This is a genomic window from Spongiactinospora rosea (assembly GCF_003315795.1).
Taxonomy (GTDB): domain Bacteria; phylum Actinomycetota; class Actinomycetes; order Streptosporangiales; family Streptosporangiaceae; genus Spongiactinospora; species Spongiactinospora rosea.
In genome coordinates this window covers 1-57671 of the sequence record NZ_QMEY01000025.1, presented here as the reverse complement: position 1 = coordinate 57671, position 57671 = coordinate 1, and the positions used below count along the sequence as shown (strand labels likewise).

Genomic DNA, 57671 nt, shown 5'->3' with positions numbered 1-57671 from the left:
TGACGAAGGCACGGCCGACGACGTGGTCGGCGGGGATCGTGCCGCCGCCCGGGTCGCCCATGTGCGAACGCGAGTCGAGGGACACCGAACGGTGGTCGCCCATCACCCACAGCCTGCCGGGCTCGACGGTGACCTCGAAGTACTTCTGCGAGGGCACGTCGCCCGGATAGAGGTAGCCGTCCTCTTCGATGGGCGTGCCGTTGACCGTGATCCGGCCCTTGGAGTCGCAGCACTTCACCTTGTCACCGGGGACGCCGATGACGCGCTTGATGTAGTCCTTCTCGCCGGGGACCATGCCGAAGGCGGTACCGATCCAGCGGAAGAAGGCCGCGATGGGGTTGGACGGCTCCTCGAACTGCACCTCGCCGTCCCAGGAGTCGACCCCGGAGAACACCACGACGTCGCCGCGCTCGATGTCGCGGGTGTGGTAGACGAGCTTGTTGACCAGGACCCGGTCATTGGTGAGCAGGGTGTTCTCCATCGACTCCGACGGGATGTAGAACGCCTGAATCACGAACGTCTTGATGATGAATGCCAAGACGAGCGCCACGACTACCAGGACGGGCAGCTCGCGCCAGAACGAACCCTTTTTCTCTTTGCCGCGTTTTGCGGCCTTCTCGGTGTCTTCCGCGACCACGTGCACCTCGTCCTCGGCGGGGGTGTGCGCGGCCGCGCCAGACCCCGGGTCCTCGTTAGCCATTGGTGACGAGCCTAGATGATGCGCGGTGCCAGAGGGCGGGCAGACCGCCTCGGAAAACCCGCGCGTCGCCTTCCGCACGGGAGTCACAGCCGTTCACGGACACGTTTACCCCTTTACGTCCCGGGACCTGGGAATGTCTCCGGCTTTGCGAAACCGAATGGCCCGCGCCCACCGGGGCACGGGCCATATCGGACGACCGGCGGCGCGGGGTCGATGCGCGCCGGTCACTTGCCGGAGGGGGCCGCCTCACGCTTCTCGCGGATGCGGGCCGCCTTGCCGCGCAGGTCGCGCATGTAGTAGAGCTTGGCGCGGCGGACGTCGCCGCGGGTCACGAGCTGGATCTTCTCGATGACCGGGCTGTGCACCGGGAAGGTGCGCTCCACGCCGACGCTGTAGCTGACCTTGCGGACGGTGAAGGTCTCCCGCGCGCCACCGCCCTGGCGGCGCAGCACGAAGCCCTTGAAGACCTGGATGCGGGACCGGTTGCCCTCGACGACGCGGACGTGCACCTCCAGCGTGTCGCCCGGACGGAAGTCCGGGACGTCGGTGCGCATCGAGGCTTTCTCAAGCTCCTGGATCTGCGTGTGCATGGCTACGGTCCCTACATAGACGCGAGCGCGCGGAGGTCCGTCCGGCCGCGCGGTGAGGCGCGGCGTCGCGGCGGACACGCGTGCTGACTGGTTTGACGTGCGGTGTCGATGAGGCCGGCTTGGCGAGCCCGGCCACGGCTCACCGACCGATGGACAGTCGGCGACAGCGATTCAGTCTGCCACATCTTCGCGCCACATCGAAATCGGCCGGCGCCGGGAAGGCGTCCGTCAGGGCCGCGGTTCGGCGCCGGACTCCGACAGGACCTCGCGGTCGCGCTTGTCCAGCGTGTCAGGGTCCAGTCGCGCCACCAGGTCCGGCCGGTTGCGGACGGTACGTCGGAGCGCCTCGTCCCGCCGCCACCTGGCGACCTTCCCGTGGTGGCCGGAGAGCAGGATCTCCGGCACCTCCCGCCCGCGCCACTGCGGGGGCTTGGTGTAGACCGGCCCCTCCAGCAGGTTCTGCATCGCGCCCGGCGCGAAGGAGTCGTCGGTGGCCGACAGCTCGTTGCCGAGCACGCCGGGCAGCAGCCGCCCGATCGCCTCCACCATGACCAGCACGGCCACCTCTCCCCCGGCCAGGACGTAGTCGCCGATGCCGACCTCGTCCACCTGGGTCCTGGTGGCGTACTCGTCGATCACGCGGGCGTCGATGCCCTCGTAGCGGCCGCAGGCGAACACCAGCCACGGCTCGGCGGCGAGCTCCAGCGCGAGCTCCTGGGTGAACGGCCGACCGCTCGGCGTGGGGACAACCAGGCGCGGCCGGGCCTCGGGGGAACGCGCCGCGACGGCGTCCAGGGCCTCACCCCAGGGCTCGGGCTTCATCACCATTCCGGGACCGCCGCCATAAGGGCTGTCGTCCACGGTGCGGTGCACGTCGTGGGTCCAGTCACGGAGCTGGTGGAGGGTGATGTCCAGGATGCCGCGTTCGCGGGCCTTGCCGATCAGCGAGACGTCGAGCGGCGTGAAGTACTCGGGGAAGATCGAGATGATGTCGATGCGCATGGGGTCTCAGACGGACTCGTCCGGGTCGAGCAGGCCGGGGGGCGCGTCCACGATCAGCAGCCCCGCCTCCAGGTCGATCTCCGGCACCAGGGCGCGTACGAAGGGCACGTAGACCTCGCGCCCGTCGGTGCGGCGCACCACCAGCAGGTCCTGGCCGTGGTGCAGCACGTCGGCGACCTGGCCCACGGGCTCGGCGCCGGGCGCGGCCACCGACAGGCCGATGAGCTGGTGATCGTAGAACTCGTCGGGGTCGTCGAGCGGCGGGGAGTCGTCGGAATCCACAAGCAGCAGGACGCCCCGCAGCTCCCCCGCGGCGTCGCGGTCGTGCACGCCGGCGAAGCGCACCAGCAGGAACCCCGAGTGCGGGCGGACCTGCTCGATGACCAGCGGCCCGGCGGACGCCGGATCGGTGGCGAGCGACGCGCCAGGGACGAACCGCAGCGCCGGGTCGTCGGTCCGCACGTCGACGCTGACCTCGCCCCGCACGCCGTGCGGGCGGCCGATGCGTCCCACGACGAGCTGCACGAAACTGACCTCCATGGGCGCATGTCCGCGCGCCCGGCGAAGAACGGAAGCGGTACCCCACCTGCACGGTGCCCCGGTACCCGGGAAATGTGAAAAGCGCCCCGCCGGAGCGGAGCACGGCCGGCCCACGACACGGTGGAACGTGGGCCGGCCGGACGGCGTCCGGGCGCGAGGTCAGCGGGCTTCGTTCAGGTCGAGCAGGTCGACACGGACGAACTTGCCGTCGGCCAGCGCGTTCACGACGGTGCGCAGCGCCTTCGCGGTGCGCCCGCCACGGCCGATGACCTTGCCGAGGTCGTCGGGGTGGACCCGGACCTCCAGCACGCGCCCGGTGCGAATGCGCCGACCGCGGACACGGACCTCGTCAGGATGCTCGACGATGCCCTTGACCAGGTGTTCAAGGGCCTCTTCAAGCACCTCAGGCCCCGCCTTCCGAGGACTCCTCGGCCGCAGCGGCGGGGGCGGCTTCGGCAGCGGGCTCCTCGGCCTTCTGCGACTTCCTGGACTTGCGCTGCGTGGTGGCGGCACCGCCGGTGTCACCGGACAGCGCCTCCTTGGCCGCGGCCTCGTAGATGCCGTGGCGGTCCGGCTTGGGCTCGGCCACCTTCAGCGGCGGCGGGGCGGGCTCGCCCTTGAACTTCTGCCAGTCGCCGGTGAGCTTGAGCAGCTTGAGCACGGGCTCGGTCGGCTGCGCGCCGACCCCCAGCCAGTACTGGGCGCGCTCGGACTTGACCTCGATACGCGAAGGGTTCTCCTTCGGGTGATACAGACCGATCTCCTCGATCGCCCGGCCGTCCCGCTTGGTGCGGCTGTCGGCGACGACGATGCGGTACTGCGCGTTGCGGATCATACCGAGCCGCTTGAGCTTGATCTTGACTGCCACGGGTGTGGTCTCTCCTGGACATTCGAGCGTGGGTGAACGGCGTCTCATCGAGTGGGGCACGACGGGAAGGCCGTCCGAGGGACAGACGGCCGGCGAGGATGAGAGGGCACCCGCGTGGCCGTGTTGTTCCAACATGCCATTGTGCCAGATCGAACGGCATGCGGCGCAATCACACGACGATCGTGACCTGATTGGCCCGATTCGGTCGTCGCCGGTACCGAGAAGGCACCGAAAAGGCACCGACACAGCACCGTTGCTTGGTTCAGTTCTGGCCGGGCAGCTTGAGCTTGGAGGGGTCGAAACCGGGCGGCAGCTCCAGGCCGGGGGGCAGCTTGCCGCCCAGGCCCGGCGGCAGCTTCTGCGCCGGGATGTCACCCTCGCCGCCGCTCGGCTTGCGGCCCAGCGCCGCCTTGCGCGGGTCACCGCTGACCCTGCGCCCCTTCTTGCCCTTCTTGGCGGACTTGGCAGCCTTCCGCCCGCCGCCGCTGCCGGGCATGCCGGGAATGCCCAGGCCGCCCGCCATCCGCTTCATCATCTTCTGGGCGTCGAAGAAGCGGGTCACCAGGCTGCTCACCTCGGTGACGCTCACACCGGACCCTCGGGCGATGCGCGCCCGGCGGGAGCCGTTGATGATCTTGGGTTCGGCGCGCTCGCCGGGCGTCATGGAGCGGATGATGGCGGCGATCCGGTCCAGGTCGCGGTCGTCGATCTGGTTGAGCTGGTCGCGCATCTGCCCCATGCCGGGCATCATGCCGAGCAGATTCTTGATCGGTCCCATCTTCTGGACCATCGCCATCTGCTCAAGGAAGTCGTCGAGGGTGAAGCCGTCGCCCGACGTGAGCTTGCCGGCCATCTTCTTGGCCTGCTCTTCGTCGAACGTCTTCTGGGCCTGCTCGATCAGGGTGAGCACGTCGCCCATGTCGAGGATCCGCGAGGCCATCCGGTCGGGGTGGAAGGCGTCGAAGTCGCCCAGCTTCTCCCCGGTGGAGGCGAACATGATCGGCTTGCCGGTGATGTGCCGCACCGAGAGGGCCGCGCCGCCCCTGGCGTCGCCGTCCAGCTTGGTCAGTACGACGCCGTCGAAGCCGACGCCTTCCATGAACGCCTGCGCCGTCGTGACGGCGTCCTGGCCGATCATGGCGTCCACCACGAAAAGGATCTCGTCGGGCCGGACGGCGTCGCGGATGTCGGCCGCCTGCCGCATCAGCTCCTGGTCGATGCCCAGGCGGCCCGCGGTGTCGATGATGACGACGTCGTGCTGCTGCCGCTTGGCGTGGTCGATGGACCGGCGGGCCACGTCGATCGGATCGCCCACGCCGTTGCCCGGCTCGGGGGCGAAGACCGCCACCTCGGCGCGCTCGCCCACGACGGCGAGCTGCTGGACGGCGTTGGGCCGCTGCAGGTCGGCGGCCACCAGCATGGGCGCGTGGCCCTGCTCGCGCAGCCAGCGGGCCAGCTTGCCCGCGAGCGTGGTCTTGCCCGCGCCCTGCAGGCCCGCCAGCATGATGATCGTCGGCGGGGTCTTGGCCAGCCGCAGCCGCCGCGTCTCGCCGCCCAGGATCTCGATCAGCTCGTCATTGACGATCTTCACGACCTGCTGGGCCGGATTGAGCGCCTGGGAGACCTCGCTGCCCCGCGCGCGTTCCTTGACGTGGGCGACGAAGGCCCGTACCACGGGCAAGGCGACGTCGGCCTCGAGCAACGCGATGCGGATCTCGCGGCAGGTCGCGTCGATGTCGGCGTCGGAGAGCCGTCCCTTGGCACGAAGGGAGGAAAAGACCGATGTCAGGCGGTCGGAAAGCGTCTCGAACACGTGATGGCCAGCCTCTGCGCGTCAGGTCCTGCGTCAGGTCGTGCGGTCGTGCAACGGAGTGGTGCGCCGCCTGGGAGCGTCTCGCAAGGCGTACTGCACACGGTCCCGGGCGACTCAGCCTCCCAGCCTAACCTCTGACGGGCGTTCAGCGTCCCCCACCCGGTACGGCCATGCGAATCGTCAGCGCGTGCTCCACCAAAGTGATCAGTGTGGATTTGACCGACTCGCGGGCCCGTGCGTCGGTCTGGACAATGGGAATCTGCGGGGCCAGGGTCAGCGCCTCGCGCAGTTCCTCCTCGGTGTGGGAGTAGTGGCCGTCGAAGCCGTTGACCGCCACGATGAACGGCAGCTTGGCCTCCTCGAAATAGTCCACGGCGGGAAAACTGTCGGCAAGCCTGCGGGTGTCGATCAGCACCACCGCGCCGATCGCGCCGCGCACCAGGTCGTCCCACATGAACCAGAAACGGTGCTGACCGGGAGTGCCGAACAGGTAGAGGATCAAATCCCGGTCCAGCGACACCCGGCCGAAGTCCATCGCCACGGTGGTCGTCGTCTTCATCGGCGTCAGGGCCGTGTCGTCGATGGCCGCGCTCGCGTTCGTCATCATCGCTTCCGTGGTCAGCGGCAAGATCTCTGAAACCGCCCCGACGAAAGTCGTCTTCCCAACGCCGAAACCGCCCGCCACGACGATCTTCGTCGAGGTCAGGCCGCCACTCCGATTAGAGTCTGCGAAGTCCACTGAGCACCCTTTCCAACAGATTGCGATCCGGCTTGCCCGCCTCCAAGGTCGTCTGGTGCACCTGGACCAGCCCCTCGGCCGCCATGTCGGCGACGAGGATCCTGGTGACGCCGAGCGGGATACGCAGCAGCGCGGAGATCTCGGCGACCGACCGCACCTGCCGGCACAGCGCACTGATCGCCTGGTACTCGGGGGTCCGGTGGGTCAGATCCTGCTGCAGGGAGGTCAGTGAGGAGACCAGCGCCTCCACTGCGAGCTGCGTACGGGGGGCGGTGCGCCCGCCCGTCACGGCGTACGGCCGGACCAGGGAGCTCTGCTCCCCGGCCGGAGGCGGCGTGAGGTAATGCGCCCCACCGGTGTTCCGGTGGGGCTCGTCCATGGGTTCGTACGGGGGGTTGTACGGCATTCCTAGCGGACGGCCATCATGAAAGCCGTGTCCTGTCACGGCGACCTCCTAGGGTCCCGCCCATCACCGTGGATGGGCGGCCTGGAGCTCCGCGCGTACGGCGGGCGTGAGCACCTGCCCGGCCCGCTCCACGAGAAGCGTCATCTGATAGGCCACCAGACCCATGTCGCAGTCGGGCGCGGCCAGCACCGCCAGACATGACCCGTCGCTGATCGACATGATCAGGAGCAGCCCGCGCTGCATCTCCACCACCGTCTGGGTGACCGCTCCCCCCTCGAACACCCGGGAGGCGCCCTGGGTCAGGCTGATCAGCCCGGCCGCGACCGCGGCGAGCTGGTCGGCCCGGTCTCTCGGGAAGCCCTCCGAGAAGGCCAGCGGCAGGCCGTCGGACGACACCACGACGGTGTGCGCCACTCCCGGCACGTTGTGCACGAAGTCGGTGATCAGCCAGTTGATACCGCGTGCCGCCTGGCTCAGTTCTCGCACTGCCCCTCCTTGATGGCGCGCGCCGGGGCGCTCGCGCCATGCACATGAACCCGCTTGATCACGAGTCCTCCTTGCTGTTCTCTGCGTTCCAGGTGAAGTCCGTGGGGGCCGGTTCCCCGGCCGGTTCGCCGCGCGAGGCGGCGCGGGCCTGCCGCACGCCCTGCTGGAAGCCCGCCAGGCGGTCGCGTACGGCCTCCGGCGAGACGGGGGGCCTGCGGGGCACGGGCGCGGGCAGCGCGGCGGGCACCGGCACGCTCTGCGGCCCGGCGGTGACCGCGCCGGGCACCAGGTTGGCCTTGGGCACGCGCTTGGGAAGGCCGGCGTGGGTGATGCCGCCGAGCGCGGGCCCGCCGGCGACCTGTTCGGCGGCCTTGTACCCGGCGTCGGCGGGTGAGGTCCAGTGGCGCGGGTCCGGCGGCGGAGCGTCCCCGCCCGGCCGGTCGGTCTCCTGCCGCGGGTTCGCCGCGCGGAACCAGTCGGACTCGACCGCGGCGAAGATCGGCAGGTAGTCGTCGGGGTCGCGGGGGACGTCCGAGCCGTTGAAACGCCCGGCGGTCCCGGCGGGCGCCCCACCGGTCATCCGGTCGATGGGCCCGGTCGCCTCCGCGGCCGAATCGCGGAAAGAGAAAATCCCCGGCGGTATCTCCCACGCGCCGGAGTCCCCGCCGCGCGGTCTGTCGCTCCACAGGTCCTCGCGGAGCGCGGACCCCGGGGAGGTGATCGTGGGCGTGAACATCGGCGAAGGGCCGGGAGCGCCGGACGCGAGCGCGGCCTGCCGTTCGTGCGCCGCCCGCGAGACCCCGTTCCACGGCTCGGGTTCGGCCAGCAGCGTGTCCGGTACCAGGACCATGGCGGTGAGCCCGCCGGTCTCCTGCTGGCGGAGCTGGACCCTGATGCCGTGCCGCAACGCCAGCCGCCCGACCACGAACAGGCCCATCCGCCGCGACACCGACACGTCCACCACCGGCGGATTGGCCAGCCGCCAGTTCGTCTGGGACAGCTCGGCCGCGGTCATCCCGATCCCGACGTCGCTGACCGCGATCATCATGCCGCCGCCGTCGATCCGGTTGGTGGAGACGGTCACCGCGGTCTCGCTCGGCGAGAAGGAGATCGCGTTCTCCACCAGTTCGGCGATCAGGTGGACGAGGTCGTTGACACCGGAGCCGACCACGGCGGGGCCGGTCGGGATGCGCAGGACGACCCTCTCGTAGTTCTCGACCTCCGACAGCGCGGCACGGGCCACGTCGATCAGGGGTACCGGCCCGCCCCACCGGCGGGCGGGCTCCTGCCCGGCGAGCACCAGCAGGTTCTCGCTGTTGCGCCGCATGCGGGTGGCCAGGTGGTCGAGCCGGAACAGGTGGCCCAGCCGGCTTTCGTCCTGCTCGCCCTGTTCCAGGGACTCGATGAGGGTGAGCTGCCGTTCCACCAGGGTCTGGGAACGCCTGGACAGGTTGACGAACATCGCGTTGACGTTGTTGCGCAGGGTGGCCTCCTGGCCCGCCAGCCGTACGGCCTCCCGGTGCACCTCGTCGAACGCCCGCGCGACCTCGCCGATCTCGTCGCGGGTGGTCACGCCGATCGGCTGGAGGTCCCCGGGCGCGGCGCCCTCGCCGCCCTCCCGCAGGGCGTCGACCGTCTCGGGCAGGCGGCGTCCGGCGACCTCCAGCGCCGCGTCGCGCAGCCGGCGCAGCGGACCGGCCAGCGAGCGCGCCATGACGGCGGTGATGCCGAGGACCATGAGCAGCAGCAGGCCCACCGCGACGGTGACGGACAGCGCGCCGCGGCGTTCGCGGTCGCGGAGTTCGAGGCTGGTCGCCACGATCCAGGCGCCCACGCGGCGCTCCACGACGCGCATCCGCTCGATGGTGTCGCTCGTGGCGTCGAACCAGCGGCCGAGTTCCTGGGGCGCGAGCGGCGCGGCGGGGCGGGCGGAGGGTCCTCCGGTGGCCGCGATGATGGCGCGCAGCCGCATGTACTCGGCCCGGTCCACCTTCTGGCCGGTGACGGTGTCGTCGTAGAACTGGCGCTGGGCCGGCGTCGCCTCGGACTTGAACGTGGCGAGCGCGCTGTCGCGTCCGGCGCGTACGGCGGCCAGCTCGTCCACCAGGGTCGCGGTGAAGCCGCCCGAGGCGATGGCCACCGACAGCAGGGCCCGCTCGCTGGAGGCGTGCTCCTTGGCCTCGGTCAGCGCCTGGAACGCGCTGACGCCGTTCGCCAGCGTCTCGCCGCCGGACAGTCCCTGGCCGATCTCGTCGTGCACGGCCAGCAGGTCGTCCACGATCCCGTTGTAGCGGTAGAGCACCGGCTCTGCGCCCAGTTCGGTACGTATGACGGCCGCCCGCACGCCGTCGAGCTGCTTCAGCCGGGTGCGGATCTGGGCGATCTCGCCGACCACCCGCGGGGAGCCGCTGCCGGCGAGCGCGGCGTCGAGCGCGCGGTTCACCTCCCGCCGCAGGTCATCGACGGACTGCTGTTCCTGTACCCGCAGGGTCTCCAGGTCCTCGGCCCGCCGCCCGGCCGCGACGAAGCGCGCCGCGAGGTCGCGTTCCAGCTCCAGCTCGTGGGCGAGGTCGCCGAGTGCGATGGCGAACGACGCGAGCGCGCGCGCCCGCTCGTACTCGTCCGCCTCGGCCACGGAGTCGGCGATGCGGAACCCGCCGAGCACGACTCCGGCCATCGTCGGGATGAGGACCAGCACGATCAGCCGGGACCGCACCCGCCAGTTGCGCACGGACGGCCACCCGCCGCCGGGCGTGGCGCGCGAGGCTGCGGGCGGGGCGGCCTTCGCCGTCCTGCCCGTCTCATCGCGACGGCCTCGTCTCCCGCCCCGCTCCCCCTGCGTGGCGGTGGCCGCCAGAGGGGCCTCCCAGTTGCCGCGGTCGCCGCCTGCTCTGTCCGGATACGTCCCCTGCGCGCCCGGTGGCGGAGCTACAGGCGCGGGTAAGGCACCCGGGCCGCGGTCGCGGCCCGTGGGGGATGTTGCAGTCATCAGCGTGCGAAACCTCTCCTCGGACGCGGGGTGGCGAGTACCCGAGGGCGCCGAGCTCGTGGGGGATCACTGTGTACGTGGTGGGGCGAGGGTTCATTTGAGCACAAGTCGTCACACCGGGCCAATGCCTCAAAGGCACCAATTTTCATTTCAATCGCAATTGTGAGCAATCGAATCATGCCTACTTAAACTACGTTTACAACCTGTCCGAAACTAGGGGACGCTCCATGAAAGACGCTCGTTGAGCGTCCGGACGTCCATATCCGTGATCCGCTTCTGGACGGCCGCCATATCCGCCAGCTCGGCGGGGGTGAGCACGTCCGCGATATCGGTGAATCCGTGCGGCGCACGGTCGTGCACCTTGCCGATCGTCTCCTCCATCGGCAGCTCCCGGTGGGCGAGGACCAGCCCCGCGGTGGCCTCCCGCCGCTCGTCCTCGTAGTCGGCGAGCGCCGCGGGCACGTCCGGCGCGCGCAGCGCCAGCGCCCGGGCGAGCACCCGCGCGTCCAGTACGGCCTGCGATCCGCCGTTCGACCCGATGGGATACATCGGGTGAGCCGCGTCGCCCAGGAGCGTCACGCGACCCTCGCTCCAGAAGGGCAGCGGGTCCCGGTCCGCCATGGGGTACTCCAGTATTCGGTCACTGGCCCGGATCAATTCCGGTACGTCCAAATAGGGCAACCGCCACTCCTCGTAGTGGGCCAGGACATCCTCCAGCCGTCCGGTCCTTGACCAGTCGACGGCCGGAACCGGGCCCGGTTCGCCGACCTTGACCTCGGCCACCCAGTTGACCAGCGCCCTGCCGCGCGCCCGCTCCCGCGCCGAGATCGGATAGGCGACGAACTTCGCCGCCCGGTTGGACCCGGCGACCAGCACCGTCGCGCCGTCCAGGAACTCCTCCCGGCCGGACGCCGCCCCGCGCCACATCCGGATCCCGTTCCACAGCAGCGGACCCTCCGAAGGGTGCAGCCGGGCCCTCACCACGGAGTTGACGCCGTCCGCGCCGACCAGCACGTCGGCGCGCTCCTCCACCGGACGGCCCGAGCGGACCTCGCATAATCGCGCGACGACGCCGCGGGCGTCCTGCGTGAAGTCCTCGAAGGCCAGCCCGGTCCGCACGCCGCCTGGGCCCAGCCGCTCGCGGACCGCCTCCAGCATCAGCATCTGGAGTTCGCCCCGGTGGATCGAGTACTGCGGCCAGTGGTAACCGGCCCCCCGCCCGCGCGGCAGGGAAAGGATCTCCCCGCCGTACCTGTCGGTGTAGGACAGGAAGCCGGCCTGCACCCCGATCTCGGCCAGCGCCTCGCCCAGCCCCAGTTCGGTCAGTTCGCGCACGGCGTGCGGCTGCAGGTTGATGCCGACGCCGAGCGGGCGCAGTTCCGCCACCGACTCGGCGATCACGCAGTCCACGCGGGCGGCGTGCAGGCTGAGCGCGGCGGCCAGCCCGCCGATCCCCGCGCCGATGATCAATACGCGCATGGGTCCTCCCTCCTCAGGTGGCCGCGCGGGCGCGGTACCGGCCCGGCCCGCGGCGTTCGGCGAGTGTGAAGGCGGCGTTGAGCAGGTAGCCGAGCAGGCCGACGAACACGATGCCCGCCCACATCGCGGCCGGTTCGAAGTCGCGCTGGCTGTCCACCAGGTGCGCGCCGATCCCGTGCTTGCTGCCGAACATCTCCGACAGCACCATGAGGATCAGCGCGAGGCCGATGCTGATCCGCAGCCCAGCGATGATTTTGGGGGCGGCGGCGGGCAGCACGATCCTGCGCAACCGGCGCAATCCGCGCACCCCGAAGACCTCGGCGCTGTCCAGGTACAGCCGGTCCACCGTGCGCACGCCGTCCATGGTGTTCAGCACCACCGGCCAGATGACGCCGAACACGATGGTCGCCACCTGCATCGACGTGCCGAGCGCGAACACGCTGAGGAACACCGAGATCAGCGTGGGCGGCGGGATGGCCCGGCCGAAATGGACGATGGGCTCGACGTAACCGGCGAACGCGCGCGACAGCCCGAGCGCCACCCCCAGGGCGATGCCGGCCAGGCCGGTCAGCAGCCACCCGGCGAACAGGTTGAGCAGGCTCGGCCCGAAGTCCTCGACGGCGTCCTCGGTCAGGAAGAACCGCTCCGGGGGGCCGGAGAACCAGAGTTCGCGCCCGGCGGCGACGATCTGCGACGGCGGCGGGAAGTACGCCTCCCCGACCCGGGTGGTGACCAGTTCCCAGAGCCACACCAGCAGGACCGCGAGCCACAGCCGGGACGCCGCCCAGGTCACCGCGCGGCGCAGGCGGCCCTTCACCGCAGGTCTCCCGTCCGTACGGCGTGCCACCGGAACGCCGTACGCGAGAGGCGTTGCAGCAGGGCGTTCACCGCCAGGCCGAAGACGCCCGCCCACAGCGCCACGGCGAGCATCACGTCATCGGCGCCGCCGCCGCTGCGCGCCTGGATCAGCACGACGCCGATGCCCCGCTCGCCGCCGCCGTACAGCTCCGCGCCGATGACCACGACCAGTCCGATCGCCGCCGAGACCCGCACCCCGGTGGCCACGAACGGCGCGGCGCTGGGCAGGGAGACCCGCCACAGTACGGCGAGCCGCCCGAACCCGAAGCTGCGCAGCGCCTCCTTGGCCAGCGGGTCCACGTCCCGCAGCGCGTAGATCGTGTTGAGCAGGATCGGCCAGGCCGCCGCGTAGCAGATCAGCGCGATCTTCATCTGGGTCTCCGCGCCGAACACCAGGATGGCCAGCGGGATCAGCGCCACCGAGGGGATCGGCCGCAGGAACTCCACCACCACGCCCGCGGCGGTGTTCAGGAACGGCACCGAGCCGAGCAGCACGCCGGTCAGCACCGCGGCCACCGTCGCGAGGGCCAGGCCCGCCGCCCAGGCGGTCACGGTGTCGGCCGCGTTCAGCAGGAACCCGCCGTCGGCGGCCAGGGCGAAGAACCGCACGGCGACCTCGCTGAAGGGGGCCAGCCCCAGGACGCCGGACCGGGTCAGCGCCTCGGCCGCCGCGGCCGGCACCAGAGCGCCGATCGCGCCGCGGACGATCGCCCCGGTGTTCACCGGGACGGCGAGAAGAGCAGGTCCGAGACGTTCAGATCCTCGGCGAGCAGGCCGTACTCACGCATGCTGTCGGCCACCCGCTGGAGCCGGGTCGCGTTCAGCGAGGTGGGGAACCCGCCGATGGCCAGGCTGCCCGCCACCCCGGACTCGATCTTGGTGTACGTCGGGATGATCTCCACCACCTCGGCGCGGTCGGCCGCGACGGCCTGGGCCTTGACCATGGCCCGCTGGAAGGCGGCGAGGGTCTTCGGGTTCTCCTTGGCGAAACCGCCGGTGGTGGCGTAACCGGCGATCGGGAAGTCGGCGGTGGGCCCCTGGGCGGTGTCCCAGATCATCTTGGCCCCGATGGACTGGCTGAGCAGCGTGCCGAACGGCTCGACCACGAGTGCGGCGTCCACCTTCTTCTGCCTGAGCACCGCTTCCATCTCCGGGAAGGGGAACTCCACGAAGTTGTCGTCCTCGTCGAGTTTCACGCCGTGCGCGTCGGCGGCGACCCTGACCAGCATGGTGCCGACGTTCCTGCGCGTGTTGACCGCGATGGTCTTGCCCGCGAGGTCGGCGGGCGAGGCAATCGGGCTGTCCTTCGGCACCATGATGACGTGGGTCTTGGGCGCGCTCTGGAACCCGTCGGCGACGACCTTCAGATCGAGCACGTTCTTGGCCGAGGCGCTGAAGAAGGAGACGTAGTTGCCGAAACTGACGTCCAGCGCCCCGCTCTTCAGCTTCGGAATGGCCTCCGCGCCTCCCGCGAGGGTCTGGAGCTTGACCTGCAGACCCTCCTTGGCGAACAGCCCGTCGCGCACCGCGAGTTGCAGCGGCGCGACGTCCACGACCGGCATCGTGCCGATCGTCATCTCGGTCTTCTCCAGGCCGGGGCCGGACGCCGATCGCGTGGATGTCTCACCGCCCCCGCCACTGCACGCCGCGGTGAGCACGAACGCGATGAGAACGGTAAGGGATGTGCGGAGTTTCATCGATCCTCCGGACTGCGCTGGCGCGCCGAAAAAGCAAACTCTGGGGGGAACGGAGTGGATCGTAGCGCACTATTTTCACTATCAGTGTCTTTTATCACTCCGATATCAAATTTCTCTCCTCTACCCCACCAATAGCCACATTCACTGACATACAGCAGCGAATCGGACAGGGTATGGCCACCGGCCGACCGCTCCGCTAGAGTGCGCTGGTCCCTGCCAAGGGACAGATCATGCCCGGTTACGAAACGGCGTGAGGATTCGGATTTGTTGGAGATCGCCGGACTGACCCACACCTATCGCGGTGCCCGTGGCGCGCACACGGCCGTGCAATCGATCGATCTCACTGTCGCGGCCGGCGAACTCGTTTGCATCGTGGGGCCATCCGGATGCGGAAAGTCGACATTGTTGCGTTCCATCGCCGGACTCATCCGGCCCACCGCCGGGCGCGTGCTGATCCAAGGGGTTCAGGTCGACCGCACACCTGACAATTTGGCCGTGGTGTTCCAGGATTACAGCCGTTCTCTTTTCCCGTGGATGACCGTGGCCGAAAACGTTTCACTGCCGCTTCGCCGCAGAAGCGTGAAACGCGCCGCGCGGCGGAGGGTGGCGCTCGCCGCCCTGGAGCAGGTGGGCCTGGCCGGAGTCGGCGGTAAATACCCGTGGGAGCTCTCCGGCGGGATGCAGCAGCGCGCCGCCATCGCCAGGGCCATCGCCTACCGGCCGGCGCTGATGTTGATGGACGAGCCGTTCGGCTCGGTGGACGCGCAGACCCGTGAAGACCTGGAGGACCTGGTCCTGGACGTCCGCCGGGCCCATGGCGTGACGATCCTGCTCATCACCCACGACATCGACGAGAGCGTCTACGTGGGCGACCGGGTCGTGGTGCTGTCGAAGTCGCCCGGCACGGTGGTCGCCGACCTGCGGGTGGAGCTGCCGGAGCCACGGGAGCAGATCGCCACCCGCGAGCACCCGGAGTTCGTCCGGCTGCGCGCGGAGGCGGGGCGGCTGGTACGCGGCCGGTCTGCCCCGCCCGAACCCGCGGGGCAGGGCCGGCGGGCCTCGGCCGGCCCTCAGACGCCGTAGGCGGCGCGCATCGTGAGCGCGTGCTCCACCAGCGTGATCAGGGTGTTCTTCACCGACTGCCGGTCGCGCGCGTCGGTGCGGACGATGGGGATGTGCGGGGCCAGCGTCAGCGCCTCCCGCACCTCCTCCTCGCCGTGCGGGTAGGCCCCGTTGAAGCCGTTCAGGCCCACCACGAACGGCAGCCGGGCCTCTTCGAAGTAGTCGACCGCCGGGAAGCTGTCGGCGAGCCTGCGGGTGTCGATCAGTACCACCGCGCCGATCGCGCCGCGCACCAGGTCGTCCCACATGAACCAGAAGCGGTGCTGGCCGGGTGTCCCGAACAGGTAGAGGATCAGGTCCCGGTCCAGCGTCAGCCGGCCGAAGTCCATCGCCACGGTGGTCGTCGTCTTCTCGGGGGTCAGCCCGAGGTCGTCGATGCCCGTGCTGGCGTCCGTCATCACCGCTTCGGTGGTCAGCGGCAGGATCTCCGAGACCGCGCCCACGAAGGTGGTCTTGCCCACGCCGAACCCGCCCGCGACGACGATCTTCGTCGAGGTCAGGCCACCACTCCGGCTAGAGCCTGCGATGTCCACTTAGCACCCTTTCCAGCAAGCCGTCCCCCGGCTTGCCGGCCTCATCTTCCCGCCACCGAACGGAGTCCGCGGCACAGCTCATTGATGGCACGTTACTCCCTGGTGAGCGACATTATGAGGTGGTTGGACATCTCCGGGGGTGATCGGCCCTCACACCTGTGCGCCGTACGACGCCCGGACCTGGACGACGTACTCCACCAAGGTGATCAGAGTCGACTTGACCGATTCCCTCGACCTCGCGTCGCAGCGGACGATCGGAATGTGCGGGGCCAGCGCGAGCGCCTCCCGTACGTCGTCCTCGACGTGCTGGAACTGCCCGTCCCAGCCGTTCACTCCGACGATGAAGGGAAGCCCCGCCTCCTCGAAGTAGTCGATCGCCGGGAAGCCGTCGGCGAGCCTGCGGGTGTCGATCAGTACGACGGCGCCGATGGCGCCGCGCACCAGGTCGTCCCACATGAACCAGAAACGGTGCTGGCCAGGGGTACCGAACAGATAAAGGATCAGATCCCGGTCCAGCGACACCCTGCCGAAGTCCATCGCCACGGTGGTCGTCGACTTGGTGGGCGTGAGCGCCAGGTCGTCGATGCCCGCGCTGGCGTCCGTCATCACGGCCTCGGTCGTGAGCGGCAGGATCTCCGAAACCGCGCCCACGAAGGTGGTCTTGCCGACGCCGAACCCACCCGCGACAACGATCTTCGTGGAGGTTAGACCGCCGCCGCTAGAGCCTGCGTAGTCCACTGAGCACCCTTTCCAGCATGTGCAGATCTGGCTGACCCTCGTTGAGACGCGGCTGGTGGAGACGTACCAGGTTCTCATCGGCCATGTCGGCCACCAGCACCCGCGCCACGCCCAGCGGGACTCGCAGGAGCGCGGAAATCTCGGCCACGGACCGGACCGAGCGACACAGTACGACGATGCTCTCCTGTTCGGGAGTGAGCAGCGCGAGGTCGCTGTCCGGCATGGCGTAGGAGGAGACCAGCGTTTCCATCGCCAGGTGGTAGCGCGGCTCGACACGACCACCGGTCATCGCGTAGGGACGGAACAGGGGCTCGTCGTCCCCGGTTCCGTCAGCGCCGCGCACAGCCCTCTCCATTCATCATGATCATCGCGTCCTGGAAGTCTGGAGTTCGGCGCGCAGCGCCGGGGTCAGGACCTGCCCCGCCCGATCCACCAGCAGGGTCATCTGGTAGGCCACAAGGCCCATGTCGCAGTCGGGGGCGGCGAGCACCGCGAGCACGGAACCGTCGCTGATCGCCATGACCAGCAGCAGGCCGCGCTCCATCTCGACCACCGTCTGCGTCACCGCGCCGCCCTCGAACACCCGCGAGGCGCCCACGGTCAGGCTGAGCAGCCCGGCCGCCACGGCGGCGAGCTGGTCGGCCCGGTCCGGGGGGAAACCCTCGGAGTTCGCCAGGCACAGCCCGTCGGCCGACACGACCACCGCGTGCGCGACACCGGGTGTGCCGCGGACGAACTCGGTGATCAGCCAGTCGAACCTACGAGCGTCGTGGCTCAGCGTGGTCACGCCTCCTCCTTCGCCGGCCGTGTGACCGAGACGCCCTCATGGTCGTATCGCTCACTCACTGGCCCTCCTTCTTGTCCGATCGGTTGGGACCGGACTCGTCACGAACTTCCGCGCGCCCTCGGCGCACGCCCTGTTGCAGGCTCGCCATCCGGGTGCGGACCCGCTCAGCCGAGACGGGGGGCATGGGCGTGGGCGCGGCGACGGGTGTCTGCGCGGCGGCGGACACCCTGCCCGGCACGAGGTTCGCCTTGGGCGTGCGCTTGGGCAGCCCGGCGGCGGTGATGCCGCCCAGTGAGGGCTCGGCCGCCGCGGCGGCGGCCCGCCAGCCCTCGTCGGCGGCGGTCTGCCAGACGTCTTGGCCCTGCTTCTGGGCGGGCTTGGCGGCCGGACGCTGCGCCGGCTCCGGCGGCGTGTCCACGGCCGCCCTGGCCGACTCCCACTCGGCGAGACGGTCCTGCTCCTCGCGCCTGGCCCGTTCGGCCTGTTCCTCCGGCGACTCGGCGGGGCTCTCCTCCGGCCCGCCGTCCGGCTTGCGGAACCAGGCCGACTCCACCGAGGCGAAGATCGGCAGGTACTCCTCGCCCGAATCCAGGGCGGACACATCGACGGCGGGCATGGCCGCGGTCGACGGGTCATCGTCCTGGGGGGTCCAGGAGAACGACGAGGTGGAGGAGGTGGACGGCGTGCCGGTGCGGGCCTCGTTCGGCGGTACGGCGGGCGCGAACGGGTCGGACCTGGGCGCGCCGGCCAGCGGCTCCTGGGGCTCGGGCCGCGAGAAGGCCCCGCTGTCCCCCGGCGAGCGGGTGAACGCCCCGCTGTCGCCGGGCGAGGCGCGGAACGCGCCGGAGTCGCCCGGGGAGCGGCCGAAGGGGTCTGCGTCGATGGACGGCCTGCCGAAGGCGCCGGTGTCGGCGGGTGAGCCGGTACGGCCGAACGGGCCGGGCTCGGACCGCGAGTCGCCGCTGGTGAACTCGGGGGTCGGGAAGCCGCCCGACGCGCCTCCCCTGCCGAACGGGTCGCTCGGCCCGCCGAAGGGATCGGCGTCCGGCCGGCTCTGGCCACCGGCCGGGGGGTCGGCCGTGGTCTGGCCGAAGTTCCACTCGCCGCCCGCGGGCGGCCGGGACGGCACCTCGAAGGTACGGTCGCCCGGCTGCCTGCCGAAGCCGTCGTCGCCGCCCGGCGCGTTGCCGAACTCGTTCTTGGCCACTCCCGCCGAGTCGCGGCGGGCCAGGGTGTCCGCGCCGAACAGGGTGCCCGCGCCGGTCCCCGCGCCGCCCGGCTGGAAGGGCCCGAAGCTCTGCGGGCCGGTGCCCATCCCGTTCGCGGACGACGGCCAGCCGGCCGGGGTGGCCTGCGCCGCGCCGGAGTCGGCGATCAGCGCGGGCGGGATCAGCACCATCGCGATCAGGCCGTTGCCCTCGGCCAGGCGGAGCTGGGCGCGGATGCCGTGGCGCAGGGCCAGGCGGCCGACCACGAAGAGGCCCATTCGCCGGGACACCGACACGTCCACGACCGGCGGCTCGGCGAGCCGGCGGTTGGCCTCGGCGATCTCCTCCTCGGTCATGCCGATGCCGGAGTCGATCACCGACAGCAGCGCCCCGCCGCCCTCGATGAGACTGCTGGACACGGTGACCTGGGTGTTGCGCGGGGAGAACTGGATGGCGTTCTCGACCAGCTCGGCGACCAGGTGGACGAGGTCGTTCGCGGCGCTGCCGACCACGGAGATGGCCCGGTGCACCTTGACCTGGACGCGCTCGTAGTCCTCGACCTCCGACAGCGAGGCGCGGACGACGTCCACCAGTTTGGCGGGCTGGCTGCGCCTGCGGGTCGGTTCGTGACCGGCGAGGACCAGGAGGTTCTCACTGTTGCGGCGCATGCGGGTGGCCAGGTGGTCCAGCGCGAACAGGTCGCCCAGCCGCTTGGAGTCCTCCTCGCCCTTCTCCAGACCGTCGATCAGCGAGATCTGCCGCTCGACCAGCGTCTGGGTGCGCCGGGAGAGGTTGACGAACATGGCGCTGATGTTGCCGCGCAGCTCGGCCTCTTCGGCGGCGAGGCGTACGGCCTGGCGGTGGACCTCGTCGAACGAGGTGGCCACTTCCCCGATCTCGTCTCGGGAGTCGACCGAGATGGGCTGGACGGGCGGCGGCGTGGCGTCGCCGCTGAGCCGCATCTCGCGGACGACGTTGGGGAGACGGAAACCGGCGATCTCCAGGGCCTCGGTGCGCAGCCGGCGCAGCGGCGAGGTCATCGAGCGGGCGATGAACACGGTCAGCACCAGGACCAGGAGCAGCAGGGCGAGGATCGAGGCGCCGGCGATGGCCGCGTTGCGCTGCTCGATGTCGGCGAGCTCGCGGTTACGGGTGATCACGCCGTCGGCGACCTGCTTCTCGACCTTGCCGATCAGCTCGATGGTGGCCGCGCTCTGCTCGAACCACTCGCCTCGCTTGGAGGGGTGGAGCAGCGCGCCCTGGGCCAGGGTCTGGCCGGTGCTCTGGATCTTGATGGCCTGCGACTTGGTGGTCTCGGCGCTGGTGCGCCGGTCGTCGGCGATGGTCCGGTACAGGAGCTGCGCGAAGCCGGCGCCGGTCTCGGTGGCGAACTGCGCGAGGTACTTGCCCTGCTGGTCCCGGGAGGCGATGAAGTCCTCCATCTCCTGGGAACTGACCAGCTTGGGGTCGAAGGAGCCGATCAGCAGCCGGTCGCGCTGCTTGGACGCCTCCTCCTTCGCGTGCGCGAGGGCGCTCAGGCCACGGAAGTTACTGACCGTCTCGGGGTCGCGGCTGACGGTGGCGAGCTCGTCGTGGACGCGCAGCAGAGCGGTGATGAGCGCGGTGTAAGGGGCGGACGGGATGGCCCGCTTGCCCTCCTTCTTGCGGTAGGCGGGCAGCGCGGCGATCTGCTGCTGGGCCTGGCGTATCGCTTCGGGGACGAGGGCGCCGTAGGAGGCGTCGATGATCGCCTCGTCCTTGCTGACGCTCGCGAGCAGGACGTTCACCTTGTCCTGGCGCTTCTTGTACAGCTCGTGCAGGTCGTTCACGGTCACGCGGCCGCCGTCGTAGGCGATGCGCGGCTGACGCCTTGGGGCCTCGACGGTGAAGGACCACCAGGTGGCGAAGTCGCGTTCCTCTCCGAGGGCTTCGGCAAGGGCCCGGATCCGGCTGGCGCCCTCGGCCGCCGTGGCGGCGCGATCGTGGACGGCGATGCTCTCGATCGAGGCGACCACACGAGCACCGGATAGGAAGACCGCGACGGTGGTCGGAACCAGGATCAGCGCGGCCATGCGGGTACGCACCCGCCAGTTGCGCAGGGCGAAGACGCGCTTCGCGAATGAGGGCCGCCCACGATCGTCCTTGGCGGTACGGTCGGCCTCGTTAGTACCCGTCGCCACGCTCTCGCTACCCCCAACCGTCGCAACCAAACCAGCCATATCAGACCACAAGGTCGCGAGACATATTGGAAAGACCGGCAAACCCGGTTTAATCGTTACAAAGGTGACAGAATGCTGAGCACTGCCGCATTACCGTAGCGCAGCCAGCACATGGTAGCGAACCTGGCTGCGCTGATCTTCATCAGCGAGCAGGCGTCCGGCACGGTCGACGACATAGAAGACGTCCACTGCCTCTGCGCCGAGAGTCTCCACGCGCGCGGCCCTGACGTCAAGACCGCATTCCCCGAATGCCTGCCCAATTCGCCACAATAGCCCCGGACGATCATGAACCCGGACTTCTACCACCGTAGCGGTCGCCGAGGCGTCGTCCAGAAGTGTCACCCTCGGCGGGGCCACGGGCACCCGCGCGGGCCGCGCCGCACAGGCCCGGCGTGCGAGGCGCCGCTCGATGTCGAGCCGCCCGGCGAGCACGAGCCGCAGATCGGCCTCGATCGTGGCCGGGTCGGGCGGGGAGCCGTACTCCGGGACCACGGAGAACTCGATCACCGCCGTCGTGCCCGCCGACGCCGCCGTGGCCGAGCGCACCACCAGCCGGTGCGCGGCCAGCACGCCCGCGGCACGCCAGAGCAGCCCGGGACGGTCCGGCGCGGCCACCGTCACCGCGCCGCCGTGCACACGTACCGCGCCACCGCCGTGGCGGGCCAGTGCCGCCTGTTCCGGGCGCAGCGCCGGGGCGGGCGGCGGGGGCGCGCCCGCGAGTACCGACCGCACCCGGCGTACCAGGTCCGACACCAGCGCGGCCTTCCAGCCGTTCCAGGCCGCGGGGCCGGTCGCCCGGCCGTCCGCGACCGCCAGCGCGGCCAGCAGGTCCAGCACCTCGCGGGTGCCCACCGCCTCGGCCACCCGGCCGATCGTCACCGGGTCGGCGAGGTCCCTGCGGGTCGCGGTCTCGGGCAGCAGCAGATGGTGGCGGACCACGGCCGCCAGGACGTCCACGTCGGCGGGCGGCAGGCCGATGTGCGCGCCGATGTCCCTGGCCACGACCTCGCCGGTGACCGAGTGGTCGCCGGGCCAGCCCTTGCCGACGTCGTGCAGCAGCGCGGCGATCAGCAGCAGGTCGGGGCGGGACACCTCGCGGGTGAGCGCGGCGGCCCCGGCCGCGGTCTCGATCAGGTGGCGGTCCACGGTGAAGCGGTGCACCGGGTTGCGCTGCGGGCGGTGGCGGACCCGTTCCCAGTCGGGCAGCAGTCGTACCACCAGCCCGGCCTGGTCCAGGTCCTCCCAGACGGGCACCGCGGCGCGGCCCGCGCCGAGCAGCGCGACCAGGGCATCGCGCGCCGCGTCGGGCCAGGGCACGGGCATCGGCGCGGAACGACCGGCCAAGGCTGCGACCGTGGCCGGCGCGAGCGGCAGCCCGGCCTCCGCGGCGGCGGCAGCGGCACGCAGTACCAGCGCCGGGTCCCTCGCCGGATCCGCGCCGCGGGCCAGCGCGACCTCGCCGCCGTGCTCCACCACGCCGTCGGCCAGCGGCCTGCGCTGCCGCTGGGCGGGCCGGGAACGCGGCCGGTCCACCGCGCGCCAGGTGCCGTCCAGCGCGTGTGTCACGGTACGGCCTGCCTCGGCGACCCGGCGCATCAGCGTCTCGGCGTCCAGCAGGCCGAGCGCTTCGGCCACCGCGTCCTGCTCCTGGAACACCAGCCGGTCCGCGCCCCGGCCGGTCACCAGGTGCAGCGCGTGCCGGACGTCCAGCAGCAGTTCGTACGCCTCCCGCACGCGCGGCCCTGGTCCCCCCGCCACCCAGGCCGCGGCCACCGCCCGCATCGCCTGGACGTCACGCAGCCCGCCGCGCGCGTCGCGCAGGTCGGGTTCGAGCAGGAAGGCCAGCTCACCTGAGGTCCGCGCACGCAGGTCCGCGGCCTCACGCAGCTCGGCCAGCCGCCGCGCGGAACCCGCCCGCCACTCGGCGAGCACGGCCTCCCGCACCGACCTGGTCAGATCGACGTCCCCGGCCACATGCCTGGCCTGGATGAGCCCGAGCACCGCCCTGAGGTCGTCCCCGGCGACCTCGACGGCCTCCTCCTGCGTGCGCACGGAGTGATCCAGTGCGACGCCGCTGTCCCAGATGGGGTACCACAGGCGGTCGGCGATCCCGGCGATGTCCTGCCTGCCGTCATGAACGAGCACGAGGTCCAGGTCGCTCCCCGGCGCGAGCTCCCCCCTGCCCAGACTGCCCACCGCCACCAACGCCACCCCGCGCGGCCCCTCCCCCGGCCCCACCACCCCCGGCCCGGCACACGCCGCCCCCAGCAACCCGCCCAGCCACCGCTCCACCCCGACCACCCGCTGCCTGCGATCACCCGCAAACGACCGAGGTGCGCTGACGACATCCGCCGTGCTCGCACGGGGCTCGGGCGCCTTCAAGGTCGCGTCCTCCCCTCCACCTGCTCATTGCGACGCTGACGCGTCACGGCTCGGGCGCTCATAACCGGCGCGCTTCCCTCGTCACTCATCCGCTCGTCCCTGCTCATGGCGACGCTTCGCGTCGCGGCTCGGGCGCCGATAACCGGCGCGCTTCCCTCGTCACTCATCCGCTCGTCCCTACACACTGCGACGCTGACGCGCCGCGGCTCGGGCGCTGATAACCGGCGCGCTTCCCTCGTCACTCATCCGCTCGTCCCTACACATTGCGACGCTGCGCGTCGCGGCTCGGGCGCTGATAACCGGCGCGCTTCCCTCGTCGCTCATCCGCTCGTCCCTCGCTCCTTCGACTCCTCAGTCCAGAGCACCGGCACGCCCTCACGGGCTCCTTCGACTCCTCAGTCCAGAGCACCGGCACGCCCTCACGGGCTCCTTCGACTCCTCAGTCCAGAGCATCGGCACGCCCTCACGGGGGTCCTCCCTTCCTCGGTCCAGGGCACCGGCGCGTCCCTCGGCCGGGGGTCCTTCGTCTCCGGGTCCGGGCGGGATCGCCGTCCGGGCGTGGTGGCGGTTGTGGGTTAGAGGGCTTCGGGGCCGCGTTCGCCGGTGCGGACGCGGACTGCCGTGTCGACCGGGACGGACCAGACCTTGCCGTCGCCGATCTTGCCGGTTCGGGCGGCCTTGACGATGACCTCGATCACCTCGTCGGCGTCGTCCTCCTCGGCCAGGACCTCAAGGCGGATCTTGGGGACCAGGTCCACCTGGTACTCCGCGCCGCGGTAGACCTCGGTGTGGCCGCGCTGTCTGCCGTACCCGCTGGCCTCGCCGACCGTCATGCCGGTGACGCCGTGCGCTTCGAGCGCGGCCTTCACATCATCGAGCTTGAACGGCTTGATGACGGCGGTGATCAGTCTCATGTGCCCACCTTCCTGGTGCTCTGCGCAGCCGGTACGGCCGGGCGGCCGACCGTGGACACCCCGGCGGCGTGTACGGTGCCGAGGTCGTAGCCCGTCTCGGCGTGTGTGGTGATGTCGATGCCGGTGACCTCGTCGTCGTGCGGTACCCGCAGGCCGATGAATCGGTCCACGGCCTTGGCCAGGCCCCAGGAGACGGCGAAGGAGTACAGGCCGACCGCGACAGGGCCGAGGATCTGGACGCCGAGCTGGGAGAGCGGCCCTCCGTAGAAGAGCCCCTGGCTCTGGGCGGTCCCCGCGACCGGGTAGGCGGCCACGAAACCCAGCGCGACCGCGCCGATCACGCCGCCGACCAGGTGGACGCCCACCACGTCGAGCGAGTCGTCGAAGCCGAGCCGGTACTTCCAGCTCACCGCGTACGAGCAGACCGCCCCCGCCAGCGCGCCGATCAGGAACGCCGCCCACGGATCGACGAACCCGCAGGCCGGGGTGATCGCGACAAGTCCGGACACCGCCCCGGAGGCGACGCCGAGCGTGGTGGAGTGTCCGTCGCGGAGCTTTTCGACCAGGAGCCAGGAACCGGCCGCCGCGGCGGCGGCGACCTGGGTGTTCATGAACGCCAGCCCTGCCGTACCGTCCACCGCCAGCTCCGAGCCCGCGTTGAACCCGAACCAGCCGAACCACAACAGCCCCGCGCCGAGCAGCACCAGCGTGAGATTGTGCGGGCGCATCGGGTCCTTCCGCCAGCCCGCCCGTTTGCCGAGGACCAGTACCACAGCCAGCGCCGCGGCCCCCGCGTTGATGTGGACGACCGTGCCGCCGGCGAAGTCCTCGACACCGAGGCCGCTCAGCCAGCCGCCGCCCCACACCCAGTGCGCGACCGGGAAGTAGACGACGCTCACCCACGCCAGCGCGAACACCACCCACGCCCCGAACCTGGCCCGGTCGGCGAGCGCCCCGCTGATCAGCGCGACGGTGATGACCGCGAACGTCATCTGGAAGGCGGAGAACACCAGGCTGGGCATCCCGGTGCCGTCGGTCTTGGTCGCCGTGTCGACGAGTCCGGACAGCCCCAGGTGGTCGAGGCCGCCGATGATCTTGTGGAGCGGGCCGGTGCCGTCGCCCACGGGGTCGAAGGCCAGCGAGTGCCCGTAGAGCACCCAGGCCATGGTCACCACGATGATGCTCACCCAGGACATCATCATCATGTTGAGAACGCTCTTCGCCCTGGTCATGCCCCCATAGAAGAACGCGAGGCCGGGCGTCATGAGCAGGACGAGGGCGGTGCTCGCGAGCATCCAGGCGGTCGAGCCGCTGTCGATCTCCATTTCGACGCGACCCTCCTTCCGATCGGCGGGTACCGGTGGTTCCCCCCGCGGTGGGCGCCTCCAGGGCTTCGTCGACCGGCCGCGTACCACGGGTTCAGTGAGCCATCAGCGTCGTCTTCCGCCGTTTCGAGTCCCGACAAGGTGTGTTTCACCTGGGTGAATCTCCGACATCTGGGGTTTCCACAATGTTTCGGAGGGACCAAAACCAAATGTTTTGGTAACTGCGGATTGGGGGCTTCTTCAGGGAACGGTCACCACCGCGCCGGTCAGCCGGGAACGTTCCGCCGCCCAGGCGACCTGGTGGCTGTGCAGGCTCTCGCGGGGATCGGACAGGATCAGGCCGGGATCGTCCTGGGCGATGGCGTCCAGGAACGCCCTGACCAGCGCGCCGTCACCGCCGCCATGACCGTCGGCGGCCGACGGGCCGCCCTCGGCCACGTCGATCTCCTCGGTGGCCCCGGTGAGGAAGTCGGTCACCGTCAGGACGTGGCCGTCGCCCTCGATGGAGCCGTGGGTGCCGAAGATCCGGGTCTTGCGGAACGCGAGCGGGGTGAACGCGGTCATGGTGAAGGACGCGCTGGCCCCGCCCTCGAATTCGAGGTTGACCACCTGGTGGTCGACCACATCGTTGTCGCAGTCGTACACGCACCTGCCGTAGGGGCCCTCGCGCAGCGCGCGGAGCACGCCCTGTTCGGTGGCGTCGGGCGTGAGCACGGAGAGCGGCCATGACTCGCGGCGGGGGTCGCCGACGAAGGAGAGGTAGGTCCGTTTGGCGGAGTAGGGGCAGGTGGTCTCGACCGCGCAGTCCAGGCAGCGGTCCGCCGCGCCCGCCGGGCGGTTCTCCGGCCGGAAGTGGTGCAGGCCGCCGAAGGAGGAGGCCCGCACCACCCGGCGGCCCACGATGTGGTGCAACCAGTCGAGGTCGTGGCAGGACTTGGCGAGCAGCATGAACGTCGACTCGTCCGAGCGCCGCCAGTTGCCGCGTACGAAGGAGTGCGCGTGGTGCCACCAGCCGACCGGCTCCAGATGCTGCACGCTGACGACCTCACCGATCCGGCCGGAGCCGACCAGGGCCTTGGTGGCGCGGGTGTAGGGGGTGTAGCGCAGTACGTGGCACACTGCGAAGATCACTCCGGCCCGCTCGGCGGCCGCCACGATCGCCGCGCAGTCCTCCTCGCGGACCGCCATCGGCTTCTCCAGCAGGATGTGGTAGCCGAGTCCGGCCAGGCGTACGGCGGGTTCGACGTGGCCTGCGTCCTGGGTGGCGATGATCACGGCATCGGCGAGCCGGGGGCGTTCGGCCAGGTGCCGCCAGTCGGTGAACGCCTCGGCCTCCGGGTGCTCGGCGGCGGCCTTCGCCCGCCGTACGTCGTCGGGCTCGGCCACGGCGACGACCCTGGCACCGTGCCGTACGGCGTGGCCGGCGTAGGTCGTTCCCCTGGAACCCGCGCCCACCACCGCGAGTGTGATCATGAGCATCCTCGATTATGTAAGGGGTTAACGTATCTTGCTCGGATGCTAGATTGCGGCTCGATGGCGGTCAATGCTCGTTGGCGAGGTCGGATATGCAGAAGGTTGACGTAACCCTGGTGCGACAGGTGAACACCCGGGCGACACTGCGCGCGCTGCGCGCGGGCGACGCGCCGACGCTGACGGAGCTGGCCAGGGCCACCGGGCTGTCCAGGCAGACGGTGGAAACGGTGCTCGGCGAGCTGGCCGGGCGCGGGCTGGCGCGGGAGATCCCGCCGAGCGAGGGCGGCCCCGGGCGTCCGGCCCGCCGTTTCCAGTTCCGCGCCGACGCGGGCTACGCGCTGGGGCTGGACGTGGGGGCGCACCGGGTGCTCGCGCTGCTCACGGACCTTGACGGCACGGTGGCCGCCACCGAACGCGCCCCCATCACGCCCGACGCCCCGGCGTCCGAACGGCTCGCCGCGCTCCGGGCGGTGGCCGAGGCGTGCCTGACCAGGGCGGGCATCGTCCGCACCCGGCTGGGCGCGGTGGCGGCGGGCACCCCGGGCGTCGTCGATCGCAGCGGCCGGGTCACCGTCGCCGGCGCCCTGCCCGGGTGGAGCGGCCTGGACCTGGCCGGTGTGACCGGCGGGTGGTTCGGCCTCCCGGGGTTCGCCGGCAACGACGCCAACCTGGCCGCCGTGGCCGAACACTGGCGGGGTGCGGCCCGGCACGCCGGTGACGTGGTGTACATCCTGGCGGGGCATCGCCTCGGTTCGGGCATCCTCATCGGGGGGCGTCCCCACCTCGGACGTACCGGCGCGGCGGCCGAGATCGGCACCCTGCGCCTGCTGGGCTGGGAAGACGCCCCGGCCGAGCTCACCGGCGAGGCCACAGCCCACGCGATCTTCACCGCCGCCGCCCAGGGCGACCCCACCGCCCTTGCGGCCATCGACCGCTACGCCCACCGCGTCGCCCAGGGCGCCTCCGCCCTGATCCTGACCATCGACCCCGAACTCGTCGTCCTAGGCGGCGGCCTCGCCCACGCCGCCGACCTCCTCCTCACCCCCCTCCGCACCCACCTCGCCCCCCTCTGCCTCACCCCCCCAGAAATCACCGCCTCCACCCTCGGCGACGAGGTGGTAGCCCTGGGCGCCGCCCGCCTCGCCCTCGACCACATCCACCAAGAACTCCACATCTAAGCTTTGGTTCCGGTTGGCAGCGAGGTGTCCCAGCCGTGCCGGCGGATGCCGGTAAAGAATGTGTTCAGCGCGCAGATGAAGCTGGCCTGATAGGGGCCGCTGGTGGTCATGAGGTGCGGGTGCGCGAGGTAGCGCTCCAGCACGGCCCGGTCGATGTCGGCGAGCCGGTCGACGTCCGGGGCGTGATCAGTGAGGAAGGCCGCGAAGTGGGTGAGGGCGCGGACGTGCAGGAGACAGGTGGTTTTGCTGGATCCGGTCGACAGTCGCCATCGCAGCCGGCGTTTGGCCACTTCACGTAACCAGGGCTGAGGTATGCGATCGAAGCGCAGGACGGCGTTGGCGACGCTCGGCCCGAGGTTGCGCAGCCGCCATACGTCGCGGGGGAATTCGTTGTCCCAGCCGGTGCCTTCCACCAGCGTGTCGAGTTTCCGTCGCCCGAAGAGGATCAGATGGACGGCGTCACGGCGCGATGGGTTGCCTTTGGGGGTCAGCGTCCGCCACTGTTCTTCCGTCCGTTCCAGCAGGGTGGCCACGCCGGTGAAGGTCAGGAGGCGGATCATCGCGCTGACGGTGACAGGAGTGGCCTTCCCGCAGGAGTCGTCGCGTCGGCACTGCGGTCGCACCTCCTGGCGCAGGTGTGGGGGCAAGGCGCTGAGGATGATGCGCTCAGAACAGGCTTTGGGACTGTGTCCACCGCGGGCAGCAGTGAACCAGGCACTCTGCCGGAGGCCGTTTGTCACGATCGGCCGCAGCAGCCCCAGCCCGGCAGGAAGGTCAGGACGGCCCAGCCGCTCCCAGGCGCTGCGGTGAGAATGGCAGATCCCCTCATGCCCGCTGGCGAAGTCGCACTCGGCGACGGCGCGTTTCGGGATCGGTCCGAGCGCTCTGACAAGACGCGCTGTGGCCGCGAACTGCTCCAGATCGGGACGGCCGAAGTACTGCCAACGCCTATAGTGAGCGTTGCGGAGCCCCCGGGAGACGGCGCCTCGCGGGCACCCGGCCAGCACGGCGTCGCGCCGAACACCGGGTCGCCGACCGCGAAGATCACCTCATCGACGCGGAATTCGGGCCGGATCACGGCCATGAGCTTCTCCCGGAGTCCCGACGGAACCGGAGCGGGCCGCTTGGTTCGTCTGAGGTCGGCCGCCGAGCCGGTGGTCACCAGGTCACCTCGTTTCCGGTGAACCACCCTGCGGCTTCCAGGCCTTTCGGGCGTCAGCGGCGGTGAGGTGGCCATAGACGGCCGGTGTCACGGCGATCGAGCCGTGTCCCAGCAGCACCGAGACAGTCTCCACCGGCACTCCGTCGCGCAGCATCCGTGTCGCCGCGGTGTGCCGGCACCAGTGCAGGTCGAAGTCCAGGCCCGTGTGCCGCCGGATGCGTTTGACCAGGTCGTAGACCGCCGAGTAGGTCAGGGCGTGGCGCGCCGCCATCGCGATCGCCGACGCCGAAGGACTCGGCGCGGGCCCGATGTCGCTGTATCGGCACGTGACGGGCAAGGACGAACTGGTGACGCAGATGGCCGACGAGGTCTTCGGCGAAGCGGAGCTGCCCGTCCCTGGGCCGGAGGGGTGGCGGGCCAAGCTCGAACCGGTCGCCCACCGGCAATGGAAGCTGTCCCGGCGGCACCTCTGGCTGCCCAGGGCCGTCTCGTTCACCCGCCCCTTGCTGGTGCCCAACATGATGGCCCACACCGAGTGGACCCTGCGCGCACTCGACGGGCTCGAGTTGCCCATGGAGACCAGGATCCGCGAGGCGCTCACACTGCCCGCGCTGGTCCACACCGTGGCGCTGTCCATGGCGGAGGAGGCCGAAGCCGAGCAGGAGACCGGAATGACGCTCGACGGGTGGCGGCAACTCCAGCGCAGGCGGGCCGGCGAACTCCTCAGCACCGGACAGTTCCCGCTGCTGGCCATGCTCCCCGAGGAGACGGTGTCGGACCTGGACGGGATGTTCGACTACACCCTGGAACGCCACCTCGACGGGTTCGCCGTCATGCTGGGCGGGGGGCTCGTGTCTCCTCCGGCACCGCGAAGGACCCGCCATCCTTCTGGACGAGTCAGTCCTGGGACACCTTCTTCAGCGGCCGTGTCGTGCACCGCGCGGGGCCGTAACGGCAGACGCCGACGTCAGCGAGAGAGGTGTGCGCCCGAGCAGGCTGCGAGCCGTTCTGGTCAGGTGGGACTGGTCGGCGAAGCCCGCCGCGGCTGCGGCGGTGGCCACGTTGCCGCCGGGCAGGCCGGCGATCGCGTTCCGCAGCCGTCCCCATCGGCGTAGCCGGGCGAGTGGGACCCCCGCCGATTCGCGGACCAGGGTACGGAGCCGTGACGCCGACAGGCCCACGTCCGCGGCGATGGCCTGGACCGTGGCGCCATGCTCAGCATGCACGGCTTGTCGCAGGGCGTGTGCGACTCGGGTGTCGAGCGCGGAGGCGGGGCCGGTGAAGGCGATGAGCTCGCGGAAGGCCGCGGTCAGGTCGTGACGGCCGGCACCGTCCGCGCCGAGTGCCGCGTGCAGGCGGCGGACCGTGTCGGCGGCAAGGCGGACCAGCCCGAGACCTGAAGGCAGCAGCCAGGGGTCGATGAACAGGGCCACGTACCCGGACTCGGTCGCGCAGGTGTGCGCGAGCTGGGGCGGCACGATCAGCCCCGCCGCCGCGACGTCGCCGATCCAGGCGGGGCCGGCCACCGGCAGCACCACCTTCCAGGCCGGGTGGTCGTGGCAGGTGACACGGGCCCCGCCGGACTCGCCGAACAGCGTCATACCGTCGCCGGTGGCGAAGACGAGCCGGCGATCGTTTTGTTCAAGCGCCCACGCGCGATAGGCAGACAGCATCGCTCCATGGATGTTACCGCCGCCGTCATCTTGGCCGTTTTCCTCATCGCGGTGGGGGCCACCCACTTCGTGCTTCCCGCATACTTTCGCTCCCTGGTGCCATCCTGGATCGGGCCCGCGCGCCTGCTCGTGGCCATCAGTGGCGCGGCGGAGATCGTCGTGGGTGCGGTGATCCTGCTGCCCTCCACCCGATCCGCCGGCGCCTGGGCGGGCGCCGCCCTCATCACCGCCTACCTGGCCTCCCACCTCGATGCCATGCGGTACGCCCGTCGCGGGCACCCCAGCGTGCTGCTGCGGCCCTTCGGCGTCGCGGCGCGACTGCTGGTCAACCTCGCCTACATCGGCTGGGCCGTCGCCGTCGCCTTGACCGCCGCATGATTCTTAGCCCAAGCTAAGCCAATATCACCAAAGCCCCGCCGGTCATCAGCGCCCAAACGACCGGTCCGAGGGAGGAAATCGCGCCCGAGTCGCCGACTTCCCGGATGGCGTCCCGCCGAATGGTGTAAATAGAAACGTTGAAATCGGACTTCACGCAGGTCGGCTACGCCAGACCGCAGGAAAGTCCCACCACTCCGCAGGACGCGATCGCTTCCTTCCCGCGCCGGAGCCACGCGTTACGGGTCCGCGAGATGGTGTCCCGCCGAGTGGTGTAAATGGAGCCGTATCAATCGGACATCGCGGCAGGTCAGCCAGCCCAGGCCGCGGGGAGGTTCCACCACTCCGCAGGACGCGATCGTCCGCGACGACCGACAACCATGCACGGCCCGGCCGCGGCCGCACCTGGACAGCGCATTCAAGGAGCGAGGGACGAGCGAAGCGCCCCCAAGCCATGGGATCGCGTCCCGTTGTGTAAATAGAAGCCTGCAAATCGAACATCGCGCAGGTCGGCCACTCCAGGCCGTAGGAAGTTCCACCACTCCGCGGGACGCGATCAGCCATGACGCACAACACCCCCAAGCACCCGAATCGCAACCCGTCAGCACCGCGCAAGAAGTGAGCTTCCCCTAGGATGCAACCACCACGACCACTCCACGGACCCGGGCGCGCCTGTACTAAGGATCGACGAGAAGGGGTACGCCGATCCCCGGATCGCGCCCTGCGAAGTGGTGGAACCTCCCCGCGGCCTGGCGTGGCCGACTTGTGGGATGTCCGATTTGGACGCTCCCATTCACACCATCCCGGGGAACACCATCTGCGCGCGTCCCGCGGAGTGGTGGAGTTTCCCCGTGGCCTGAGCTGGCCGACCTGCGCGATGCCCGATTTGAGCGCTCCCACTCACACCACTCCACGGGACGCGATCAGCCAGGTTGCGTCCACGGAAGTGGTGTACGAGTTTGACCAGGTCACAAGCGTGGCGGCACGACATGAAGTCGGCCATCGCGTGATCCTTCGAGTGCTCACATCAAGATCGAAGGAGCACGGCGATGGCCGCAGACAGCAATGTGCCCACCCCGCAGTGGCTCGCGCAGCAACTACAGACCGATGACCCCGACATGTTGCGCTCCATCGTGAAGACCATGGCCGAGGTGTTGATGTCGGCCGACGCCGACGGCCTGTGCGGCGCCGCCTACGGCGAACGCAGCGACGAGCGGGTCAACTCCCGCAAGGGCTACCGCACCCGCCAGTGGGACACCCGCGCCGTTCAGGCCGAACACCCGCCGTCGAGAGCGGCAGCGGCCCGCCGACCATGTGGAGCGGTGATAGAGAAGGTCCGCCCTGGATGAAAGAAGTGGAATCCCCCCTGGCCCGAGCAGGCCGACCTGCGCGATGCCTGATCTGAGCGTTCCCACTCACACCACTCAGCGGAACACCCTCGACACCAGGCGGCAAGGAGCCGCGCAGCTCAGGCCGAACACCCATCGTCGAGAGCGGCAGCGGCCCGCCACCCATATGGAGCGGTGATAGAGAAGGTCCGCTCTGGATGAAAGAAGCCGCATGCCCAAACCAAACATCCCCGTCAAGGGCGCAGCGACCTCCCGGCCAACGGCACGGCGAAATGGGACAGGCGATCTAGCCGGTGCTGGAACGGCGACCAGCCACAACCCACGCGAAACCCCGGACACCAGACCGCTGACGAGCACGGGCAGGCGGCGAGAGCGGGCCCGCCGTACGCCGGGCGAAGCCCGGCAAAGAAAGATCGTCCGAGCGGAGCGAGGCCCTTTGGGCGCGCGAAGCGCGTCCCCCGCCGAAGGCGGGGTTTGGGCGCGAGCGGAGCGAGGCGCTTTGCTTTGCCCGGGCGCGGTCGTGTCCGCAGCGACGAGCGATGGAGTGAGGAACGAACGACTGAGCGAGGAGCGGAGGACGCGACCTCGAAAGCGCCCGGGCCCGCGCGAGCGCAGCGAGCGCCATGAACACAGCCCCGCGCGAGCGAAGCGAGCGCAATACTACGCAGCGGCTAGTTTGCGGAGGCGGGCCAAGGCGTCGCGTTCGATGCGGCGGGCGCGGTCGCGGCCGATGCCGTAGCGTTCGCCGACCTCGGTGAGGGTGTGTTCGCGGCCGTCGACCAGGCCGTAACGCCAGCGGAGCATTTCGCGGGTGTTGTTCTCCAGGCCGGTCAGCCACTCTTCGAGGCGTTCGCGTTCGAGGACGTCGATGGCCTGCTGCTCGGGGTCGGCCCAGGTCTCGGCGGCGATCATGTCGCCCAGTTCGGTCTCGTCCTCGTCGCCCACGCCGAGCTGGAGGGAGACCGGGTCGGAGGCCCAGCGGCGCAGTTCGCGGACGCGTTCGATGGGCAGGTCGAGGACCTGGGCGAGGTCGTCGTCGGTGGGCTCGGCGTCGAACTCGGCCAGCATGTCCCTGCGGACGCGCATCAGGCGGGTCATCTGCTCCCCCGCGTGGGTGGGCAGCCGCACCGGGCGGGCCTGCTCGTGGATGGCGCGGCCGACGGACTGCCGGATCCACCAGGTCGCGTACGTGGAGAACTTGTACCCCCGCCGGTAGTCGAACTTCTCCACCGCCCGGACCAGCCCCAGGTTGCCCTCCTGGACCAGGTCGATCAGCGGCATCCCCCGCCCGGAGTACTTCCGGGCCACCGCCACCACCAGCCGCAGGTTGGCCTGGATGAACTCGTCCTTCGCGCGACGGCCGGAGACCGCCAGCCGTTCCAGCTCCTCGTCGGTGGCGTCACCGACGCGGGGCTCGGCCATGGCCGCGTCGAGCAGCTGCTCCGCGTACAACCCCGCCTCGATGCGCTTGGCCAGCTCGACCTCCTCCTCGGCCGTCAACAGGGGCACTCGCCCGATTTCCGCCAGGTAAGTGCCGAGCAGGTCTCTATCCGAAACCTGCTGTTCCTGTGCGCGATTCCCCGTGGGCCTTGCCATCCCCTGGCACCTCGTTCCCGCCGCTGCCCAAGATTGCGTCTATTTGCGTATGCGTGTTCTTGAGTGGTTAGTACTGACTGCGCCGTCTGCTTCGATCAACGACTCGATCAGGGCAAAGATTCCCTCAATGCATACGCCCGCAGGACGGTTTTCGTTTCCTCCTTACGGAGGATGCACGGGCGGCGGGCGGAAGTCATGCCACCTTGCGACCACCCCGCCAGACCTGGTGGATGAGCGGTACCCCCGGCCGGTACGCCAGGTGAACGTAGGAGGGCGCGTCCAGGACCGCCAGGTCGGCGCGCGAGCCGGGGCGCAGGACCCCGATGTCGTCGCGGCGCAGCGCGCGTGCCCCTCCGTGCGTCGCGGCCCTGACCGCCTCAAGCGGGGTCATCCGCATCTCGCGGACGGCGAGTGCGATGCAGAACGGCATCGAGGAGGTGTAGGAGGAGCCCGGGTTGCAGTCGGTGGCCAGCGCGACCGTCGCGCCCGCGGCCAGCAGCCGCCGCGCGTCCGGGTACGGCGAGCGGGTGGAGAACTCCGCCCCCGGCAGCAGCGTGGCCACCACGCCCGAGGTGGCCAGCGCCGTGACGTCGTCGTCGCTCAGGTGGGTGCAGTGGTCGGCCGAGGCCGCGCCCAGCTCGCAGGCGATCTCCACCCCGGGTCCCACGCCGAACTGCGCCGCGTGCACCCGTGCGCCCAGCCCCGCCGCGATCCCGGCGGAGAGGATCTCCCTGGTCTGGTCGCCGTCGAACGCCCCCCGCTCGCAGAAGACGTCGATCCACCTGGCCAGCGGCGCGCAGGCGGCCAACATCGGCCCGGCCACCTGGCGGACGTAGTCGTCGGTGCTCACCCCGGCGGGTACGACGTGCGCGCCCAGGAAGGTGGTCTCCTCGGTGAACGCGCCGGCGATCTCCAGCGACCGGCGTTCGTCCTCCTCGGTCAGGCCGTACCCGCTCTTGATCTCCACGGTGGTGGTGCCCTGGGCGAGCATCTCGGTGACCAGCGCGGCCGTCCGCGCGGCCAGTACCGAGTCGGCGGCCTCCCTGGTCGCGGCGACGGTGGTGCGGATGCCGCCCGCGCGGTACTGCTCGCCGGACATCCGCGCGACGAACTCCGCCGTGCGGTCGCCCGCGAACACCAGGTGGGCGTGGCTGTCCACGAAGCCGGGGAGCACGCAGCGCCCCCCGACGTCCACCCGCCGGTCGGCCTGTGGCGCGCTCGCGGCGGGCCCCACCCAGGCCACGGTCTCGTCCTCGACGACGAGGGCCGCCGAGGCGATCTCCTCGCCGCCCGTCTGGTCGCCGGTGTAGAGAAGCCCGATCTCATCGAACAGAATTGATGCCACTTAAATGCCCTTTGTTAACATCGGCCGGAAGTATGGGAATTTGCGCCCGGTGCTCAAATCGAATTGATCGCGGCGGACAGGAGCGGCCCGATCTCGCCGAGCGCGTGCCGTCCTTCGGCGACGACGCGACGGCCGCCGGACACCACCGAATGCACATCGGCGGCGGTGGCCGCGAACACGACGGACTCGGCGGCGGTGGCCGGGCTCGCGCCCGCCGTACGGACCGAGTCGAGCCGGACGGACACCAGATCGGCCCAGGCCCCGGGGATCAGCGTGCCCGCGTCGGGGTAACCGAGGGACGCCTGGCCCGCCGAGGTGCCGGCGGTCAGCAGTTCGGCGGCGGTCCAGTGGCCGCGCTGTTCGGTGGCCAGCCGTTCGTCCAGCTCGACCGCGCGGGCCTCCTCGAACATGTCGATCATCGCGTGGCTGTCGGTGCCGAGCGTGATCGGCGAACCGGCGTCGTGGGCAGCGCGGGCCTTGCCCACGCCGTCGGCCAGGTCGCGTTCGGTGGTGGGGCACATGCACACGTGCGTGCCCGACTGGCCGAGCAGGGCCAGGTCGACATCGGACAGGTGGGTGGCGTGGACGGCGCTGGATCGGGGGCCGAGCACGCCGTGCTCGTGCAGCACCTGCACCGGGCTGGCCGCGTACATCTCCACGCAGGCGGCGTTCTCGGCGCGCTGCTCGGAGACGTGCACGTGCAGCGGCACGGCGTGGTGGTGGGAGTACTCGGCGACGACGGGCATCTGCTCGGGCGGCACCGCGCGCACCGAGTGGACGGCCGCGCCCACCACGACGTCGGCGGCCCCCGCGTAGTCGGCGGCCAGCCGTTCGGTGCGTACCGCCCAGCGTTCGGCGTCGCCGTCGCCGAACCGCACCTGCGGTCCGGCCAGCGGCATCCCGACGCCACCGGCGAGGTAGCAGGTGTCCAGCAGGGCGATCCGCAGCCCGGCCTCGCGCGCCGCGCGGATCAGCGCGTGCCCCATCGCGTTGGGGTCGTCGTACGGCGTGCCGTCCGGCTGGTGGTGCAGGTAGTGGAACTCACCGACGCAGGTGACGCCCGCCAGGACCATCTCGGCGTACACGGCCTTGGCGAGGGTGTAGTAGGAGTCGGGGCCGAGCGATCCGGCGACGCGGTACATCTGCTCGCGCCAGGTCCAGAAGCTGCCCTTTTCGGCCTGAGTCGAGCCGCGCAGCGCCCGGTGGAAGGCGTGCGAGTGGGCGTTCGCGAAGCCGGGCAGGGTCAGCCCGGCCAGGCGTACGGCTCCGGCGGGCGGCTCGGCCACCCCGGGCAGGACCTCGGCGATCCGCTGTCCGTCCACCCTGATCAGCACTCCCTGGACCACCTCGCCGGGAGGCAGCCAGGCCAGCTCACACCAGTAGTTCATCGGCGAGCTCCTTGAGGGCGTCGGCGAGGGCGGCGACACCAGCGTGACAGTCGGCGGGCTCCGCGTGTTCCTCCGGGGAATGGGAGATTCCCGTTGGATTGCGGACGAACACCATCGCGGTGGGCACGCCCGCCGCGGCGAGGATGCCCGCGTCGTGGCCCGCCCCGGTGCCGATCAGCGGCGCGCCGCCGAGCGCGGCGGCCAGGCGGGCGGCCAGCGACGGGTCGAACTCCACCCGCGGGCTCCAGGACTCACACCCCACCTGCGCGCCCGCGCCGACCTCGGCGACCAGGTCGCGTACCGCGTGCTCGTCCTCGCCCCTGGCGTCCAGCCAGGCGGTGACGTGCCCGGGGATCGCGTTGGCGCTGCCCGGCGAGACCCGGACCTTGGCCACGGTGGCGACCACGCCGCGCCGCTCGGCCGCCGTCCTGGCCGCGAGGACCGCCTGGGCGAACGGGATCATCGGGTCGTCCCGGTCGGCCAGCCGCGTGGTGCCCGCGTGGTCGGCCCGGCCGGTGAAGTCCAGCCGCCAGCGGCCGTGCGGCCAGATGGAGGCGGCCACGCCGATCGGCGCGTCCATGTCGATCAGGGCCCGGCCCTGTTCGACGTGCAGTTCCACGAAGGCGCCGATGTGGCGGCGCGTCTCGGCGTCGGGGCCGAGCGCGGCCGGGTCGCGGCCCGCCCGGCGCAGTACGTCGGCCATGGTGTCACCGTCGTCGTCGGTCAGCCCGCGCGCCCGGTCCGGCTCGACCACGCCGGTGAGCAGCCGCGATCCCATGCACGGCACGCCGAACCTGGCGCCCTCCTCGTCGGTGAAGCAGGCCACCCCGAGCGGTACGCCGAGCCGCACGCCCTGTTCCCGCAGCAGGTCGACCGCCGCGAACGCGGACACGACCCCGAGCGGCCCGTCGAAGGCCCCGCCTTGCCGTACCGAGTCCAGGTGGCTCCCGGTCACCACCCCCGGACGCGTGTCCGGGTCGCCCCACCATGCCCACAGATTTCCGTTGCGGTCCTCGCGCAGGTCGAGGCCGCGTCGCCCGGCCTCCTGCCGGAACCACTCACGCAGTTCGAGATCGGCCGCCGACCAGGCGTCCCGCAGGTAACCACCCCCCGCGTCCCGTCCCACATCGGCCACCGCCGCCCACATACCGTCGAACTCCATCGCCGATCCCCTCAATCGCCTCGTGGCGGTGTCCCGATCATGCGCCCAAGGGTAGACCGCACCCATATCGAGAGGACAGAACACCCCAGGGGGTACATCACACCCGCAGAGCGGACCTTCACCCCAAACCGGAAACCGGACTCTCCCTTCCCCGCCAACGGGCGCGTCATACCTCATCCGGCGGGGCGCGTATTCGTAGGGTCGGAGGGGTGAGTGACACGAACGGGCAGGTCAGACTGCCCGCCGCCTTCGCCTGGTCGCCGAGGGGCTGGCCGTCGGAACGGGCGTTCGCCGAGCCGGGCGCGGCGGAGGTCTGGTGTTATACCGACAAGTTCGCCTATCTCCCCGGCGAGACGGTCCGCTTCCACCTCAGCGCGAGCGTCCCGTCCTTCGATCTGGAGGTGGTCAGGGACGGCCTCGCGCCACAAGTCGTATGGGCACGTCAGGGACTCACCGCGGGGCGCTTCGAGGCCGCGCCCGACGCATACGCCGTGGGCTGCGGCTGGCCCGCCGGGGCGGAGCTGGAGATCCCCGCCGGCTGGCGCAGCGGCTTCTACATCGTCACCGTGCGCGCGGCCACCGCGGACGGCGAACTATGGGAGCGCGAGCACTTCTTCGTGGTCAAGGCCCCGGCGGGCCGGCGGGCGCGGGCCGTGCTGGTGCTGACCACCGGCACGCTGCTGGCCTACAACGACTGGGGCGGCGCCAACCACTACCGCGGCCTGGGCGACGACCCGCGGCACGACGCCGGCTCGCCGCTCTCCTCCACCCGGCGGCCGATCGCCCGCGGCATGATCCGCAAGCCGCCGGGCGCGCCCCGGGAGGCCGCCACCGGATCGCTGCCGATGTACGGCATGCCGCGCTACCCCTCCTATGAGTGGGCCCGGCTGTCCGGCTACAGCCGTCACCACGCCGACGCGTTCTGGGCCACCTACGAGCGGCACTTCGCGCTGTGGGCCGAGCGCAACGGCTACGAACTCGACCACCTCACCCAGCACGACCTGCACTTCGACCCCGCCGCCCTGGACGGGTACGCCTGCGCGGTGATCGTCGGCCACGACGAGTACTGGTCCTGGCGGATGCGCGACACCATCGACGCCTTCGTGGACGCCGGGGGCGGGCTGGCCAGGTTCGCCGGGAACTACCAGTGGCAGGTACGGCTCAGCGACGACGGCACCACCCAGTACTGCTACCGCCTGCCGTCCGCCGACCCGGCCGCCCGGGAGACCCCGCACCTGGCCACGACCGTGTGGGAGGCCCGATCGGTCGGCAGGCCCGGCGCGACGACCATGGGGCTCAACGGCCTCGGCGGGATCTACAACCGGTACGGCGTGGCGACCCCCCGCTCCTCCGGCGGCTTCACCGTCTACCGGCCGGAACACTGGGCCATGGCGGGCACCGACCTGTACTACGGCGACCTGCTCGGCGGCCCGCCGTCGTTCCTGGCCGCCTTCGAACTGGACTCGGTGGAGTACACCTTCCGGCGCGGGCTGCCGTACCCGACGTTCGAGGACGGCGCGCCGGAGACGCTGGAGATCCTGGCCCTCGCGCCCGCCGTACGCGGGGAGGAGGACCGCTTCGGTGGGCGGGTGCCGATCGGCGGGCCCGAGGAGGAGGTCTACGACTACAACGCCGACCTCGGCGACGACCTGCCCGCGTACGTCCACGAGGGCGGGATGCGCGGCGCCGGGATGATCGCCGCGTTCACCCGAGGCGCGGGCGAGGTCTTCAACGGCGGGTCCACCGAGTGGCCGCACGTGCTGGCCCTCGGCGACCCGTTCGTCGAGCGGATCGCGCACAACGTGCTGCGCCGCTTCGGCGCGAAAGGACCAGAAAAGGGGCTCTGACCTGCGGGTACTCTACGTACCACAGGGAGGAGTGAGCCTGTGATCGAGACCAAGACGCCGAACGCCCTGGCGGGCGACGCCATGGGCACCAAGGACCTCGTGTTCACCGTCCTGGCGGCCCTGGCGCCCCTGACGCTCATCGTCGCCGTCGCGCCGCTGCACTTCCTCAAGGGCGGGGCGGCCGTTCCCGGCGGGTATCTGGTGGCGGGCGCGGTGATGGCGCTGTTCGCGGTCGGCTTCATGACCATGAGCCGCTATGTCCGAAACGCCGGGGCGTTCTACGCGACCATCTCCCGCGGGCTCGGGCGTCCGGCGGGCTCCGGCGCGGCCATGCTGGCGGTGGTCGCCTACAACGGCCTGCAGATCAGCACGTACGGCGCGCTCGGCGTCTACGCCGGGACCACGTTCGCCAAGTACACCGGCCTTTCCGTGCCCTGGTACGTGTTCGCGCTGGCCGCCCTCGTCCTGGTCGCCTGGCTCGGGTACCGGGGCATCCACACCAACGCCCGGGTCCTCGGCGTCCTGCTGGTCCTGGAGATCGCCGTCCTGGTGATCCTCGCGGTGTCCGTCCTGGTCAGGGGCGGGATCACCGACTGGTCGGCCACGTCGTTCGCCCCCACGACCGTCTTCGCCCCCGCCAACGCGGCGATGTTCGCGCTGGTCGCCGGGGCCTTCATGGGCTTCGAGGCGACCGCCATCTTCAGCGAGGAGGCGCGCGGCGGCATCAGGACGGTACGCCGGGCCACCTACCTCGCCGTCGGCTTCATCGCCGTCTTCTACGCCTTCATCACCTGGATCGTGGTCATCGACTACGGCTCGGCGAACATCGCCGCCGCGGCCGAGGCCGACCCGGTGAGCCTGGTGGTCGCGGTCTTCACCGCCAACGTGCCGGGCCCGCTCGTCGAGGTGATGAACGTCCTACTGCTGACCAGCGCGTTCGCCGCCCTGCTGGCCCTGCACAACGCGGCCAACCGCTACTTCTTCGCGCTCGGCCGCGAGGGGCTGCTGCCGCGCGGGCTGGGCCGTACCCATGCGCGCACGAAGGCCCCCTGGGCGGCCGGACTGCTCCAGACCGCCGTCGCGGCGGTCGTCGTCGGCGCGTTCGCGATCTTCGGGCTGGACCCCTACCTGGGCCTGCTGCTGTGGGGCAGCGCCCTCGGGTTCCTCGGCATCATCACCCTGTGGGCGCTGTGCAGCCTCGCGGTGATCCGGTTCCTGCGGGCGAACGCCCCGGAGGCCGGGCTCTTCCGGACCACCATCGCGCCCGGCCTCAGCTTCGCGGCCCTGGCCGTGGTGCTGGTGCTGGTCCTGGTCAACCTGCCGCTGCTGACGGGCGCGGGCACGGCGGCCAACCTGGTGATCGTCGGCATCGGCGTGGTCGCCGTCGTCGCGGGGGTCGCCCGGGCGCTGTACCTGCGGTCCCGGTCGCCCGCCCGCTACCTGGGGCTGGCGCAGACGTCGGTCGCCGAAGGGCGGTGAGCGGGGATGGCCGGGCGGGAGGTACGCGGTTACCGCACGGTCGCCCTCCCGTTCAACGCCCCCCGCTCGATCCTGGACGACGGCGAGTCCTATCCGCTCGGCGAGCGGACCCTGTACGGCCTCCCCTTCGACTTCGGCGCGGAACGCGGTGACGCGGCGCTGCTCCGGGTCGGGCCGGAGGCGGTGACGATCCCGCTGGGGCGTACGTTCCGCTGGATGGCGATCGCGCACGCGCTGGAGTCCCCCGACCTGTTCGAGGGGGCGCCCGCCGGTGAGGTGCGCGCGCACTACACGCTGGTCTACGAGGACGGGCGGCGGGAGCGGCTGCCGATCCGGCTGCGGTTCGAGATCGGGCCGACGCCGCGGCTGTGGAGCGACCGGGCGATCCCGCTGGACTGGGGGCAGACGCCGTTCCTGGCGGTGCCGGACGCGCAGCATCGGCTGATGCCGCGCGTCCACGGCAGGTTCGACGCGGCGGGCGCGCGATTCGTGGACATCGACGACCCGCAGGCCAGGTCGCCGTACGTGCTGCCCTACCGCTTTTACCTGTGGCCGTGCCGCAACCCCCGGCCGGAGGCGCGGGTGGCCGCGCTGGAGGTGCGCTCGCTCGGCCCGGACGTCCTGATCGGCGCGCTGACCACCGGCGACCTGGACGAGGACCCGCTGGGCCGTACCGTGTGGCGGGACGTGCTGATCGACCTCGGCCCGCCAGCCGGGCCGGTGGGCGAGGACCTGTCGGTCGAGGTGGACCGCGGCTCGGCGACCTACGTCTACCGCCGCGCCGGTGACCCCGGCGCGGACCCGCCCGCGTGGGGCGCGCCGATCGAGGAGGAGCACCGCGCGTACGTCCGGGTGACCGCGACACCATCGGCCCGGCTGACGCTCCGGCGCGGCCCGGCCGTGCTCGCCGCCTGCGACTGGGGAGCCCTGCTCGCCACCGGGCGGCACTCGGCGGACGGGGTGACCTGGCGGCTGCCGGACGCGGGCCGGGCATGGGTGCGCACGGTGGTCCGTGACTCCGCCACCGGCGAGCCGGTGCCGTGCCGCGTCCACTTCCGCTCGGCCGACGGCGTGCCGTACGCGCCGCACGGCCACCACGGGCACCTCAACTCCGACGGCAACACCTGGAACCTCGACATCGGCGGCGATGTCCGGCTCGGCGCGATCACCTTCTCCTACATCGACGGCGTCTGCGAGGGGTGGCTGCCGTTCGGCGAGGTCGTCGTGGAGGTGGCGCGCGGGTTCGAGTACGAGCCGCTGCGCGCCACCGTCACGGTCGGGCCGGACAGCGCGGAACTGGACCTGACGCTCACCCGCGTCGCCGACCTGGCGGCGGAGGGCCGCTACTCCGGCGACACCCACGTCCACTTCGTCTCCACCCTGGGCGCGGAGCTGGAGGCGCGCGGCGAGGACGTACGGGTCGCCAACCTGCTGCTCAGCCAGTGGGGGCACCTGTTCACCGGCACCGAGGAGTTCACCGGCAGGCCGCACACCTCGGCCGACGGCCGCACGCACGTCTTCGCGGGCCAGGAGAACCGCAGCGGCATGCTCGGCCACCTCAACCTGCTCGGCCTGCGCCGCCCGGTCATGCCGTGGTGCACGGGCGGCGCGGAGGAGTCGGAGCTGGGCGGCGGGCTGGAGACCACGCTGTCGCACTGGGCCGACGAGTGTCACGAGCAGGGCGGCACGGTGGTCCTCGCGCACTTCCCGGTGCCGGACGGCGAGGCCGCCGCGCTGCTGGCCACCGATCGGCTGGACGCCGTCGAGATGATCGCCTACGACCCCTACAACCTCGCGGAGTACTACCGCTGCCTGAACGCGGGCTACCGGGTGACGCTGGCCGGCGGCACCGACAAGATGACCGCGGAGGTGCCGATCGGGCTGGTCCGCACCTACGCCCAGGTGCCGCAGCAGGAGGACTTCGACTACTGGGCCTGGTGCCGGGCCGTACGCCGCGGCGCGACGTTCGTGACCAGCGGCCCGCTGCTGTGGCTGCGGGCCGATGGCCGGGAGCCGGGGCGCGAGCCGCACCCGCCCGGCGGCGACTCCGTCCGCGTGGAGGCGGAGGCGCTGTCGATCTTCCCGATCGACCGGATCGAGATCGTGGTCAACGGCTGTGTCGCCGCCGGGCGCACCTCGCCCGGCCCAGGGCGCGCGCTGGAGGTGGCCGCCGACGTACCGGTCACCGAGGACTCCTGGATCGCCGCCCGCTGCTTCGGGCCGGGCGCGGGGGTGGCCCGCCACCACGACGTGTGGGCCCGGCCGATCATGGCCCACACCTCCCCGGTCTACCTGCGCACCGGCGCGGAGTACGGGCGGTTCGACGCGGGCACCATCGAGCACCTGCTGAACCTGGTGGAAGGGTCGCTGGCGCACATCGAGGAGCGCAGCCGCCTGCTGTGGCCGGGGCGGGTCCGCCACCGCCACGGGCCGGACGACCACCTGGACTTCCTGCGCGCGCCCTTCCTCGCCGCCCGCGGGGAACTGCTCCGCCGCCGGGCGCGCGGAGCCTAGTCCACGTAGAACTCGCCGGTCTCCTCGGCCATCCGGTCCAGCTCGGAGAGCCGCGCGCCGGTGCGCAGCGGGGCCGCCTCTGCCATCGCCTCCACCAGGGCCATGGCCAGGGCCAGTGGCGCGGCGTGCGACCCGGCGGCCGGGCGATCGGCCACCGGCGCGTCGAGCACGACCTCGGCCGGGAAGGGCACCGCGGGCCGGTCGGTGATCGCGGCGATCCGCAGGCCCAGCCGGTCGGCGTAGGTCAGCGCACGGACCGCCTCCGCCGGGTAGCGGGGCAGCATCACCGCGAGCACCCATTCGGCGCCCGCGCGGCGCGCCGAATGCAGGCCCTCGGCCAGCTCGGAGCCGCCGTGGGTGAGCATCCGCACGTCGGGATGGACCCGTCTGGCGTAGTGGCAGAACGTGGTGGCCAGCCCCGCCGACGCGCGCAGCCCGAGCACCGGCAGCGGCTCGCCCGCCGCCAGCGCCCCGCCGAGGTCGCCGATCCGCTCACCGAGACCGTCGCCCTCCTCCGCGCACAGCCGCTCGTGGACGGCGGAGAGATTGCGCAGCTCCGCCTCCACTCCCGCGCAGTGACGCGCCTGCCCGTGCGCCGGCGGGGCGGCGGGGCCGGTGGCCTCCTCGCCGCCCAGCGCCAGCGGACGCAGTGCCTGCCGCAGCTCGGGGTAGCCGCCGAAGCCGAGCACCATGGCGAACCTGGTCACCGAGGGCTGGCTCACCCCGGCCCGCTCGGCCAGCTCCACGCTGGACAGAAAGACCGCCTCGGTCAGGTGACTCGTGAGGTACCGCGCGATGCGCCGCTGAACGGGCGACATCTTCCTGCCGTTGAAAAGCTTCTGCAGTCCCTCGCCCACGTAACAGCGAACACGCGAGGCTCACCGGTCATTCCTGACCACACGGAATCACTCGCTCATCGGCACTCTGACCTGGCGCTCCCTGGCCACCTCCACGGCGGAGTCGTAGCCCGCGTCGACGTGACGGATCACGCCCATGCCGGGGTCGTTGGTCAGCACCCTGGTCAGCTTCTCCCTGCCCAGCGCGGTGCCGTCGGCCACGGTGACCTGCCCGGCGTGGATGGAGCGGCCGATGCCGACCCCGCCGCCGTGGTGGATGGACACCCACGACGCGCCGGAGGCCACGTTGATCATGGCGTTCAGCAGCGGCCAGTCCGCGATGGCGTCGGAGCCGTCGAGCATCCCCTCGGTCTCCCGGTAGGGAGAGGCGACCGAACCGCAGTCGAGGTGGTCGCGGCCGATCACCACGGGGGCCTGCAGCTCGCCGGAGGCGACCATGTCGTTGAAGCGCTCCCCGGCCAGGTGCCGCTCGCCGTACCCGAGCCAGCAGATGCGCGCGGGCAGGCCCTGGAAGTGGACCTTCTCCTGGGCCATCCGGATCCACCTGGACAGCGGCTCGTTGTCGGGGAACAGCTCCAGCACGGCCCGGTCGGTGGCGGCGATGTCCTTGGGGTCACCGGACAGCGCGGCCCACCGGAACGGGCCCTTGCCCTCGCAGAACAGCGGGCGGATGTAGGCGGGCACGAACCCGGGGAAGTCGAAGGCGCGGGTGTAGCCCGCGAGCTGCGCCTCGCCCCTGATCGAGTTGCCGTAGTCGAAGACCTCGGCCCCGGCGTCCTGGAAGCCGACCATCGCCTCCACGTGGCGGGCCATCGACTCGCGGGCCCTTTCGGTGAACCCGGCCGGGTCCTTGTCCCGCTCCCTGGCCATGTCCTCGAACGCGACGCCGAGCGGGAGGTACATCAGCGGGTCGTGCGCGCTGGTCTGGTCGGTGACGATGTCGATCTGCGCGCCACCGGCCAGCAGTTCGGGCACCGCCTCGGCGGCGTTGGCGGCCACGCCGATGGACAGCGGGCGGCGCTCGGCGCGCGCCTCCTCGGCCAGGCGCATGGCCTCGGCCAGCGAGGATGCCCGCACGTCGAGGTAGCCGTGCTCGATGCGGCGCTCGATCGAACGCGGGTCGCAGTCGATGCAGACGGCCACGCCGCCGTTCATGGTCACGGCGAGCGGCTGCGCGCCGCCCATCCCGCCGAGGCCCGCGGTGAGCGTGATCGTGCCCGCCAGCGATCCGCCGAACCGCTTGGCGGCGACGGCGGCGAAGGTCTCGTAGGTGCCCTGGAGGATGCCCTGCGTGCCGATGTAGATCCACGAGCCCGCGGTCATCTGGCCGTACATGGTCAGCCCGGCCGCCTCCAGCCGCCGGAACTCCTCCCAGTTGGCCCAGTCGGGGACCAGGTTGGAGTTGGCGATGAGGACCCTCGGGGCCCATTCGTGGGTGCGCATGACCCCGACCGGCCGGCCGGACTGCACCAGCAGCGTCTCGTCGTCGCCGAGCGTGGTGAGGGTGCGCAGGATGGCCTGGAAGGAGGCCCGGTCGCGGGCCGCCTTGCCCGAACCGCCGTAGACGACGAGCTGTTCGGGGTGCTCGGCCACCTCCGGGTCCAAGTTGTTCTGGATCATGCGAAGGGCGGCCTCCTGGGGCCAGCTCTTCGCGGTGAGCGTGGTGCCGCGCGGGGCGCGCACCGTCGTACTGCCGGTCGTCATGGTGGGTCCTCTCCATCCAGGAGTCGGGGCTCCGTATCCGGATCTTACGAAAGTGTCCGAATTCGATTACGGGGGGGCATCCCCGGTCGGGGTCTCCGGCGGGGATGCCCCTCATGGCCGCCTGCCCGGGCGCACGCCCCGGGGCACGGCCCCCGGCTCGCGAAGGAGAGGCTTCGCAACCACCGCCGTTCCCGGTTTGCCGGTCGGCCAATCGCCGACATCACCCACCCCGCCTCATACTTTGGGCTGACTCGCCCCCGACTTTGTAACGAACTTCCCGCGGTCGCGGAACGCCACCGATGATGGGGTCCGTTGACCGATTTGTGAACGGCACGCTCGCGGAATCCGCCCCCGCCACCCCGATCGCCAAAGGGTCGTGGCGGCTTCTTCTCACCCACATCAAACCGCGCAAATGGCCTCTTGTCGCCGGTGGCCTGCTCGGCTTCGTCGGCGGCATCGCCGGGCTGGCCGAACCGCTGGTGGCCAAGTCGGTGATCGACGCGTTCGGGTCGGGGGCCTCGCTCACCGGGCCGATCGTCCTGCTGACCGTGCTGGTGCTCTTCGGGGCCACGCTGTCGGCGGCGGGGGCGTTCGTCCTGGAGCGCACCGCGGAGTCGATCGTGCTCAGCGCCCGGCTGGGGCTGGTCGGCCGGATGCTGCGGCTGCGCGTCCCCGACGTGGACCGGCTCAAGCCCGGCGACCTGATCTCCAGGGTCACCGCCGACACCACCCTGCTGCGCGCGGTCTGCACCGGCGGCGTCACCAACGGGATCTCCGCCCTGTTCATGCTGGCCGGGTGCGTCGTGCTGATGGGGTTCATGGACGTCGTGCTGCTCGGCGTCACGCTGGGCGTGCTGGCAGTGGTCGCCGCGCTGGCGCTGTTCGTCTTCCCGCGCATCGGCAGGGCCACCACCCAGGCGCAGGAGGCGCTGGGCGAGATGGGCGCGGTACTGGACCGGGCGCTGCAGGCGTTCCGCACGGTCAAGGCCGCGGGGGCCGAGGAGCGCGAGACCGAGGCCGTACGCGGGGCCGCGCAGCGCGCCTGGCGCAAGGGCGTCACCGCGGCCGGCTGGAACTCCATCGCGGGCACCGCCACCTGGCTCGGCGTCCAGCTCTCCTTCCTGGCCGTGCTCGGCGTCGGCGGGCTGCGGGTGGCCTCGGGCACGCTGGAGGTATCGGCGCTGATCGCGTTCCTGCTGTACCTGTTCTACCTGACCGGGCCGATCGGGATGCTGGTGGAGGGCGCCACCCAGTTGCAGACCGGGCTCGCCGCGGTGACCCGGCTGCGGCAGGTGGAGGAGCTGGAGGTGGAGGAGCTCACGCCGGGCGCCCCGGCCGCGTCCGGCGGTACGGCTCCCGCCGCGCTGGTCTTCACCGACGTGCGCTTCCACTACAGCCAGGACCGCTCCCCCGCGCTGGACGGGGTGTCCTTCGAGGTGCCCGCGGGCAGCATGACCGCGCTCGTCGGGCCCTCCGGGGCGGGGAAGTCCACGATGTTCGCGCTGCTGGAACGGTTCTACGAGCCGGACGGCGGGTCGATCACGCTCGACGGCCGGGAACTGCGCGACATCCCGCTGCCCGAACTGCGCGCCGCGCTCGGCTACGTCGAGCAGGACACGCCGGTGCTGGCCGGGACGCTGCGGGAGAACCTGCTGTTCGGCGCGCCCGAGGTGACCGAGGACGAGGTGGCCGCGGTGATCGCCCGCACCCAGCTCACCGACCTGGTGAACCGCCTGCCGGAGGGCCTGGAAACGCAGGTCGGCCACCGCGGGCTGATGTTGTCCGGCGGCGAGCGGCAGCGGGTCGCCATCGCCAGGGCGCTGCTGCGCAAGCCCCGGGTGCTGCTGCTGGACGAGGCCACCTCCCAGCTGGACGCGGTCAACGAGCTTCGGCTGCGCGAGGTGATCGAGGAGGTCGCGGCCACCACCACCGTGCTGGTGATCGCCCACCGGCTGTCCACCGTGACCAGCGCCCGGCAGATCGTGGTCCTTGAGGCGGGCCGGGTCCGCGCGGCGGGCGGCCACACCGAGCTGGTGGCCGCCGACGAGCTGTACCGCGAGCTGGCCACCACGCAGTTCGTGGCGAGCGGGGAGGCGATGGCGGGCAACGCCGGGTAGCCCGGCGCAGTTCACGATCGGAACAATTCAAGATCGGTTCGATCCACGGGATTCGGAGCGCCGAATAGCCGGTCGAGGACCCGGCCGGACCTCGTCGCAAGTCCGGCGGCCGGCTGCGGCCGGCCGCATTCTGGTCGAAGGGACCGAACCGACATGCATTTACGGATAGATCGGCGCGCCCTGATCGGGCTGGGCCTGGCGGGGGCGCTGGCCGTCTCCTCCATCGGCCTGCTCCGCGCCGACACCGGCACCGCGTCCTCACACCGCGAGGCTCCCGGCATCTCCGGTGACCCGCGCAACGACAACACCGACGTCTACGCCTTCGTCAGCCCTGACAAGCCGGACACGGTGACGCTGCTGGCCAACTGGATCCCGTTCGAGGAACCGCAGGGCGGGCCCAACTTCTACACGTTCGACAACGACTCCCGGTACACCATCAAGATCGACAACGATGGCGACGCCAAGCCCGACGTCGTCTACCAGTGGACGTTCCGCGAGCAGGACAAGCGCGGCAACACCACGTTCCTGTACAACAACGGGCCGGTCACCTCGCTGGACGACCCGAACCTGCTGTACCGGCAGTACTACACCCTCAAGCGGATCACCGAGTCGGGCACCAAGACCCTGGTGTCCGATGGCGTGGTCGCGCCCAGCAACGTCGGCCCGGCGTCCATGCCGAACTACGGCACGCTGCGCGCGCAGGCGATCACCGGGCTGCCCGGCGGCGGCAAGACCTTCGCCGGTCAGGCCGACGAGGCGTTCTTCCTGGACCTGCGGATCTTCGACCTGCTCTACGGAGGGGACCTGTCGGAGGTCGGACAGGACACGACAAAGGGCTACAACGTCCACACGCTGGCCCTCCAGGTGCCCGCGGACGAGCTCGCGCTGAAGGGCGACGCCACCCGCAACCCGGTCATCGGCGTGTGGTCCACGACCGACAAGAAGGGCAGCGACGGCTTCGTCCAGGTGTCCCGGCTCGGCAACCCGCTGGTCAACGAGGTCGTCGTGCCCGCCGGGCTGAAGGACGCCTTCAACGCCCTGCCCCCGGCCAAGGACGCGGGCGTGCCCGCGCTGGTCAAGCGGGTCACCGACCCCGAGGTGCCGCGGCTGATCGAGGCCATCTACGGCATCAAGGCCCCGGCCACCCCGCGCGATGACCTCGTGCAGATCTTCCTGACCGGGATCGCCAAGGCGAACGGCCCGATCAAGGCGGACCTCAACTCGCAGATTCTCAACAAGGACGCGGACCCGGACCAGTTCCGCCCCTCGGAGATGCTGCGGCTGAACACCTCGATCCCGCCGAGCAAGGACCCCGACCGGCTCGGTGTGCTGGCCGGTGACCTGGCGGGCTTCCCCAACGGCCGCCGCCTGGCCGACGACGTGCTGGACATCGAGCTGCAGGCGCTGGAGGGCGCGGCGCGCACCGGCGAAATCGTGCAGGCGCTCAAGGCGGGCGACAAGGTCGACAAGAACGACAAGCCGTTCGGGGCGACCTTCCCCTACATCCCGCTGCCCAGCAACAAGGCCGTCAACAAGAACTGACCCGTGCCGCGGGGCCCGCCGTTCCGGCGGGCCCCGCGCCCGTCATCCTTTCCCCGACCTTGGACCGGGCCGACATGAACCTGAAACGCAAGGCCGCGCTGCCGGTCGCGGCGATCGCGGTGGCCGTGACGCTGACCGCCGTCGCCCTGCTCATCCCCTCCTCCGCGCCGCCGTCCGCGACCGCCGCGCCCGCGGCGGCCGAACGCCCGGCGGGCTCGGCCGCCGACCTCGACCGCACGGTGACCGCGCTGCGGACCCGCCTCGCCCGGCTGCCCAAGGACCACCAGGCGTGGGCGGCGCTCGGATCGGCGCACGTCGAGCAGGCCAGGCTGACCGCCGACCCCGGGTACTACCCCAGGGCCGAACGCGCGCTGGCCACCTCCCTGCGCCTGGCCCCCGGCAACGCCGCCGCGCTCACCGGGCAGGCCGCGCTCGCCGCCGGGCGGCACGACTTCGCCGGGGCGGTGCGCCTGGCCACCGCCGCGACGCGGGCCAACCCGTACGGTCCGGGCGCGTACGGCGTGCTCGCCGACGCGTACACCCAGCTCGGCAGGCTCGCCGACGCCGACCGGGCGATCAAGTCGATGATGGGCCTGCGCCCCGGCGTGGCCGCCTTCACCCGCGCCTCCTACGCGGCCGAGCTGCGCGGCGACCTCGGCCAGGCGCGGGCCATGCTGCGGTCGGCCCTGCGCGACGCGTTCTTCCCCGCCGACGTCGCCTACTGCCGGCACCGGCTGGGCGAGCTGGCGCTGCGCTCGGGCGACCTGCGCGCGGCAGGCGCGGAGTACGACCACGCGCTCGCCGCCTACCCCTCCTACCTCCCGGCGCTGGCGGGCAGGGCCAGGGCCGCCGCGCTGGCCGGGCGGCTCGGCGAGGCCGCCGAGGGCTACCGCGCGGTGGTGGCGCGGCTGCCGCTTGCGCAGTACGTGATCGAGTACGCGGAGGTGCTGTCGGCGGCCGGGCGGGACCCGGCGGCGCAGTGGCGGCTGCTGCGCGGGATCCGCGAGCTGGGCGCGGCCTCGGGGGTGCGCGATGACCTGACGTGGGCGGAGTACGAGGCCGACCACGGGGACCCGGCGCTGGCCGTGCGGCACGCGCGGGCCGAGCACGCGCGCAACCCCAACCTCGCCGCCGCCGACGCCCTGGCCTGGGCGCTGCACCGGGCGGGCCGGTCGGCGGAGGCGCTGCCGTACGCGCGGCAGGCCACCTCGACCGGGTGGCGCAACGCGCTGGCCCGCCACCACCGGGCCGAGATCGAGCGGGCGCTGGGTGAGGACGCCGCGGCCCGGCGTTCGGCGCGGCTGGTCCGGAGCTACGATCCGGCGTTCGATCCGAGGCTGCCCGCGCTCGGCAGGCCGTCGTGATCGCGCTGGTGCTGGCCGCCGCGCTGGCCGCGCATCCGCTCGGGAACTTCACCGTCAACCACTACAACGGGCTGCGGGTGCTGCCGGACCGGGTGGAGAACGTCGCGGTGGTGGACGCCGCCGAGCTGCCCACGTTGCAGGCCGCCCCGCAGGTGTCCGCGTCGGGAACCGGGCGGTACGCGGCCGCCCGATGCGCCGAACTGTCCCGGGCGCAGCGCCTGACGGTGAACGGGACGGCCGTCCCGTGGCGGGTCTCGGGGGCCTCGTTCGCGTACGAGCCGGGCCAGGGCGGGCTCTCGACCAGCAGGCTCACCTGCCGCCTCACCGCGCCCGCGGACCTTTCCGGGCGCGCGTCGGTGGAGTTCGCCGACGGCTTCCTGACCGACCGGATCGGCTGGCGCGAGGTCACGGCGGTGCCGGAGGGCGTACGGCTGGCGGCGTCCTCGGCCCCGGCCGTGAGCGTCAGCGACGGCCTGCGGGCCTATCCGGAGGATCTGCTGTCCAGCCCGCCCGACCAGCGTTCGGCGCGGTTGTCGGTCGCGCCTGGCACCGGTACGGCGGCGGGCGCGCCGCTGCCGGGACCGCTCGCGGCCGGGCCGCTGGGGGACGCGCTGGCGTCGATCGACCGGACGTTCACCTCGCTGACGGGGGCCGGGACGCTGACCGTGCCGCTGGGGCTGCTGGCCGTACTGCTGGCGGCGGTGCTCGGCGCGGGGCACGCCCTGATCCCGGGGCACGGCAAGACCATCATGGCCGCCTACCTCGCCGGGCGGCACGGGCGGCGCAGGGACGCCCTGATCGTCGGCGCGACGGTCACCGCCACGCACACGGCGGGGGTGATCGTGGTGGGGCTGCTGCTGAGCGCGTTCTCGGCGCTGGCGGGCGAGGCGGTGCTGAGCTGGCTGGGCGCGGTGAGCGGCGTGCTGATCGCGGCCATCGGCCTCGGCCTGCTCCGATCTGCGCTGGTTCATCGTCGTCGCGATGTGGGTCACGGGCATGGGCATGGGCACGGGCATGGGCACGGGCCTTCGCGGCGGGGGCTGGTGGGGATGGGGGTCGCGGGCGGGCTGGTGCCCAGTCCGTCGGCCCTCGTCGTACTGCTGGGGGCCATCGGGCTCGGCCGTACGTGGTTCGGGGTGGCGCTCGTCGCCGCCTACGGCCTGGGCATGGCCGTCACGCTCACCGCCGCCGGGCTGCTGCTGGTCAGGGTCTCCCACCGGCTGCTGACCACACCAGGGGCCTGGTTGTCACGGCTGGCTCCGGTGGGCACCGCCGCGATGGTGTTCCTGCTCGGCGCGGGCCTGGCGGTGCGCAGCCTGATGGGGGCGGTCTGAGTCAGTCGTCCACGGCGGGCAGGTCGAAGTCGGTCGCGGGGTCGAGGTCGCCGTCCTCGGCCCTGCGCAACTTGATGTCATCGGCCCACGCGTACGCGAACCGCCGGATCTCGTGCACCCGCTCCTCGGGGACATCGAGGGCCAGGAAGTCGGTGTCGGCCACCAGATCGACGCCTTCCAGGCGCATGACGAGGTCCTCCAGGGAGAAGTCCTCGTCGTGCAGGCGGGCCAGATGCTCCAGCTCCCGGTACGGGTGGAGCCGCCCGGCCTCCGCCGCGTCGCGGAAGTCGCGGGCCAGTCCCCGCTCGTGGAGATCGCGCAGCCGCAGGCCGATCGCGTCGGGCAGTGCCACGACGGGGACATCGCCGCACCTGACGGGCGCGGCCTGAAGGGCCTCGCGCAGCAGGGCGAGCCGGCAGGTCTGCCCGGTGACCGGCTCGCTGATCAGCAGCAGGGACGCCCTCGGCCCCGACTCCAGATCGCCTACCACGAGCCCCGCCGCCCGGCACGCCTCGGCGGCGGCCCAGGCCACCCCTGCTGGCGGCTCCTCCCCCGTCACCGCGAACCGCAGGCTCTCCCCTGGCCGCTCGGCGAGCCCGTGCGCCAGCACGGCGTGCCCACCGGCCAGTGCCAGCCCGTACCGCTCGGCGACGGGCAGTAGCACCGACACCAGCCGCTCATGGAACTCCGGAAGCCTCAGCTCATCCATCCGGCCCGAGCCCCCGCATCATGCTCTCCCACGCGTTCCGATAGCCCGGCCCGAGGCCCATCCGCAGCAACGGCCAGTCCGCGGCGAGCAGGCCGGCGTTGAGGTAGGTCTCCGCGTCCCGCCTGCCGCCGCCGGTGATCACCGTGCGGTACATGCTCATGCGCAGCCGGCGGTCGGCGAGGTCGAACCGCGTCAGCCCCGACCACGCCAGGTGGGGTGGAAGCTCGACGACGCCGCTGGACGGGCCGCGCAGGGCGTCCAGGGAGGGCGGGACCCGCCCTGAGAGTCCGGTGGTGCGGGGCGGGAGCGGGGCTGCCATGGTCACAGTATGCCCACTGCGGGTCATCGGGCGGTCCAGGTGCGGGCGGCGGGGATGATGTCCTCGACCGGGGGGACATCTGGATACCAGGTGCGTTCCCATTCGAGCGAGATCCAGCCGTCGTAGGCGGCCTCGGACAGGGTGTCGTGGACGGCGTCCAGCGGCACGCCGCCCTGGCCGAGCGGGACGGGGGTGGGGTCCTCGGGGGAGGCCGCGTCCTTGATCTGCACGTAGCCCAGGTGGTCGCGCAGGGCCGCGTACGTCTGCGCCGGGGTCTCGCCCGACCGCCAGGTGTGCAGGGTGTCCCAGACGGCCCCGGTCGCGCCGGGCACGCCGGCCGCCGCCAGGAGCCGCCGCACGGCCGCGCCCGTGGGGTGGGAGTCGTGCGTCTCGACCAGCACCCGTACGCCCGCCGCCAGCGCGTGCGGCGCGATGGCGCGCAGCCGCCGCGCGGCCCGTTCGTCGTCGTCCAGCGAGCCGTCCCCGCCGGGGAACACCCGGACGAAGGGCGCGCCCAGGTCGGCGGCCAGGCTGACGTCGGCGCGCAGCGCGCCGAGCACGGTCTCGTCCGGCCCGGCGGACGCGATGCGCACATTTCCGGAGATCGCCGCCGCCCGCAGCCGGGACCTGGCCAGCAGGCCGCGCGCGTTGGCCCGTTCCGGCTGGCCCATCCCCGCGTGGACGCCGGTGTCGGGGTGCGCGCGCAGTTCCAGCCCGTCGCAGCGGCCCGTCATGGCGATGAGGCAGGCGTCCGCCAGCCCCGCGCCCGGCATGCCGAGGGTGGACACGGCCAGCGGCCACGGTGCCGTCATGGCAGCCTCCTGGTGCTCTCGCGGATGACGACCTCGGCGGCGACGGACTCCGTGGCCACGGCCTCGGTGCCGAGCGCCAGCTCGACGGCACGTCTCCCCATGCCGGCCAGCGGCAAACGTACCGTCGTGAGCCCGGGGGTGAGATCGCGCAGGGTGGGGATGTCGTCGAACCCGGCGACGGAGATCTCGCCGGGCACGCCCGCCCCGGCCGTGCGCAGCGCGGCGAGCGCGCCGGTCGCCATCACGTCGTTGACCGCGAACAGGCAGGTCACGTCGGTGCCGTCGGCCCACAGGCGGGCCGCCGCGGCGTACCCGCCGTCGCGGTCGAACGCGCCGGGCACCACCAGCGGCGGCGGCAGGCCGAGCGCGGCGACCCCTTCGGCGAACCCGGCGAGGCGGTCGGCGGCGGTGAGCAGGCCCGGCGGGCCGGACAGTACGGCGAAGCGGGTGTGGCCGAGCCCGGCCAGCGCGACGGCGAGGGCCCGCGCGCCGGTGCGGTTGGCGGGCACGACGGTGTCCACGCCCAGCAGGTCCTGGCCGATCACCGCGGCCCTGCCGCCGCTCGCGGCGAACCGGCCGAGTTCGGTGCGCAGCCGCAGGGTCACCGCCTCGTCCTCGGTACGGCTGCCCGCGAGCACGATGGCCCGCACCCGCTGGGCGCGCAGCGTGGCGACGTACCCGATCTCGGCCTCGGAGTCGCGTAAGGTCGTGCCGACCATGACCGTGAGGCCCCGGGTGTCGGCGGCGCGCACGACCGCGTTGGCGATCTCGGCGAAGTAGGGGTCGGACAGGTCGTGGACCACCAGGCCGAGGATGTCGCTGGCGCTGCGGGCCAGCGCCTGGGCCGCGCGGTTGGTGGTGTAGCCCAGTTCGGTGGCGGCGCGCTGGACGCGTTCGCGCAGGACCTTGCCCACCTGGCGGGTGCTCCCGTTGAGCACGCGCGAGGCGGTGGCCAGGGAGACTCCCGCCCTCCGGGCGACATCTTCGAGTGTGGCGTCTCGCGGCATGCCTGGCCTTTCGGATGATCGGACGAGCGAACGCGTTTCCCCCGAAATATCCGGCGCACGCTCCCCGCCGTACCTCAGTGCCGCTTGATCCGGCGCGGCGAGGGCAGGTCGTGACGGCCGGAGACGAACTCCTGAACGGCGATCTTGGCACGGATCACCGGGTGCCGCCAGCGTTGTTCGCGGCGTAGCGCGCGGGCCATCTTGCCGGGCCTGGGCCGCCGCGACCCGGGGGCGAAGAACCAGCGCGCCCACGGCGATGCGGGCCGCGCCAGGCGTACCGCGCCGACGATCAGCAGCACCGGCACGAACAGCCCTGCCAGCCCGGTCCAGATCTTGCCCTTGAGCAGCGTGGCGACCGCGAGCAGCAGGTTGGCCACCAGTACGCCGGGCGCGAAGAACGGCTCCGAGCTCAGCGGCAGCGCGCTCAGCGGCTCGGGCAGCTCCCAGGCCAGCGGGCGCAGCCCGATGAGCAGCATGCCGGTGACCGCCACGGCCACGAAGACGGCGTCGACCGAGGCCCGGCCCTCCTCCGACCAGTAGACGTCGCGCAGGTGCAGGATCAGCGCGAACTCATCGAGCACCAGCGCCGCGCCGACGCCGAAGACGGCCGCGGTGACCGCGTGCCAGCCTTCCGAACCCTCCGCCACGACCAGCCCGGACACGCCGCCGAAGAGCATCAGCACCACGCCGAACACCACGTGGTGGACGTGGACGTCGCCCACGCTGACGTTGGAGAACCACCAGCGCACCCGGGCCCGGATCAGCCGGACGTTGATGCGGGTGAACACGAACGCCAGGATCAACGCCGCGAAGAAGCAGAACAGCGGCAGTCTGCCGCTGTCCACGATGCGTGCCGCGAACCAGTCCCCCATTTGTCGTCCGCCTTCGATGGTAGGGCGATCCGGCGAGCGGTGCGGCCATCCGTCAGGCCAGGAACCCGCGCAGCAGCGCGGCGGTGGCCTCCAGGTGCTCGGCGACGGCGTGGTAGGCCGCCGCCGGGTCGCCGGCCAGGATCGCGGTGACGATGGCCCGGTGCTGGACGGCGGCGTGGTCGATGTTGGGCTGCAGGATCGGGATCGCGTTGAGCAGGTGGGCGATCCGGAGGCGCGCGTCGGCGCACGCCCCGGCCAGCAGCGTGGAGCCGGTGAGTTCGGCGATCGACAGGTGGAAGGCGGTGTCCAGGCGGCGGTAGTCGTCCGGGTCGGACCCGTTGACGTCGGCCAGGCGGCGGCGGAGGGTGTCGCGCTGGTGCTCGCTGAGCGTGGCGGCGGCGAGGACCTGGGCCGCGCCGCACTCGACCGCCATCCGGAAGTCGAGCGCGTCGGCGAGGCCCTGTCCCATGTCGGCGACGGCCTTTCGCAGGTCGGCGGGTTCGGAGTCGGCCTCGCGGTAGATCACGAAGGCGCCGCCGTACCGGCCGCGGCGCACCTGGAGGTAGCCCGCGTCGGCGAGGTACTTGATCGCCTCGCGCAGGGTGACCCGGCTGATGCCGAGGCGTACGGCCAGCTCGCGCTCGGCGGGCAACCGCTCCCCCGGCGGGACGACGCCGAGCTTGATGGCGCGCAGCAACCGCTCGACGGTCTCCTCGAACGCGTTTCCCGCACGCACCGGCCGCAGCACGGCGTCCAGGCGCGGTGAGTCTTCCAAATATCACCTCCGGCCCTTACCAAGATTACCCTGCGCGCGCCTCCAATGGTCTGAATGTGATCCAATGAGCGTCTCCTCAGAGCGTGTTTGAGAAGATCGCTTAGGGTGGTTCATGGGCAGATGTAGCGGGGTTGCCGTCGTGCGGGTCCGCCCCGGGTGAGACGCCGGGCCATGCCGCCGATGGCCGCCCAGCGGATGAGAGCTTCGGAGACCGTGGGGTCGCGTTCGTAGTCGCGGGCCAGGCGGCGGCAGGCGGTCAGCCAGGCCAAGGTCCGCTCCACCACCCAACGCCGGGAAATGACGGCAAAGCCCCGCTGGTCAGG

Annotated in this window: 51 protein-coding genes and 2 pseudogenes (1 of these 53 running past the window's edge); 13 read left to right on the top strand and 40 right to left on the bottom strand. The window is 71.6% G+C overall.

Annotated elements, in window-relative coordinates; translation table 11 throughout:
• The 15 genes from lepB to DP939_RS36710 form a co-directional block, all read right to left on the bottom strand.
• Positions 1–700 carry the 5' portion of a signal peptidase I gene (lepB, locus tag DP939_RS36780; RefSeq protein ID WP_113985446.1) on the bottom strand. 179 nt of this gene lie to the left of the window's left edge, so the window shows 700 of its 879 coding nt (coding positions 1–700); it begins with the start codon at positions 698–700; its stop codon lies beyond the left edge, outside the window.
• Positions 701–924: 224 nt separating this feature from the next.
• Positions 925–1290 carry a 50S ribosomal protein L19 gene (gene rplS, locus DP939_RS36775; RefSeq protein ID WP_111165582.1) on the bottom strand — a complete coding sequence of 122 codons (366 nt, stop codon included), beginning with the start codon at positions 1288–1290 and terminating at the stop codon, positions 925–927.
• A gap of 228 nt (positions 1291–1518) precedes the next feature.
• Positions 1519–2292 carry a tRNA (guanosine(37)-N1)-methyltransferase TrmD gene (gene trmD, locus DP939_RS36770; RefSeq protein ID WP_113985445.1) on the bottom strand — a complete coding sequence of 258 codons (774 nt, stop codon included), beginning with the start codon at positions 2290–2292 and terminating at the stop codon, positions 1519–1521.
• 6 nt (positions 2293–2298) lie between these two features.
• Positions 2299–2817 carry a ribosome maturation factor RimM gene (gene rimM, locus DP939_RS36765; RefSeq protein WP_113985508.1) on the bottom strand — a complete coding sequence of 173 codons (519 nt, stop codon included), beginning with the start codon at positions 2815–2817 and terminating at the stop codon, positions 2299–2301.
• Between the two features lie 174 nt (positions 2818–2991).
• On the bottom strand, positions 2992–3234 hold the full coding sequence (locus DP939_RS36760) for an RNA-binding protein (protein WP_113985444.1): 243 nt from the start codon (positions 3232–3234) through the stop codon (positions 2992–2994).
• A 1-nt stretch (position 3235) separates the two neighbouring features.
• On the bottom strand, positions 3236–3700 hold the full coding sequence (rpsP, locus tag DP939_RS36755; protein WP_113985443.1) for a 30S ribosomal protein S16: 465 nt from the start codon (positions 3698–3700) through the stop codon (positions 3236–3238).
• 262 nt (positions 3701–3962) lie between these two features.
• Positions 3963–5513 carry a signal recognition particle protein gene (ffh, locus tag DP939_RS36750; protein ID WP_113985442.1) on the bottom strand — a complete coding sequence of 517 codons (1551 nt, stop codon included), beginning with the start codon at positions 5511–5513 and terminating at the stop codon, positions 3963–3965.
• A 145-nt stretch (positions 5514–5658) separates the two neighbouring features.
• A complete protein-coding gene (locus DP939_RS36745) occupies positions 5659–6219 on the bottom strand; it encodes a GTP-binding protein (protein ID WP_113985506.1) in 561 nt (186 codons plus the stop codon).
• 13 nt (positions 6220–6232) lie between these two features.
• Complete coding sequence (locus DP939_RS36740; protein ID WP_113985507.1) at positions 6233–6631, bottom strand: DUF742 domain-containing protein; 399 nt, start codon at positions 6629–6631, stop codon at positions 6233–6235.
• A gap of 90 nt (positions 6632–6721) precedes the next feature.
• Positions 6722–7144, bottom strand: a complete 423-nt coding sequence (locus DP939_RS36735; protein WP_111165589.1) for a roadblock/LC7 domain-containing protein — start codon at positions 7142–7144, stop codon at positions 6722–6724.
• Positions 7145–7202: 58 nt separating this feature from the next.
• Positions 7203–9875 (bottom strand): sensor histidine kinase, encoded by a 2673-nt coding sequence (locus DP939_RS36730; RefSeq protein WP_158578915.1) that lies wholly within the window; start codon positions 9873–9875, stop codon positions 7203–7205.
• A 471-nt stretch (positions 9876–10346) separates the two neighbouring features.
• Entirely contained in the window at positions 10347–11612 is a 1266-nt protein-coding gene (locus DP939_RS36725) for a flavin-dependent oxidoreductase (protein ID WP_113985440.1), read from the bottom strand.
• Positions 11613–11625: 13 nt separating this feature from the next.
• On the bottom strand, positions 11626–12429 hold the full coding sequence (locus DP939_RS36720; RefSeq protein ID WP_225878717.1) for an ABC transporter permease: 804 nt from the start codon (positions 12427–12429) through the stop codon (positions 11626–11628).
• Positions 12426–13193: an ABC transporter permease gene (locus tag DP939_RS36715; protein WP_113985439.1), complete on the bottom strand. Its 768-nt coding sequence runs from the start codon at positions 13191–13193 to the stop codon at positions 12426–12428. The genes DP939_RS36720 and DP939_RS36715 overlap by 4 nt, the downstream gene beginning before the upstream one ends.
• The gene (locus DP939_RS36710) at positions 13190–14167 is read right to left on the bottom strand and encodes an ABC transporter substrate-binding protein (RefSeq protein WP_113985438.1); all 978 of its coding nucleotides are present in this window, start codon (positions 14165–14167) and stop codon (positions 13190–13192) included. The genes DP939_RS36715 and DP939_RS36710 overlap by 4 nt, the downstream gene beginning before the upstream one ends.
• Before the next feature lie 264 nt (positions 14168–14431).
• Between DP939_RS36710 and DP939_RS36705 the strand changes: the two genes are divergently transcribed.
• Positions 14432–15250: an ABC transporter ATP-binding protein gene (locus DP939_RS36705; protein ID WP_113985437.1), complete on the top strand. Its 819-nt coding sequence runs from the start codon at positions 14432–14434 to the stop codon at positions 15248–15250.
• Here the strand turns inward: DP939_RS36705 and DP939_RS36700 are convergent.
• The 9 genes from DP939_RS36700 to DP939_RS36660 form a co-directional block, all read right to left on the bottom strand.
• Positions 15238–15789 (bottom strand): GTP-binding protein, encoded by a 552-nt coding sequence (locus DP939_RS36700; RefSeq protein WP_113985504.1) that lies wholly within the window; start codon positions 15787–15789, stop codon positions 15238–15240. The genes DP939_RS36705 and DP939_RS36700 overlap by 13 nt on opposite strands.
• A gap of 183 nt (positions 15790–15972) precedes the next feature.
• Complete coding sequence (locus tag DP939_RS36695; protein ID WP_225878716.1) at positions 15973–16560, bottom strand: GTP-binding protein; 588 nt, start codon at positions 16558–16560, stop codon at positions 15973–15975.
• Positions 16541–16903 (bottom strand): DUF742 domain-containing protein, encoded by a 363-nt coding sequence (locus DP939_RS36690; protein ID WP_233507127.1) that lies wholly within the window; start codon positions 16901–16903, stop codon positions 16541–16543. Before DP939_RS36690 ends, DP939_RS36695 begins: the two co-directional genes overlap by 20 nt.
• 21 nt (positions 16904–16924) lie before the next feature.
• Positions 16925–17347: a roadblock/LC7 domain-containing protein gene (locus DP939_RS36685; RefSeq protein ID WP_111165598.1), complete on the bottom strand. Its 423-nt coding sequence runs from the start codon at positions 17345–17347 to the stop codon at positions 16925–16927.
• Positions 17348–17402: 55 nt separating this feature from the next.
• Positions 17403–20735 (bottom strand): nitrate- and nitrite sensing domain-containing protein, encoded by a 3333-nt coding sequence (locus DP939_RS36680; protein ID WP_158578913.1) that lies wholly within the window; start codon positions 20733–20735, stop codon positions 17403–17405.
• A 129-nt stretch (positions 20736–20864) separates the two neighbouring features.
• Positions 20865–23156 (bottom strand): [protein-PII] uridylyltransferase, encoded by a 2292-nt coding sequence (locus DP939_RS36675; RefSeq protein ID WP_113985434.1) that lies wholly within the window; start codon positions 23154–23156, stop codon positions 20865–20867.
• A gap of 575 nt (positions 23157–23731) precedes the next feature.
• The gene (locus tag DP939_RS36670; protein WP_113985433.1) at positions 23732–24070 is read right to left on the bottom strand and encodes a P-II family nitrogen regulator; all 339 of its coding nucleotides are present in this window, start codon (positions 24068–24070) and stop codon (positions 23732–23734) included.
• Positions 24067–25395, bottom strand: coding sequence for an ammonium transporter (locus tag DP939_RS36665; protein ID WP_113985432.1), 1329 nt, complete (start codon positions 25393–25395; stop codon positions 24067–24069). The genes DP939_RS36670 and DP939_RS36665 overlap by 4 nt, the downstream gene beginning before the upstream one ends.
• Positions 25396–25635: 240 nt before the next feature.
• Positions 25636–26868, bottom strand: coding sequence for a Gfo/Idh/MocA family protein (locus DP939_RS36660; protein ID WP_318656339.1), 1233 nt, complete (start codon positions 26866–26868; stop codon positions 25636–25638).
• A 116-nt stretch (positions 26869–26984) separates the two neighbouring features.
• Here DP939_RS36660 and DP939_RS36655 point away from each other — a divergent pair, with 116 nt between their 5' ends.
• Positions 26985–28046 carry an ROK family transcriptional regulator gene (locus DP939_RS36655; RefSeq protein ID WP_199565657.1) on the top strand — a complete coding sequence of 354 codons (1062 nt, stop codon included), beginning with the start codon at positions 26985–26987 and terminating at the stop codon, positions 28044–28046.
• Here the strand turns inward: DP939_RS36655 and DP939_RS36650 are convergent.
• Together DP939_RS36650 and DP939_RS47275 are read right to left on the bottom strand one after the other, a co-directional pair.
• Positions 28043–28606, bottom strand: coding sequence for a hypothetical protein (locus DP939_RS36650; RefSeq protein ID WP_113985429.1), 564 nt, complete (start codon positions 28604–28606; stop codon positions 28043–28045). The genes DP939_RS36655 and DP939_RS36650 overlap by 4 nt on opposite strands.
• Before the next feature lie 606 nt (positions 28607–29212).
• The gene (locus DP939_RS47275) at positions 29213–29479 is read right to left on the bottom strand and encodes a tyrosine-type recombinase/integrase (RefSeq protein WP_199565656.1); all 267 of its coding nucleotides are present in this window, start codon (positions 29477–29479) and stop codon (positions 29213–29215) included.
• Positions 29480–29516: 37 nt separating this feature from the next.
• On the opposite strand from DP939_RS47275, the pseudogene DP939_RS49460 reads away from it, so the two are divergent.
• A pseudogene (locus DP939_RS49460) lies at positions 29517–30032 on the top strand (TetR/AcrR family transcriptional regulator C-terminal domain-containing protein); the annotation flags it as partial.
• A 93-nt stretch (positions 30033–30125) separates the two neighbouring features.
• Here DP939_RS49460 and DP939_RS49455 read toward each other — a convergent pair.
• Positions 30126–30389, bottom strand: a complete 264-nt coding sequence (locus DP939_RS49455) for a helix-turn-helix domain-containing protein (RefSeq protein WP_225878727.1) — start codon at positions 30387–30389, stop codon at positions 30126–30128.
• A 30-nt stretch (positions 30390–30419) separates the two neighbouring features.
• Here DP939_RS49455 and DP939_RS47265 point away from each other — a divergent pair, with 30 nt between their 5' ends.
• From DP939_RS47265 to DP939_RS36630, 3 genes and pseudogenes are all read left to right on the top strand, one after another.
• On the top strand, positions 30420–30608 hold the full coding sequence (locus DP939_RS47265; protein ID WP_199565663.1) for a hypothetical protein: 189 nt from the start codon (positions 30420–30422) through the stop codon (positions 30606–30608).
• A 279-nt stretch (positions 30609–30887) separates the two neighbouring features.
• Positions 30888–31259 carry a DoxX family protein gene (locus tag DP939_RS36635; RefSeq protein WP_113985428.1) on the top strand — a complete coding sequence of 124 codons (372 nt, stop codon included), beginning with the start codon at positions 30888–30890 and terminating at the stop codon, positions 31257–31259.
• Positions 31260–32305: 1046 nt separating this feature from the next.
• A pseudogene (locus tag DP939_RS36630) lies at positions 32306–32518 on the top strand (transposase); the annotation flags it as partial.
• 747 nt (positions 32519–33265) lie between these two features.
• Here DP939_RS36630 and DP939_RS36625 read toward each other — a convergent pair.
• From DP939_RS36625 to DP939_RS36610, 4 genes are all read right to left on the bottom strand, one after another.
• Positions 33266–34201 carry a sigma-70 family RNA polymerase sigma factor gene (locus tag DP939_RS36625; protein WP_113985426.1) on the bottom strand — a complete coding sequence of 312 codons (936 nt, stop codon included), beginning with the start codon at positions 34199–34201 and terminating at the stop codon, positions 33266–33268.
• A 193-nt stretch (positions 34202–34394) separates the two neighbouring features.
• Positions 34395–35546 carry an imidazolonepropionase gene (gene hutI, locus DP939_RS36620; RefSeq protein WP_113985425.1) on the bottom strand — a complete coding sequence of 384 codons (1152 nt, stop codon included), beginning with the start codon at positions 35544–35546 and terminating at the stop codon, positions 34395–34397.
• A gap of 53 nt (positions 35547–35599) precedes the next feature.
• Positions 35600–36934, bottom strand: a complete 1335-nt coding sequence (locus tag DP939_RS36615; RefSeq protein WP_113985424.1) for a formimidoylglutamate deiminase — start codon at positions 36932–36934, stop codon at positions 35600–35602.
• Positions 36918–38096 carry an allantoate amidohydrolase gene (locus DP939_RS36610; RefSeq protein WP_199565654.1) on the bottom strand — a complete coding sequence of 393 codons (1179 nt, stop codon included), beginning with the start codon at positions 38094–38096 and terminating at the stop codon, positions 36918–36920. The genes DP939_RS36615 and DP939_RS36610 overlap by 17 nt, the downstream gene beginning before the upstream one ends.
• A 209-nt stretch (positions 38097–38305) precedes the next feature.
• Here DP939_RS36610 and DP939_RS36605 point away from each other — a divergent pair, with 209 nt between their 5' ends.
• From DP939_RS36605 to DP939_RS36595, 3 genes are read left to right on the top strand one after another with little or no spacing between them, the layout of a single operon-like run.
• Positions 38306–39943 carry a N,N-dimethylformamidase beta subunit family domain-containing protein gene (locus DP939_RS36605; protein WP_113985423.1) on the top strand — a complete coding sequence of 546 codons (1638 nt, stop codon included), beginning with the start codon at positions 38306–38308 and terminating at the stop codon, positions 39941–39943.
• A 39-nt stretch (positions 39944–39982) separates the two neighbouring features.
• Positions 39983–41422 (top strand): APC family permease, encoded by a 1440-nt coding sequence (locus DP939_RS36600; RefSeq protein ID WP_113985422.1) that lies wholly within the window; start codon positions 39983–39985, stop codon positions 41420–41422.
• Between the two features lie 6 nt (positions 41423–41428).
• On the top strand, positions 41429–43936 hold the full coding sequence (locus DP939_RS36595; RefSeq protein WP_113985421.1) for a CehA/McbA family metallohydrolase: 2508 nt from the start codon (positions 41429–41431) through the stop codon (positions 43934–43936).
• Here the strand turns inward: DP939_RS36595 and DP939_RS36590 are convergent.
• On the bottom strand, positions 43933–44754 hold the full coding sequence (locus DP939_RS36590; protein ID WP_113985501.1) for a MurR/RpiR family transcriptional regulator: 822 nt from the start codon (positions 44752–44754) through the stop codon (positions 43933–43935). The genes DP939_RS36595 and DP939_RS36590 overlap by 4 nt on opposite strands.
• Positions 44755–44841: 87 nt before the next feature.
• A complete protein-coding gene (gene hutU / locus DP939_RS36585; RefSeq protein WP_113985420.1) occupies positions 44842–46497 on the bottom strand; it encodes a urocanate hydratase in 1656 nt (551 codons plus the stop codon).
• Positions 46498–46820: 323 nt separating this feature from the next.
• Between hutU and DP939_RS36580 the strand changes: the two genes are divergently transcribed.
• The 4 genes from DP939_RS36580 (at position 46821) to DP939_RS36565 (ending at position 52854) form a co-directional block, all read left to right on the top strand.
• Positions 46821–48614, top strand: coding sequence for an ABC transporter ATP-binding protein (locus DP939_RS36580; RefSeq protein ID WP_225878715.1), 1794 nt, complete (start codon positions 46821–46823; stop codon positions 48612–48614).
• 153 nt (positions 48615–48767) lie between these two features.
• Positions 48768–50156, top strand: a complete 1389-nt coding sequence (locus tag DP939_RS36575) for a DUF4331 domain-containing protein (protein ID WP_113985418.1) — start codon at positions 48768–48770, stop codon at positions 50154–50156.
• Between the two features lie 74 nt (positions 50157–50230).
• Positions 50231–51520 (top strand): tetratricopeptide repeat protein, encoded by a 1290-nt coding sequence (locus DP939_RS36570; RefSeq protein ID WP_147268274.1) that lies wholly within the window; start codon positions 50231–50233, stop codon positions 51518–51520.
• Positions 51517–52854: a nickel/cobalt transporter gene (locus tag DP939_RS36565; protein WP_199565653.1), complete on the top strand. Its 1338-nt coding sequence runs from the start codon at positions 51517–51519 to the stop codon at positions 52852–52854. Before DP939_RS36570 ends, DP939_RS36565 begins: the two co-directional genes overlap by 4 nt.
• A 1-nt stretch (position 52855) precedes the next feature.
• Here DP939_RS36565 and DP939_RS36560 read toward each other — a convergent pair whose 3' ends face one another.
• The 7 genes from DP939_RS36560 to DP939_RS36530 all read right to left on the bottom strand — a co-directional run.
• A complete protein-coding gene (locus DP939_RS36560) occupies positions 52856–53563 on the bottom strand; it encodes a hypothetical protein (RefSeq protein WP_225878714.1) in 708 nt (235 codons plus the stop codon).
• Positions 53556–53882, bottom strand: a complete 327-nt coding sequence (locus tag DP939_RS36555; RefSeq protein ID WP_113985498.1) for a hypothetical protein — start codon at positions 53880–53882, stop codon at positions 53556–53558. Before DP939_RS36555 ends, DP939_RS36560 begins: the two co-directional genes overlap by 8 nt.
• A 23-nt stretch (positions 53883–53905) precedes the next feature.
• The gene (locus tag DP939_RS36550) at positions 53906–54694 is read right to left on the bottom strand and encodes a sugar phosphate isomerase/epimerase family protein (RefSeq protein WP_113985416.1); all 789 of its coding nucleotides are present in this window, start codon (positions 54692–54694) and stop codon (positions 53906–53908) included.
• Positions 54691–55701, bottom strand: coding sequence for a LacI family DNA-binding transcriptional regulator (locus DP939_RS36545; protein WP_113985415.1), 1011 nt, complete (start codon positions 55699–55701; stop codon positions 54691–54693). The genes DP939_RS36550 and DP939_RS36545 overlap by 4 nt, the downstream gene beginning before the upstream one ends.
• Before the next feature lie 74 nt (positions 55702–55775).
• Positions 55776–56573: a hypothetical protein gene (locus tag DP939_RS36540; RefSeq protein ID WP_113985414.1), complete on the bottom strand. Its 798-nt coding sequence runs from the start codon at positions 56571–56573 to the stop codon at positions 55776–55778.
• A 52-nt stretch (positions 56574–56625) separates the two neighbouring features.
• Entirely contained in the window at positions 56626–57348 is a 723-nt protein-coding gene (locus tag DP939_RS36535; protein WP_113985413.1) for a FadR/GntR family transcriptional regulator, read from the bottom strand.
• 110 nt (positions 57349–57458) lie between these two features.
• Positions 57459–57671 (bottom strand): transposase (locus DP939_RS36530; RefSeq protein WP_147268187.1); only part of this gene is annotated, 213 nt, incomplete at its 5' end.

Bases quoted from the DNA above. Each gene is read 5' to 3' on its own strand.
- DP939_RS36610 (WP_199565654.1), bottom strand. From the start codon at position 38,096: ATGGAGTTCGACGGTATGTGGGCGGCGGTGGCCGATGTGGGACGGGAC.
- DP939_RS36670 (WP_113985433.1), bottom strand. From the start codon at position 24,070: ATGAGACTGATCACCGCCGTCATCAAGCCGTTCAAGCTCGATGATGTG.
- DP939_RS36550 (WP_113985416.1), bottom strand. From the start codon at position 54,694: ATGACGGCACCGTGGCCGCTGGCCGTGTCCACCCTCGGCATGCCGGGC.
- DP939_RS36545 (WP_113985415.1), bottom strand. From the start codon at position 55,701: ATGCCGCGAGACGCCACACTCGAAGATGTCGCCCGGAGGGCGGGAGTC.
- DP939_RS36615 (WP_113985424.1), bottom strand. From the start codon at position 36,934: ATGAACTACTGGTGTGAGCTGGCCTGGCTGCCTCCCGGCGAGGTGGTC.
- DP939_RS36595 (WP_113985421.1), top strand. From the start codon at position 41,429: ATGGCCGGGCGGGAGGTACGCGGTTACCGCACGGTCGCCCTCCCGTTC.
- DP939_RS36540 (WP_113985414.1), bottom strand. From the start codon at position 56,573: ATGGGGGACTGGTTCGCGGCACGCATCGTGGACAGCGGCAGACTGCCG.
- DP939_RS36725 (WP_113985440.1), bottom strand. From the start codon at position 11,612: ATGCGCGTATTGATCATCGGCGCGGGGATCGGCGGGCTGGCCGCCGCG.
- DP939_RS36710 (WP_113985438.1), bottom strand. From the start codon at position 14,167: ATGAAACTCCGCACATCCCTTACCGTTCTCATCGCGTTCGTGCTCACC.
- hutU (WP_113985420.1), bottom strand. From the start codon at position 46,497: ATGACGACCGGCAGTACGACGGTGCGCGCCCCGCGCGGCACCACGCTC.
- DP939_RS36665 (WP_113985432.1), bottom strand. From the start codon at position 25,395: ATGGAGATCGACAGCGGCTCGACCGCCTGGATGCTCGCGAGCACCGCC.
- rplS (WP_111165582.1), bottom strand. From the start codon at position 1,290: ATGCACACGCAGATCCAGGAGCTTGAGAAAGCCTCGATGCGCACCGAC.
- DP939_RS36740 (WP_113985507.1), bottom strand. From the start codon at position 6,631: ATGGACGAGCCCCACCGGAACACCGGTGGGGCGCATTACCTCACGCCG.
- DP939_RS36570 (WP_147268274.1), top strand. From the start codon at position 50,231: ATGAACCTGAAACGCAAGGCCGCGCTGCCGGTCGCGGCGATCGCGGTG.
- DP939_RS47265 (WP_199565663.1), top strand. From the start codon at position 30,420: ATGCTCAGCATGCACGGCTTGTCGCAGGGCGTGTGCGACTCGGGTGTC.
- DP939_RS36625 (WP_113985426.1), bottom strand. From the start codon at position 34,201: ATGGCAAGGCCCACGGGGAATCGCGCACAGGAACAGCAGGTTTCGGAT.
- DP939_RS36635 (WP_113985428.1), top strand. From the start codon at position 30,888: ATGGATGTTACCGCCGCCGTCATCTTGGCCGTTTTCCTCATCGCGGTG.
- DP939_RS36660 (WP_318656339.1), bottom strand. From the start codon at position 26,868: ATGATCACACTCGCGGTGGTGGGCGCGGGTTCCAGGGGAACGACCTAC.
- DP939_RS36555 (WP_113985498.1), bottom strand. From the start codon at position 53,882: ATGGCAGCCCCGCTCCCGCCCCGCACCACCGGACTCTCAGGGCGGGTC.
- DP939_RS36575 (WP_113985418.1), top strand. From the start codon at position 48,768: ATGCATTTACGGATAGATCGGCGCGCCCTGATCGGGCTGGGCCTGGCG.
- trmD (WP_113985445.1), bottom strand. From the start codon at position 2,292: ATGCGCATCGACATCATCTCGATCTTCCCCGAGTACTTCACGCCGCTC.
- DP939_RS47275 (WP_199565656.1), bottom strand. From the start codon at position 29,479: ATGGCGGCGCGCCACGCCCTGACCTACTCGGCGGTCTACGACCTGGTC.
- DP939_RS36590 (WP_113985501.1), bottom strand. From the start codon at position 44,754: ATGTCGCCCGTTCAGCGGCGCATCGCGCGGTACCTCACGAGTCACCTG.
- DP939_RS36650 (WP_113985429.1), bottom strand. From the start codon at position 28,606: ATGATCCGCCTCCTGACCTTCACCGGCGTGGCCACCCTGCTGGAACGG.
- DP939_RS36560 (WP_225878714.1), bottom strand. From the start codon at position 53,563: ATGGATGAGCTGAGGCTTCCGGAGTTCCATGAGCGGCTGGTGTCGGTG.